The sequence below is a fragment of the Methylobacterium sp. Leaf87 genome (assembly GCF_001422775.1).
GTDB lineage: Bacteria > Pseudomonadota > Alphaproteobacteria > Rhizobiales > Beijerinckiaceae > Methylobacterium.
In genome coordinates this window covers 1-57,378 of the sequence record NZ_LMMI01000015.1, presented here as the reverse complement: position 1 = coordinate 57,378, position 57,378 = coordinate 1, and the positions used below count along the sequence as shown (strand labels likewise).

General features: G+C 69.8%; 46 protein-coding genes and 1 tRNA gene. 21 read left to right on the top strand and 26 right to left on the bottom strand.

The annotated features are described in order from the left end of the window. Positions 1 to 72 precede the first annotated feature (72 nt). Positions 73 to 1,260 carry a cystathionine beta-lyase gene (gene metC / locus ASF22_RS10630; protein WP_056168044.1) on the top strand — a complete coding sequence of 396 codons (1,188 nt, stop codon included), beginning with the start codon at positions 73 to 75 and terminating at the stop codon, positions 1,258 to 1,260. An 820-nt stretch (positions 1,261 to 2,080) separates the two neighbouring features. On the opposite strand, the gene ASF22_RS10625 is transcribed toward metC, so the two are convergent. Genes ASF22_RS10625 through ASF22_RS10610 form a run of 4 tightly spaced genes read right to left on the bottom strand, consistent with a single transcriptional unit; the run spans position 2,081 to position 5,490 of the window. Further along, entirely contained in the window at positions 2,081 to 2,686 is a 606-nt protein-coding gene (locus ASF22_RS10625; RefSeq protein ID WP_056168041.1) for a pyridoxamine 5'-phosphate oxidase family protein, read from the bottom strand. Further along, positions 2,683 to 3,003 (bottom strand): lipid-A-disaccharide synthase N-terminal domain-containing protein, encoded by a 321-nt coding sequence (locus tag ASF22_RS10620; RefSeq protein WP_056263933.1) that lies wholly within the window; start codon positions 3,001 to 3,003, stop codon positions 2,683 to 2,685. Before ASF22_RS10620 ends, ASF22_RS10625 begins: the two co-directional genes overlap by 4 nt. Positions 3,004 to 3,007: 4 nt before the next feature. After that, on the bottom strand, positions 3,008 to 3,733 hold the full coding sequence (locus ASF22_RS10615; RefSeq protein WP_056168039.1) for a glycosyltransferase: 726 nt from the start codon (positions 3,731 to 3,733) through the stop codon (positions 3,008 to 3,010). A 17-nt stretch (positions 3,734 to 3,750) separates the two neighbouring features. Next, positions 3,751 to 5,490, bottom strand: coding sequence for a glycosyltransferase family 39 protein (locus ASF22_RS10610; protein WP_244474255.1), 1,740 nt, complete (start codon positions 5,488 to 5,490; stop codon positions 3,751 to 3,753). 250 nt (positions 5,491 to 5,740) lie between these two features. Here ASF22_RS10610 and ASF22_RS10605 point away from each other — a divergent pair, with 250 nt between their 5' ends. From ASF22_RS10605 to ASF22_RS10580, 6 genes are all read left to right on the top strand, one after another. Then, complete coding sequence (locus ASF22_RS10605; RefSeq protein ID WP_056263931.1) at positions 5,741 to 6,445, top strand: DJ-1/PfpI family protein; 705 nt, start codon at positions 5,741 to 5,743, stop codon at positions 6,443 to 6,445. Between the two features lie 153 nt (positions 6,446 to 6,598). Then, positions 6,599 to 7,930 carry an O-antigen ligase gene (locus tag ASF22_RS10600; protein WP_056263929.1) on the top strand — a complete coding sequence of 444 codons (1,332 nt, stop codon included), beginning with the start codon at positions 6,599 to 6,601 and terminating at the stop codon, positions 7,928 to 7,930. After that, positions 7,927 to 9,096, top strand: coding sequence for an acyltransferase (locus ASF22_RS10595; protein WP_056263927.1), 1,170 nt, complete (start codon positions 7,927 to 7,929; stop codon positions 9,094 to 9,096). The genes ASF22_RS10600 and ASF22_RS10595 overlap by 4 nt, the downstream gene beginning before the upstream one ends. A gap of 9 nt (positions 9,097 to 9,105) precedes the next feature. Further along, the gene (locus ASF22_RS10590) at positions 9,106 to 11,019 is read left to right on the top strand and encodes an acyltransferase family protein (RefSeq protein ID WP_082478826.1); all 1,914 of its coding nucleotides are present in this window, start codon (positions 9,106 to 9,108) and stop codon (positions 11,017 to 11,019) included. Positions 11,020 to 11,140: 121 nt separating this feature from the next. Further along, the gene (locus ASF22_RS10585; protein ID WP_056168026.1) at positions 11,141 to 11,476 is read left to right on the top strand and encodes a hypothetical protein; all 336 of its coding nucleotides are present in this window, start codon (positions 11,141 to 11,143) and stop codon (positions 11,474 to 11,476) included. 111 nt (positions 11,477 to 11,587) lie between these two features. Further along, complete coding sequence (locus tag ASF22_RS10580) at positions 11,588 to 13,408, top strand: methanol/ethanol family PQQ-dependent dehydrogenase (RefSeq protein ID WP_056263925.1); 1,821 nt, start codon at positions 11,588 to 11,590, stop codon at positions 13,406 to 13,408. A gap of 133 nt (positions 13,409 to 13,541) precedes the next feature. On the opposite strand, the gene ASF22_RS10575 is transcribed toward ASF22_RS10580, so the two are convergent. Then, positions 13,542 to 13,973: a hypothetical protein gene (locus ASF22_RS10575; protein ID WP_056263923.1), complete on the bottom strand. Its 432-nt coding sequence runs from the start codon at positions 13,971 to 13,973 to the stop codon at positions 13,542 to 13,544. Positions 13,974 to 14,079: 106 nt separating this feature from the next. Then, a complete protein-coding gene (locus ASF22_RS10570; RefSeq protein ID WP_056263921.1) occupies positions 14,080 to 15,228 on the bottom strand; it encodes a replication protein RepA in 1,149 nt (382 codons plus the stop codon). Between the two features lie 525 nt (positions 15,229 to 15,753). Between ASF22_RS10570 and mazG the strand changes: the two genes are divergently transcribed. Beyond that, positions 15,754 to 16,605 (top strand): nucleoside triphosphate pyrophosphohydrolase, encoded by an 852-nt coding sequence (gene mazG, locus ASF22_RS10565; protein ID WP_056263919.1) that lies wholly within the window; start codon positions 15,754 to 15,756, stop codon positions 16,603 to 16,605. 127 nt (positions 16,606 to 16,732) lie between these two features. Here the strand turns inward: mazG and ASF22_RS10560 are convergent, their stop codons facing one another. The 4 genes from ASF22_RS10560 to pabB are packed head-to-tail and all read right to left on the bottom strand — an operon-like array spanning position 16,733 to position 19,953. After that, complete coding sequence (locus tag ASF22_RS10560) at positions 16,733 to 17,092, bottom strand: DoxX family protein (RefSeq protein WP_056168124.1); 360 nt, start codon at positions 17,090 to 17,092, stop codon at positions 16,733 to 16,735. Between the two features lie 41 nt (positions 17,093 to 17,133). Beyond that, positions 17,134 to 17,952, bottom strand: coding sequence for an aminotransferase class IV (locus ASF22_RS10555; protein ID WP_056263916.1), 819 nt, complete (start codon positions 17,950 to 17,952; stop codon positions 17,134 to 17,136). Continuing rightward, on the bottom strand, positions 17,939 to 18,562 hold the full coding sequence (locus ASF22_RS10550) for an aminodeoxychorismate/anthranilate synthase component II (RefSeq protein WP_056263915.1): 624 nt from the start codon (positions 18,560 to 18,562) through the stop codon (positions 17,939 to 17,941). Before ASF22_RS10550 ends, ASF22_RS10555 begins: the two co-directional genes overlap by 14 nt. Beyond that, positions 18,559 to 19,953 (bottom strand): aminodeoxychorismate synthase component I, encoded by a 1,395-nt coding sequence (gene pabB / locus ASF22_RS10545; RefSeq protein WP_056263913.1) that lies wholly within the window; start codon positions 19,951 to 19,953, stop codon positions 18,559 to 18,561. The genes ASF22_RS10550 and pabB overlap by 4 nt, the downstream gene beginning before the upstream one ends. A 242-nt stretch (positions 19,954 to 20,195) precedes the next feature. On the opposite strand from pabB, the gene rimO reads away from it, so the two are divergent. After that, positions 20,196 to 21,542, top strand: a complete 1,347-nt coding sequence (gene rimO, locus ASF22_RS10540; RefSeq protein ID WP_056263910.1) for a 30S ribosomal protein S12 methylthiotransferase RimO — start codon at positions 20,196 to 20,198, stop codon at positions 21,540 to 21,542. On the opposite strand, the gene pncA is transcribed toward rimO, so the two are convergent. The 3 genes from pncA to ASF22_RS10525 all read right to left on the bottom strand — a co-directional run bounded on the left by pncA (position 21,524) and on the right by ASF22_RS10525 (position 24,683). Beyond that, positions 21,524 to 22,159: a bifunctional nicotinamidase/pyrazinamidase gene (gene pncA / locus ASF22_RS10535; RefSeq protein ID WP_056263909.1), complete on the bottom strand. Its 636-nt coding sequence runs from the start codon at positions 22,157 to 22,159 to the stop codon at positions 21,524 to 21,526. The two genes, rimO and pncA, sit on opposite strands and share 19 nt — an antisense overlap. 43 nt (positions 22,160 to 22,202) lie before the next feature. Then, the gene (locus tag ASF22_RS10530; RefSeq protein ID WP_056263907.1) at positions 22,203 to 23,177 is read right to left on the bottom strand and encodes a quinone oxidoreductase; all 975 of its coding nucleotides are present in this window, start codon (positions 23,175 to 23,177) and stop codon (positions 22,203 to 22,205) included. A gap of 114 nt (positions 23,178 to 23,291) precedes the next feature. Next, positions 23,292 to 24,683 carry a GntP family permease gene (locus ASF22_RS10525; RefSeq protein ID WP_056263980.1) on the bottom strand — a complete coding sequence of 464 codons (1,392 nt, stop codon included), beginning with the start codon at positions 24,681 to 24,683 and terminating at the stop codon, positions 23,292 to 23,294. Between the two features lie 193 nt (positions 24,684 to 24,876). Between ASF22_RS10525 and ASF22_RS10520 the strand changes: the two genes are divergently transcribed. Then, entirely contained in the window at positions 24,877 to 26,100 is a 1,224-nt protein-coding gene (locus ASF22_RS10520; RefSeq protein WP_056263977.1) for an FAD-dependent monooxygenase, read from the top strand. 3 nt (positions 26,101 to 26,103) lie between these two features. On the opposite strand, the gene ASF22_RS10515 is transcribed toward ASF22_RS10520, so the two are convergent. Beyond that, positions 26,104 to 27,351, bottom strand: coding sequence for a patatin-like phospholipase family protein (locus tag ASF22_RS10515; RefSeq protein WP_082483626.1), 1,248 nt, complete (start codon positions 27,349 to 27,351; stop codon positions 26,104 to 26,106). Between the two features lie 200 nt (positions 27,352 to 27,551). Here ASF22_RS10515 and ASF22_RS10510 point away from each other — a divergent pair, with 200 nt between their 5' ends. Beyond that, positions 27,552 to 28,604, top strand: a complete 1,053-nt coding sequence (locus tag ASF22_RS10510) for a CoA ester lyase (RefSeq protein ID WP_056263906.1) — start codon at positions 27,552 to 27,554, stop codon at positions 28,602 to 28,604. 68 nt (positions 28,605 to 28,672) lie between these two features. Continuing rightward, entirely contained in the window at positions 28,673 to 29,026 is a 354-nt protein-coding gene (gene hspQ / locus ASF22_RS10505) for a heat shock protein HspQ (protein WP_056263904.1), read from the top strand. Positions 29,027 to 29,133: 107 nt separating this feature from the next. On the opposite strand, the gene ASF22_RS10500 is transcribed toward hspQ, so the two are convergent. Beyond that, positions 29,134 to 29,910, bottom strand: coding sequence for an invasion associated locus B family protein (locus ASF22_RS10500; protein WP_056167979.1), 777 nt, complete (start codon positions 29,908 to 29,910; stop codon positions 29,134 to 29,136). A gap of 461 nt (positions 29,911 to 30,371) precedes the next feature. Between ASF22_RS10500 and ASF22_RS10495 the strand changes: the two genes are divergently transcribed. Further along, the gene (locus ASF22_RS10495) at positions 30,372 to 31,580 is read left to right on the top strand and encodes an AMP-binding protein (protein ID WP_244474254.1); all 1,209 of its coding nucleotides are present in this window, start codon (positions 30,372 to 30,374) and stop codon (positions 31,578 to 31,580) included. Positions 31,581 to 31,869: 289 nt separating this feature from the next. After that, complete coding sequence (locus ASF22_RS10490) at positions 31,870 to 32,211, top strand: hypothetical protein (RefSeq protein ID WP_056167974.1); 342 nt, start codon at positions 31,870 to 31,872, stop codon at positions 32,209 to 32,211. 127 nt (positions 32,212 to 32,338) lie between these two features. On the opposite strand, the gene mfd is transcribed toward ASF22_RS10490, so the two are convergent. After that, positions 32,339 to 35,938 (bottom strand): transcription-repair coupling factor, encoded by a 3,600-nt coding sequence (gene mfd / locus ASF22_RS10485; protein WP_056167971.1) that lies wholly within the window; start codon positions 35,936 to 35,938, stop codon positions 32,339 to 32,341. 104 nt (positions 35,939 to 36,042) lie between these two features. Further along, entirely contained in the window at positions 36,043 to 36,336 is a 294-nt protein-coding gene (locus ASF22_RS10480) for a succinate dehydrogenase assembly factor 2 (protein ID WP_056263903.1), read from the bottom strand. A 227-nt stretch (positions 36,337 to 36,563) separates the two neighbouring features. On the opposite strand from ASF22_RS10480, the gene recG reads away from it, so the two are divergent. Next, positions 36,564 to 38,708, top strand: a complete 2,145-nt coding sequence (recG, locus tag ASF22_RS10475; RefSeq protein ID WP_056167968.1) for an ATP-dependent DNA helicase RecG — start codon at positions 36,564 to 36,566, stop codon at positions 38,706 to 38,708. Positions 38,709 to 38,754: 46 nt separating this feature from the next. On the opposite strand, the gene ASF22_RS10470 is transcribed toward recG, so the two are convergent. The 6 genes from ASF22_RS10470 to ASF22_RS23775 form a co-directional block, all read right to left on the bottom strand. Beyond that, the gene (locus tag ASF22_RS10470) at positions 38,755 to 39,513 is read right to left on the bottom strand and encodes a DUF502 domain-containing protein (RefSeq protein WP_056167963.1); all 759 of its coding nucleotides are present in this window, start codon (positions 39,511 to 39,513) and stop codon (positions 38,755 to 38,757) included. Between the two features lie 123 nt (positions 39,514 to 39,636). Next, on the bottom strand, positions 39,637 to 40,902 hold the full coding sequence (locus ASF22_RS10465; protein ID WP_056263901.1) for a PHB depolymerase family esterase: 1,266 nt from the start codon (positions 40,900 to 40,902) through the stop codon (positions 39,637 to 39,639). A 28-nt stretch (positions 40,903 to 40,930) separates the two neighbouring features. After that, positions 40,931 to 41,350 (bottom strand): hypothetical protein, encoded by a 420-nt coding sequence (locus ASF22_RS10460; RefSeq protein WP_056263900.1) that lies wholly within the window; start codon positions 41,348 to 41,350, stop codon positions 40,931 to 40,933. Between the two features lie 154 nt (positions 41,351 to 41,504). Further along, entirely contained in the window at positions 41,505 to 43,346 is a 1,842-nt protein-coding gene (gene glmS, locus ASF22_RS10455; RefSeq protein WP_056263898.1) for a glutamine--fructose-6-phosphate transaminase (isomerizing), read from the bottom strand. Positions 43,347 to 43,495: 149 nt separating this feature from the next. Continuing rightward, positions 43,496 to 44,872 (bottom strand): bifunctional UDP-N-acetylglucosamine diphosphorylase/glucosamine-1-phosphate N-acetyltransferase GlmU, encoded by a 1,377-nt coding sequence (gene glmU / locus ASF22_RS10450; RefSeq protein ID WP_056263897.1) that lies wholly within the window; start codon positions 44,870 to 44,872, stop codon positions 43,496 to 43,498. A 144-nt stretch (positions 44,873 to 45,016) separates the two neighbouring features. Then, complete coding sequence (locus ASF22_RS23775; protein WP_056167940.1) at positions 45,017 to 45,262, bottom strand: hypothetical protein; 246 nt, start codon at positions 45,260 to 45,262, stop codon at positions 45,017 to 45,019. Between the two features lie 303 nt (positions 45,263 to 45,565). On the opposite strand from ASF22_RS23775, the gene ASF22_RS10440 reads away from it, so the two are divergent. The 3 genes from ASF22_RS10440 (at position 45,566) to ASF22_RS10430 (ending at position 49,421) form a co-directional block, all read left to right on the top strand. Beyond that, positions 45,566 to 47,113, top strand: coding sequence for a glucan biosynthesis protein D (locus tag ASF22_RS10440; RefSeq protein ID WP_244474253.1), 1,548 nt, complete (start codon positions 45,566 to 45,568; stop codon positions 47,111 to 47,113). A 50-nt stretch (positions 47,114 to 47,163) separates the two neighbouring features. After that, positions 47,164 to 49,260 carry a glucans biosynthesis glucosyltransferase MdoH gene (gene mdoH / locus ASF22_RS10435; protein WP_156629962.1) on the top strand — a complete coding sequence of 699 codons (2,097 nt, stop codon included), beginning with the start codon at positions 47,164 to 47,166 and terminating at the stop codon, positions 49,258 to 49,260. 71 nt (positions 49,261 to 49,331) lie between these two features. Further along, positions 49,332 to 49,421, top strand: a tRNA-Ser gene (locus tag ASF22_RS10430). Positions 49,422 to 49,579: 158 nt separating this feature from the next. Here ASF22_RS10430 and ASF22_RS22960 read toward each other — a convergent pair. From ASF22_RS22960 to ASF22_RS10420, 3 genes are all read right to left on the bottom strand, one after another. Next, entirely contained in the window at positions 49,580 to 51,847 is a 2,268-nt protein-coding gene (locus ASF22_RS22960) for a hypothetical protein (RefSeq protein WP_082483624.1), read from the bottom strand. A gap of 251 nt (positions 51,848 to 52,098) precedes the next feature. Further along, positions 52,099 to 52,464: a hypothetical protein gene (locus ASF22_RS23770; RefSeq protein ID WP_156647664.1), complete on the bottom strand. Its 366-nt coding sequence runs from the start codon at positions 52,462 to 52,464 to the stop codon at positions 52,099 to 52,101. A 114-nt stretch (positions 52,465 to 52,578) separates the two neighbouring features. Further along, on the bottom strand, positions 52,579 to 54,693 hold the full coding sequence (locus tag ASF22_RS10420) for an AAA family ATPase (protein WP_280137415.1): 2,115 nt from the start codon (positions 54,691 to 54,693) through the stop codon (positions 52,579 to 52,581). 276 nt (positions 54,694 to 54,969) lie between these two features. Between ASF22_RS10420 and ASF22_RS23765 the strand changes: the two genes are divergently transcribed. The 3 genes from ASF22_RS23765 to ASF22_RS23760 all read left to right on the top strand — a co-directional run bounded on the left by ASF22_RS23765 (position 54,970) and on the right by ASF22_RS23760 (position 57,265). Beyond that, positions 54,970 to 55,173, top strand: a complete 204-nt coding sequence (locus tag ASF22_RS23765; RefSeq protein WP_156647663.1) for a DNA-binding protein — start codon at positions 54,970 to 54,972, stop codon at positions 55,171 to 55,173. A 521-nt stretch (positions 55,174 to 55,694) separates the two neighbouring features. Further along, positions 55,695 to 57,050 carry a hypothetical protein gene (locus ASF22_RS10415; RefSeq protein WP_156647662.1) on the top strand — a complete coding sequence of 452 codons (1,356 nt, stop codon included), beginning with the start codon at positions 55,695 to 55,697 and terminating at the stop codon, positions 57,048 to 57,050. A gap of 26 nt (positions 57,051 to 57,076) precedes the next feature. Then, positions 57,077 to 57,265 carry a hypothetical protein gene (locus ASF22_RS23760; RefSeq protein WP_156647661.1) on the top strand — a complete coding sequence of 63 codons (189 nt, stop codon included), beginning with the start codon at positions 57,077 to 57,079 and terminating at the stop codon, positions 57,263 to 57,265. The last annotated feature ends 113 nt before the right edge of the window (positions 57,266 to 57,378 follow it).

The following is a 57,378-nucleotide window of genomic DNA, read 5'->3' as shown; positions in this document are numbered from 1 at the left end:
GGCTGACTTGACGGCCCACCCCCCGCCGGGCTGTGGTCGCCCCATCCCCAGAAGAACCGCCCGAAGGCGCCGATGTCCATCACACCGCCCCGCGATCCCGCACGCTTCGGCCCGAGCACCCGCCTCGTCCATGCCGGGCGCGATCCCTCCGCTCAGCACGGCTTCGTCAACACGCCGATCTATCGCGGCTCGACGGTGCTGTTTCCCACCTACGACGACCTCAAGCACCGGCGCGGGCGCTTCGATTACGGCACCTCCGGCACGCCGACGACGGAATCCCTGACGCGCGCCTGGAGCGAACTCGCGGGGGCCGCCGGCACCGTGCTGACCCCCTCGGGGCTGGCGGCGCTCACCGTCGCCCTCATGGCCGTGGTCTCGGCCGGCGACCACCTGCTGGTCAGCGATTCCGCCTACCGCCCCACCCGCATCTTCTGCGATGGCGTCCTGAAGCGCTTCGGGGTGGAGGTGGAGTATTACGACCCGTTGGTCGGCGCCGGCATCGGCGCCCTGATGCGCGACACCACCAAGGCGGTCCTTGTGGAGGCGCCGGGCTCGCAGAGCTTCGAGATGCAGGACGTGCCGGCGATCAGTGAAGTGGTCCATGCGCGGGGCGCCGCCGTCATCATGGACAACACCTGGGCGACGCCGCTGCTGTTCCCGCCCCATGCGCGCGGCGTCGACATCGCGGTGGAGGCCGGCACCAAGTACCTCTCCGGCGGCTCGGACCTGCTGCTGGGCCTCACCTCGGCCAACCAAAAATACTGGCCGGCCCTGCACCGGACCTTCGAGCACTTCGCCATGTGCGCAGGCCCGGAGGACGTGTTCCTGGCCCTGCGCGGCTTACGCACCATGGCGCTGCGCCTGCGCGAGCACGGCGCGCAGGGGCTCGCCATGGCGCGCTGGCTGCAAGCCAGGCCGGAGGTGGCCCGGGTGCTCCATCCCGCACTCCCCGAGGATCCCGGCCACGCCATCTGGCGCCGCGACTTCTCCGGCGCCTCGGGCCTGTTCGGCGTGATCCTCCGCCCCGCCCCCGAGCGCGCCGTGGCGGCACTGCTCGACGGCCTCGAACTGTTCGGCATGGGCTTTTCCTGGGGCGGCTTCGAGAGCCTCGTCATCCCGTTCGACTGCCGCACCTACCGCACCGCCACCACCTGGGCCCCGGAGGGCCCGGGCCTGCGCTTCCACATCGGGCTCGAAGACGTCGCGGACCTGCAGGCGGACCTCGACGCGGGGTTCGCGCGGCTGCGCGCGGCGATGTGAACCGCAGAACGCCTGCGCGCGTCCCTCATGGGCCATCGGCCTCACCACGGCAGGATCGGTCCCACCTTGAACACCGAAATTTCTTGACAATATTCCTATTTCGTGGTTCAGTCCGGGCACTCGCCTCCCACGCGGGAGGCCCCCCGGCGAACCGGGTCGGGGGGCTCGGGCCACCGAAATTTCTTGACAATATTCCTATTTCGTGGTTCAGTCCGGGCACTCGCCTCCCACGCGGGAGGCCCCCCGGCGAACCGGGTCGGGGGGCTCGGGGGAGGAGACGGCGCCCCGCGTCGATGGCCCGGTCTCGCCATCGCCCCGGGCCGCATCGGCGACGCAAGGTGTTCTGGACGGGGAGGAGCCGTGTTGAGGCGAGGAACCGGGACCCTGGAGCACACCGAGACAACGGACGGTCCGCCCACTACGAGGCGGGCTCGGGGCTTGACCCTGATCAGTCGGCTGCCGCACCGGCGTTTCCGTAAGGGACGTCGCGTCGCGCGGAGGTGGGCCGCTACTAGCCGAGTCGCCGAGGCCGAGAAGACGCCGTGACGAAACGGATCGGTCCCGAAAGGGGCCGGGCCGGGGGACGCCGGGAGACCGGCTAAACTTACAAAAACAGGGTCTCGCGGCGTCCCGCGTCTCCCGTTTCCTCAGGGATCGGTCCCGAAAGGGGCCGGGCCGGGGGACGCCGGGAGACCGGCTAAACTTACAAAAACAGGGTCTCGCGGCGTCCCGCGTCTCCCGTTTCCTCAAGCCGTCCCCCGCGCCGAACCGGCGGCGGGGCGCTGGCGCGTGGGGAGCGCCCCCGGAACAAGGGGCGGCGTCACGGCGCCAGCCAGGCGCCCGTCCACCCCGCCGCCCCGCGTTCCCACCCCGCCCGGCGGTGCCCGCGCCGGTCGAGGAACAGGAAGTCGAGGCGGGTCGCCGTCACCACCACGGCGCAGAAATTCGGGCGCGCGAGGTCCAGGTCGGCGCCGTCCTCGGGCTGGGTGTAGGCGTCGCCCGCGGGCAGCGCCGTGCCGGGGGCCGGAGCGATCCCGTAGCAGGTCCGGCTCATGACCCGCGAGGCGGCCCAGGCGGCCTCGGCCACGGCGTCGTCCGTGTGGAGGCGGGCCGGCCCCGAGACCCGGATCTGGATTTTCGAGGCGGTGTCGTAGCCGTGCAGGGCGGCTCGGCCGGTGGCGGCGATCTCGCCGGCCTTGGCGGAGCGGCGGTCGCAGTGGAACCGGAGCGTTCCCGCAGCGGGATCGGCTTCGCGCAGGACCACGGTTCGCACCTGGGGGTGCCCGTCGGCGTCGACGGTGGCGAGGGCCGGCATGTGGAAGGCGTTGCGGCGCAAGGCCGGCCCCTCGTGCAGGAGGCGCCAGAGTTCGAAGAAGCTGGCGTCGAGGTCGTCGTAGAACGCCGGCAGGGGCGCGAAGGCCGTCATCGGGCGCGCTGCTCGCGCAGGATGAGGACGACGTTGCGCAGGTAGATGAAGGTCGACAGCGCCTGCCCGAAGATGATCACGGGTTCGCGCCGCACGAGGCCGTAGACCAGGGTCATCAGGCCGCCCGCGATGGAGAGGAACCAGAACGCCAGGGGGATCACGCTGCGCCCCGCCCGCTCGGAGGCGAGCCACTGCACCACGAAGCGGGCGCCGAACACCGCCTGGGCGAGGATGCCGAAGACGAGCCACCCGTCGAAGCGCACCACGAAGACGTCGTAGACGTAGCCGCGGATATCCGCGGCGAGCTGGATCAGCATGGGGTCAGGGTCCCGTGACGTCGGTGACCGAAGGCGTGACCCGCTTGCGGCGGATCAGCCACCACACCCCGGCGAGATCGAGGAGGCCGACCCAGAGCCGGTCGAACAGGCCGTATTTCGAGGCCCCGGTGAAGCGCGGGCGGTCGATCACGTCGCGGTGGACCACGGCGTAGCCCTCGCGGGCCACCAGCGCCGGCATGAAGCGGTGCAGCCCGTCGAAATACGGCAGGCGGGCATAGACCTCGCGGCGCACGAGCTTGTAGCCGCAGCCGGTGTCGCGGGTGGCATCCTTGAGGATGCGGACCCGCACCCCGTTGGCGATGCGCGACTGGAGGGTCTTCAACCGGCCGTCCTTGCGCCCGACGCGCTGCCCCTGGGCGAGGCCGACGCGCGGGCCGCCCTCCTCGAGGGCCGCCAGCAGGGTCGGCAGGTAGGCCGGATCGTTCTGGCCGTCGCCGTCGAGGAGGGCGCAGATCGCCCCGCGGGCGGCGGCGATGCCGGTCTGCACCCCGGCGGACTTGCCGGCCGTGCGGTCGTGGCGCAGCACCCGGAGCCAGGGCCGGTCGCGGCGGGCGAGGTCGAGGGCCGCGGCGGTGCCGTCGGTGGAGCCGTCGTCCACGTAGATCACCTCGAACGGCGCCAGGGACGCGCAGGCCGCGCCGATCTCGGCGACGAGGCTCGCGATGTTGCCGACCTCGTCCTTCACCGGCACGATCACGGAGAGACGCATGGGGGATTCCCGGGGGTTCAGGGCGTCGGTTCGGGGGCGTGGGCGTAGGCCGTGAGGTCGACCCTTCGTCCGCCGTTGATGTTGAAGCCCGAGACGGTGCCGACCGGGGCCGGCACGAACCCGACGCCCGCGGCGGCCTCGGCGAAGGCCGGGGCGAAGCGGCCCTCGACGTAGAGCAGGCGGCAGCCCTCGCCCCGGAGGAAGGCGGCGGCCTCGGCGGCCGTGTCCATCATCGCCAGATCCGTCCCGATGAGGAAGACGAAGCTCGGCTCGCGGTAGCCGAGGCTCGCCACCTTCGGCGCCGCGCAGGGCACGCGGTCGCGCAGGGCGGCGAGGCGGGGCGAGACCTTGAGGGCGGCCATCACCGGCTGGGTCAGACCGAACACCGCCGGCGAGAGCAGGGCCGAGGCGAGGATGCCGAGGCACAGGGCCCGCTCCGCCGCCCCCCGGGCGAAGGCGCGCCAGGCGAGGACCGCCACGGCGCAGGCGGCCAGCAGCAGCGGCAGCCCGGCCCAGGGCAGCGTCCGGTCGTAGGTCCAGGCGAAGGCCGAGAGCCCCAGGGTCAGGCCCACCGGGATCAGCACCACGAGGCCGGCCGTGAGCCGCGCCCCCCGGCGTTCGGGGTCGAGGGCGCCGCGCGTCAGGGCGAGCACGGTGAGGATCGCGAGGGCCGGGAACAGGGGCAGCACGTAGTGCGGCAGCTTCGTCGGCACGATCTCGAACAGGAGCCAGGTCGGCACGATCCAGGCGAGGAGGAAGGCGATTCCCGCTTCGCGCCGGTTCGCCCAGGCGAAGGGCGCGCCGAGCGCCGCGAAGGCCGCGCCGGGCCAGAAGGTGCCGAACACCGCGAACAGGTAGGCGCCCGGTGGCGCCCAATGCTTCTCGGAGCCGCCCTGGACCTTGCTCATCATGTCGTGGCCGACGGCCTCGCCGTAGAAGGCGCCGCCGCTCTTCCAAGTGATGGCGACGAACCAGGGCGCCACGATGGAGAGCGTGAGCGGCAGGCCGAGGCCGGGCCGCAGCGCCTGCAGCCACCGGCCGGAGCGGGCGTGGAGCGACAGCGCCAGGGCGGGCAGCCCGCAGAACAGGGGCACCATCGGGCCCTTCACCAGGATGCCCACGGCGAGGCCGAGCCAGAAGGTCAGGACGGTGGTGGTGCCGAGGGTCCGGCCGGCCGATCCGTCGGCCCGGCCGAGCCAGGCCCGCGCCAGGGACCCGAAGGTCGCCATGGCGCAGGCGCAGAGCAGCGCGTCGGTCTTGGCGAGGCGCGCTTCGGCGGAGAGCACCACGCAGGCGGCGAACAGGGCGGCGGCGAGCAGCGCGCTCCGCCGGGGCAGGAAGGCCAGGGCCGACCAGTAGGCGAGGAGCACCGCCCCGATGGCGCCGAGCAGCGAGGGCAGGCGATAGAGCGCGATGGTGGTGCGGGCGTTCGGGATGCCGAGGGCCTCGCCGGCCCCGACGAAGGCGGCCTGGGTCCAGTAGATCCCCACGGGCTTCTTGTGGCGCGCCTCGGCCTGGAAGCGGATGTCGACGAGGTCGCCGGTCTCCAGCATCTGCTTGGAGGCCTGAGCGAAGCGCGGCTCGTCCCGGTCCATGGGCTGGAGCGAGGCGAGCCCCGGCAGGAAGCAGACGAGGCCGAGCGCCACGAGGAGGGCACAGGCCCGGCCATGGCTCAGCGCCGCGGCGTCGAGGATCGCCTGCGGCCACGCGAACAGGTCGCGACGGCCCGGGCGAGACGCGAAGGCGCGGTCGGTCATGCGGGAGGACGGGCCGGAAAGGCGGGCATGCGGCTCCAGACTGGCACGCGCCCGGCGATTCCGGTCGATGCCGCGAAGGCCGGCGGTGTCGATGATGCGGCCCCGAATGTCAAATTCCGAACGGGCCCGGGCGGGGCCTGCGAGGAAGCGAGAAAAGCGGGCGCCCGGTCGTTTCGGTCCGGATATGATGGTGCGTGTCCGTGAGCCGGGGCGCCCCGCGAATCACGCACCCCAGAACCAGGGTCCTCACATGAGCCTCCACATCGGCCTCCTCGCCTTCCCGAACGTGCAGCAGCTCGATCTCACCGCCCCCTACGAGGTGTTCGCGATGATCCCGGGGGCGACGGTGCATCTCGTCGCCGCCGGCCTCGACCCGATCCGGAGCGCCACCGGCCTCGTGCTCGCCCCCACGGTGACCATGGCCGCGTGCCCGGCCCTCGACGTGCTGTGCGTCCCCGGCGGGGTCGGGGTGAACGCCTTGATGACCGATCCGGTCGTGCTGGCCTTCGTGCGCGAACGGGCGAAAACCGCCCGCTTCGTCACCTCCGTCTGCACCGGCGCCCTGGTGCTGGGCGCGGCCGGTCTCCTTCGGGGCCGGCGCGCCACCACCCACTGGGCCTCCCTCGACCTGCTCGCGGCCTTCGGCGCGACGCCCGTGGCCGAGCGCGTGGTGCGGGACGGCAACCTCGTCACCGGCGGCGGCGTCACGGCGGGGATCGACTTCGCCCTGGCGCTGGCCGCCGAACTCGTCGGTCAGGAGGAGGCGGAAGCGATCCAGCTCGGCCTCGAATACGCCCCCGCCCCGCCCTTCGACGCCGGCACGCCGGACACGGCGGCGGCGCCGGTGCTCGCCGCGGCCCGCGCGCGCCTCGCCGCCTCCCGGGCCGCGCGCGAGGCCCTGGTGCGGTCGATCACGGGCCGCGCGCCGGAGGTCTGGGGCGAGCCGGAATCCTGATCCGGACCGGGGTCCGGCCTTTGCGGGTTCTCAAGTATTCTGCCCGCAGGATACGGAGGACGGATCGCGCTATCCTGGGTGATCCTCGGGGCCGAGTTCCTGTCCCGATGGGGGGCTTTCTTGTCCCGACACAGTTCATGGGAGTTGCAGCCGATGACCACGGGAGTCGCCGACCCCGCGCGACAGGTTTCCGCCCGTGCGCTGGGTCCCGACGCCCTGCGCGTCACCGCCATGGTGGCGATCCTCCTCGTGATGCTGGTGGGCGCCAACCCGTTCCACGACGGCACCGCGCCCGAGAACGCGGCCTCGGGGGCGGGCGGCAACCTCGGCAACCAGATCCTGTTCCTGATCATGGGCGGCCTCGCCGGCACGATTCTCTTCGCCCGGGGCGCCGCCGCCCTACGGCCGCTGGCCAGCCTGCCGATCCTGCTGATGCTCGCCTGGCTCGCCGTATCGACGGTGCTGTCCATCGAGCCCCTGGTCTCGGCCCGCCGCCTGGTCTCCCTCGTGATCGTCACCGCGGCGGCGGTGTCGCTTCTCGTGGCGGCGCGCGACGCGCGCCAGTTCGCCACGGTGCTGGGCGCCACGGTGCTGGGAATCGTGGGCATCAGTTATCTCGGCCTCGTGCTCGTGCCCGAGCGCGCCATGCACACGGCCTTCGACCTCATCGAGCCCGAGCACGCCGGCAGCTGGCGCGGGGTCTACGCGCACAAGAATGCGGCGGGCGCCGCCATGGGGGCGTTCGTGTTCGTCGGCCTGTTCTGGGCGGGGACGGGGCAGCGCATCCTCGGCTTCCTGCTCGCGGGCGCCGCCGCCCTGTTCCTCGTGTTCACGAACGCCAAGACCTCCGTCGCCATCACGCCCGCGGTGCTCGCCCTCACCTGGTTCTGCACGTGGTCCGGGGCGACCGTCTGGCGCCGCCTCGTGCTGCTCGCGCCCCTCGCCCTCCTCCTGACGGTGACGGTGGGGTCGGTCCTGGTGCCGGAGATCGGCGCCCTGGTGGCGCGTCTGGCCGGCGACCCGACCTTCACCGGCCGCACGGAGATCTGGGAGTTCGCCGCCGACAACATCGCCAGGCGTCCCATCGCCGGCTACGGCTACGGCGCGTTCTGGGAGAGCGTGTTCTACGGCGGCGGCGCCGACGCGGCGACCTGGGTCAACCGGGCCACGGACGCGCACAACGGCTATCTCAACACCGCCCTCGAATCCGGCCTCGTCGGCCTCGCCCTCACCCTGTGGTGGCTCGTCTGGGCGCCCGTGAGCGACCTCCAGGCCCGGGCCGGGGGCCGCTCCATCGACCCCCTGACGATGCTGTTCCTGCGCCTGTGGCTGTTCATCATCCTCGTGGCGGTGTTCGAATCGGTGTTCTACCAGGCCACCAACGGGCTCTATTTCCTCCTCGTGGTGTCGGTGCTGGGCCTGCGCTACCTGGCGCGGACCCGGGTGGTCGCGGGTGGGGACCGGGCGGAAGGGGACCGGGCATGACGCCGCGCGCGGACCAGGCCGACCCCGCGGGCCCCCATCCGGTGGTGGAGCCCCTGCCGGCGCTGACCTCCCTGCGCTTCGTGGCGGCGGCCTACGTCCTCGCCTTCCACTTCGCCGGCTACGAGGCAGGCCGTGCGGCGATGCCCGATGCGGTCTTCCTCGGTTACTCGGGCGTGACGTTCTTCTTCCTGCTGTCGGGCTTCATCCTGGCCTACAACTACCAGCGGGTGGACCTGTCGCCGCGCGCCGCGCGCCTGCGCTTCCTGCGCGCGCGGGTGGCACGGGTCTATCCCGTCTACCTCCTGGCCCTCGCCATCGGCTTGCCGTGGTTCGTCGTCTGGACGGCGAAGGTCGTGCCCCCGCTCCAGACCCTGATGGCCTCCGGCGCGGTGCTGGCGCCGCTCGGCCTCCACGCCTGGGTGCCGGGCGCGGCCTGCTCCCTCGACTGTCCGAGCTGGTCGGTCTCGGCGGAGCTGTTCTTCTACGCCCTGTTCCCCCTCCTCCTGCCGCTCGCCCTCAGGCGGCCGGGCCCGACGGCGCTCGTCACCCTCGCGGCCTGGGCCGCGTCCGTCGCCCTCGCGATCCTGGCCTGGAACCGCTTCGCCCCCGGCCTCTCCCTCATCGCGCCGACCACGGACGCGGCGACCCTCCTGGCGCAGGCGATCAAGTACAATCCCCTGCTGCGCCTGCCGGAATTCGTGGCCGGCCTGCTCCTGTTCGTCCTGTGGCGGCGGGTCCGCCTGCCCCTCGGGGTGCTCCTCACCTGGGCGGGAGCGGCGGCCCTGGCTCTCGTCGCGGGGGTCGAGACGATCCCCGAGCCGCTCATGCACAACGGGCTCACCGCCGTGGTCTGGGCACCGGTGATCCTGGCCGGCGCCCAGGTCCGCTCCGGCCCGCTCACGGCCGGGTGGTTCGCCTTCCTCGGCCGCATCTCCTTCGCCCTCTACCTCCTGCACGTGCCCGCCTACGCCTTCGTGTCGAGCCTCGACCGGACCGTCCTCGCCGGCCGCCTCGCCGGCACGGCCTGGCTCACCGTCGCGCTCGCGACGCTCCTGTCGCTCGCCGCCGCGAGCGCCGTGCACCTGGCGATCGAGGAACCGGCGCGCCGGCGCCTCCTTCGGCCCCGCGCGCCCGCGCGCGAGGCGGCGCCCCTGCCCTCGGCTTGACGAACCGGCATGTCGCAGCTCCCTCCGCAGGCCCATTCGCTCACCCTCGCGGCCGGTCCGCCTTCGGCGCCCCTGCACATGGCCTATCGCCCGGACATCGACGGCCTGCGCGCGGTGGCCGTCCTTGTGGTGCTGTTCTTCCATGCCGGCGTGCCGGGCCTGTCCGGCGGGTTCGTCGGCGTCGACGTGTTCTTCGTGATCTCGGGCTACGTGATCACCCGGGGCATCCTCGCCGACGTGGCGGCGGGCCGGTTCTCCCTCGTCCGGTTCTACGAGCGCCGCATCCGCCGCATCCTGCCGATGCTGGTGGCGACGATTCTGGCCACCTACGCCCTCGCCCTGCTCTATCTGCCTCCCGGCGCCATGGACGATTACGCCCGCAGCGTCGTGGCGGCCGCGGCCTTCGCCGCCAACGTGTTCTTCTGGAAGACCACCGGTTACTTCGACCTCGAGGCGCAGACCCGGCCCTTGCTGCACACCTGGTCGCTCTCCGTCGAGGAGCAGTTCTACCTCGTGGTGCCCATCGCCTTGCCGCTGCTCCTCGCCCGCTCGCGGCGGGTCGCGGCGGCGGCTCTTCTCGCGGCCCTGCTGGCCTCCCTCGCCCTCGGCATCGTCCTGACGAACAGCGCGCCCGGCGCCAACTTCTACCTCCTGCCCACCCGCGCCTGGGAACTCCTCGTCGGTGCCCTCCTGGCCTTCGCGGCCGACTGGACGCCGCCGCGCGCCCTGCGCGAGGCCATGGCGACGGGCGGCCTCGGTCTCGTCGCCACCGCGGTCCTGGCCTACGACGAGGCGACACCGTTTCCCGGCCTGAACGCCCTGGCGCCGTGCCTCGGAGCAGCCCTCCTCATCGCCGCCGGGAATGGCCCGACCGCCATCGGCCGGGTCCTGTCGGCGCCGCCCTGCGCCGGCCTCGGGCGGATGTCCTACGCCCTCTACATGGTGCATTGGCCCGTGGTGGTGTTCGCTCGCTATGCCCTGCTGCGCGAGCCGGCCGGGTGGGAGATCTGTGCCGTCGTCGCGGCCTGCCTCGTCTTCGCCTACGCCGCCTGGCGCTGGATCGAGACGCCGTTCCGGTATGGGCGATCCACCGGAACACGGGACGGTCATCGTCCGCTCTTCGCCGCCACGGCCGCTGCCCTGACGGTCCTCGCGGCCCTCGGCCTCGCCGGCACCCTCGCGGAGGGCTTTCCCGCGCGCTTTCCCGACATTCGGCCGGGCGCCCTCGCGGCCCTCGAGCGGGCGGGCTGGAAGGGCGGGCGCTGCTTTCTCGAGAACCAGCGCGTCGCGGACTGGGCGGGAGCCGAGTGTCTGCTGGCCCGGGACGCGCCCGCCACCGCCCTGCTGTGGGGCGATTCCTACGCGGCCCATTACGTGCCCGGCCTCGTGCGCAACGCCCCCACCCTGAGCCACGCCATCCTCCAATACACCTTCGCCGGCTGCCCGCCGCTCCTCGCCTACGCCTCGCGGGCCAAACCCGGCTGCCGCGACTTCAACGCCCACGTCTTCGAGATCATCCGCGCCTACGGCATCGACAGCGTGGTGCTGGCCGCCCGCTGGGACCTCCTGCCCGCCCGGACGCTGGCCAACCTGCCCGACACCATCGCGCGTCTCACGGCGGCGGGGGTCGCCGTCTCGGTGATCGGCCCCTCGCCGCTGTTCGCGTTCGACGTGGGCGTGCTGGGCGCGCGCGGCGCCGGCACCCGGGTCGACGGCTCGGCGGCGTGGTTCGCCCACCGGGGCGATCCGGCGATCCGACGTCTGTCGGCGAAGGCCCGCTTCGCCGACCCCCTGCCGACCTTCTGCGACGGCCCCCTGTGCCGCTACCGCGCGGACGGCACCGACCTGTTCCTCGACACCGGCCACCTGTCGCAGGCGGGCAGCGAGCGGGCGGTGCGGGCATATTTTCCCCTCCTGCGCTGAGCCGGGGATCACAATCGCGCCCAGATCATGTCAGCGAGCGTTCAGCCGGGCGGGGGCATTTTGGTTGGCGATCCGGTCCTCGCGGCCGGATCGCCCTCACAACAGCAGAAGGGTCTGTTCCATGTCTGTGAACGCGCTCGTCGCGGCTCTCGCCGTCGCCTGCGGTGTCGGCCTCGCCTCGGCCGCCCATGCCGCTCCGCTGCCCCCGGCTCCCGCCGGCACCCTCGCGGCCCCGTTTGCCGGTTCCCCCACGGATGCCACGGTGCAGACCGTCGCCTTCGGTTGCGGCCCCGGTTGGGCGCCCAATCGCTGGGGACGGTGCCGGCCGATCTACCGGGGCTACGGCTACGGACCGCGTCCGTTCTACGGCCCGCGGCGCTTCTACGGGCCGGGCTACGCCTACGGACCACCGCGCCCGTTCTACGGCCCCCGCCCCGTCTACGGGCCGTTCTACTGATTCGGCTCCCGATCGAGGACGCGGGCGGGCTCTCCGCCCGCGTCCCTTCGCGCATGAGCCGTGAGGGTTGAAATCGCCTAGACCTCCCCGAACCACACCCGAGGGGATCCCATGCGTCGCGCGCTACCGCCCTGTCCCGGTCTTGGTCTTGGTCTTCTTGGTCTTGCCGCCCTGGCCGGAGCCACCACCCTCCCCGCGGGAGCCCAGGAGCCGGCCCAGGACGCGACGGGCGGGCCGGTGCTCCAGACCGTGGACGCGGCCAACACCCGCTATTCGCCCCTCGACGGGATCACGGCCGAGAACGTCGCCCGCCTCCAGGTCGCCTGGACCTTCTCGACGGGCGTGTTGCGTGGGCACGAAGGCGCCCCGCTGGTGGTCGGTGCGGTGATGTACGTCCACACGCCGTTCCCCAACATCGTCTATGCCCTGGACCTCGACCACGACGGCCGCATCCTCTGGAAGTACGAGCCCAAGCAGGATGCGTCCGTCGTCGCGATGCTGTGCTGCGACACGGTCAATCGGGGTCTGGCCTACGCGGATGGGGCGATTCTGCTGCACCAGGCCGACACCACGCTGGTGTCCCTCGACGCCGCGACCGGCCGGGTGAATTGGGCGGTCCGCAACGGCGATCCGGCCCGGGGCGAGACCAACACCGCCACGGTCCTGCCGGTGAAGGACAAGATCCTCGTCGGCCTTTCGGGCGGCGAGTTCGGCGTGCGCTGCCACCTCACCGCCTACGACGCGAAGACGGGCCGGCGCCTCTGGCGGGCTTACTCCATGGGCACGGACGCCGACATGCGCGTCGATCCCGAAACCACCACCGTGCTGGGCCGGCCCATCGGCCGGGATTCCTCCCTGGCCTCGTGGGAGGGCGACCAGTGGAAGACCGGCGGCGGCTGCACCTGGGGCTGGTACGCCTACGATGCCGCCCTGAACCTCATGTATTACGGCACCGGCAATCCCTCGACCTGGAACCCCGGCCAGCGCCCCGGCGACAACCGCTGGGCGCAGTCCATCGTCGCCCGCGATCCGGATACGGGCCGGGCGCGCTGGCTCTACCAGATGACGCCCCACGACCAGTGGGACTACGACGGCGTCAACGAGATGATCCTGACCGACCAGGCGATGGACGGCCGCATGCGGACGCTGCTCACCCATTTCGACCGCAACGGCTTCGCCTACACCCTGGACCGCGCCACGGGCGAACTCCTGGTGGCGGAGAAGTTCGATCCGGCGGTGAACTGGGCCACGCACATCGACCTCGACCGGGCCTCGAAAACCTACGGCCGGCCCGTCCTCGATCCGCGCTACGCCCCCGAGCGGACCGGCGAAGACGAGACCACCCCGGGCATCTGCCCCGGCGCCATCGGCGCCAAGAACCAGCAGCCGGCGGCCTACTCGCCCCGGACGCGCCTGTTCTACGTGCCGACCAACCACATCTGCATGACCTACGAGCCGTTCCGGGTGACCTACACGCCCGGCCTGCCCTATGTCGGCGCCACCCTGAGCCTGCAGCCGCCGCCGGGCGACGGCCACACCGGCAGCCTCACGGCCTGGGACGGGGTGCGCGGACGGATCGCTTGGTCGATCCCCGAGCCGTTCTCCGTGTGGTCGGGCGTCCTCGCCACCGCCGGGGACGTGGTGTTCTACGGAACCCTCGAAGGCCATCTCAAGGCCGTCGATGCCCGGACCGGCCGGGAATGCTACCGGTTCAAGACCCCGTCGGGCATCGTCGGCAACGTGACCACCTACACCCACAGGGGCCGGCAATACGTGGCGGTGCTCTCAGGAATCGGCGGCTGGGCCGGCATCGGGCTGGCCGCCGGTCTCACGGACCCCAACGACGGCGCCGGGGCGGTGGGCGGCTACGCGGCGCTCGCGAACTACACGGCGCTGGGGGGCCAGCTCACGGTGTTCGCCCTGCCGGACTGATGTCCGGGTTCGAAGGGTCGAGCCCTTCGCGGGTCCAGGCAAGAATTTACAAAGACCGGCCCTGGGTTCTGCGTCGGGCTCTGCCCGACACCCGCCGAAGGGGTGACCCCTTCGGGATCCCGGACCGGAAGGCTCACGCCCGATCGGCCTCCTCCTCCGAGGGTGCGTAGACCGCGTCACCGAGGCGCCGCAGGGGGCCACCGGGGCCGGAGCGCTTCCACAGGCGGGTGTTGAGGGCGGCCACCGGATCGTGGCCGGGCAGGTCGAAGCCGCGCGCCGTCAGGCCGGGCAGGATCTCGCCGGCATGCAGCGGGCGCCCGGCCTCGTGCAGGATGTCGAGGGCGGCGGCCACCAGGGCGCGCCCGTGGCGGCGGGCGGCGGCGATGTCCTCGCCCGGGCGTGCCTCGGGTTCGGCCGTCGGCGCCGGAGATGGGCGGGAGGCCGCACCGAGGCGGCGGCCGAGTTCGAGGTAGAGGGCATGGTCGGCGATCTGCCGGTCGAGGGCGTCGCGCTGTCGACGCAGGACAGCCAGAGCGGCTTCGATCTCGGCCTCGTTCGGAAACATCGCCACTCCATGGAATATTCTAATTAATCCCTGCCCGTAGGATTATCAGAATATTCCATGGAGACAAGAGAATGCGTATTATTCCCTGCCTTCCATCACCGACGCGTCAGGCCGCGACGGCCTTCCGGGCCGGCTTGCCGGCCCGCGGCGGAATCAGCAGGGCGCCGGCATCGGCCGGCTGGAGCAGCATGCCGTTGTCGTCCAGCCGGATCGGCAGCTTCGGGAACACCTCCTGCAGATGGGCGAGATCCGCCTTGAAGGCCTGCCGGAAGCTGCGGATGCTGGCATTGTCGGCGCCGAACTGCCTGTGCAGGTTTTCCCAGGTGAGCCGGAGGGGACGCTGGAGCGCGCGCAGGCGGTAGCCGACCCAGAACAGCAGATCGAGCTTGCGCGCGGAGCCCGAGAACGCCCGAGCCGCGCGGATGTCCACCGGCAGGGCGTGCTGGATCAGATTGTCGTAGAAATCCTGGTGGAACTGGACGCTTTTCTGCCAGACCACCCCGTCGGCGCCCTGCGGCAGCCACAGGTCGAGCTGGCGGAACGGCGGGACGTTGAGGGTGCTGGCGCTGCCGGCCCCGTCCCACAGGCCGATCTGCAGGGTGCAGGCGGCGAGCCGCGCCAGCTGCTCCTTGAACTGCCGGATGGTGCCGCGCTCGCCGCCGGTGACGGCGAATCCCATCTCCTTCATGAAGCCCGACAGGCTGTCGGCCACCGCGATGGTGGGGCTTCGCTGGCGCACGGCCTCGGTGCAGAGGTGCAGGAGCACGAGGCGAGCCTTGGGGCCGTAGGGCAGGCCCTGGAACTCCATCTCGCCGGTGGCGGGGTTCTTCAGGCGTCCGGCCAGGAGACTGAGGGAATTCTTGCCGTATTCACGGAAGAATTCGCGGGCGTCGCCGGGGTCCCGGTAGGGCAGGCCGCAGAGCGCCAGCACCGAGTGGATGTGCTGGAGGTTCTCGGGCCCCGTGGGCTCGTTCTCGATGACCTCGCGCACGGCGTCGCGCCGGCGCTGGTCGCGCGCCATGGCCTGCCGCCGCCCGGCGACGGCCCCGCGGGCGGCGGCCTCGGCGTCCCGCGCCCGCTGCCGGTGCAAGATGGTCTCCGCGATGGTGGCGAACAGGAAGCCGCCGCGCGCCGCCTCGACCTCGGCCAGGAGATCGGCGTCGCGGATGCCCGCCAATGTGTCCTCGATCCCCAAAAGCCGCGATCCCGAACCCGTGCCGTCCGCGCCGATGCGGCGCCATGAGGACAGGACCATGCCCGATCCGGGGCACGGGAGTCTCACGGGCGGACGGCGTCATCCCGGCTATCCACCGGTCGGGACTCGTGAATTCGATCCTGCGGGTCGCGCGTCCGGACCGGGCGAGGGCGGTACGCAGAGTTCGATACGGGGTCGGTTTTCGAACTATCCCCGGAGTTCACCGGCCGGATCCGGTTTCCACGCCGAACCCAATACGCGGATGCGCCGAATCCCATACGCCCACCCCTGTTTCCCACGCAGAGTTCGATACGGACCGGCGCAGAGTTCGATACGAAACCACGCAGAGTTCGATACGCGAACAGGGCTCAACCCCTTCCGCGCACGCAGGTTTTCGACTCCCCATATAACCTGCATAACTGACTCTCTGAGAATCTCTTACTGATACCTTTCCTAAGGGGATCGGGCGCCGTTCGGTTTAACGAACACGCCGGGCAAAGGGGGTTTTTGGGGGACTTTTGAAGAGATGCGCACCGCCTGTCCCGGATCTGTCCCCAGCCTCACCCCTCCCCGGCCGGATCGGCTATGGGTTCCTTCGCCCTCGCCGCAAACGTCCCGGAGTCTCCCTTGACCATCGACGCGCTCTTGACCCTGATGGCGGCCCTGCGCGACCCGGAGACGGGTTGCCCCTGGGACCTCGCCCAGACGCACGCCTCCATCGCACCCTACGCCGTGGAGGAGGCCCACGAGGTCGTGGACGCCATCGAACGGGGCGACGCGGCGGATCTGCGCGACGAGCTCGGCGATCTGCTGCTCCAAGTCGTGTTCCACGCCCGGATCGCCGAGGAGACCGGGCGCTTCACCTTCGCGGACGTGGTGGACGCCATCGTCGCCAAGATGGTCCGGCGCCACCCGCACGTGTTCGCCCCCAACGGCGGCCCGGTACCGGCGGACTCATCCTTGCGCGATCCGGCGGCGGTGGAGCGGCAATGGGCGGCGATCAAGGCGGCCGAGCGGGCGGGGCGGCCGACGCGCGACCTGGGTCCCCTCGACGGCATCGCCCGCGCCCTGCCCGCCCTCAGCCGCGCGGAAAAACTCTCGGCCCGGGCGGCGACCTACGGCTTCGACTGGTCGGACCCGGCCGACGTCGTCGCCAAGGTCCGCGAGGAGACCGACGAGGTCGCCGATGCCATGGCCAACGGCACCCGGGCGGACGTGGCCGAGGAGGTCGGCGATCTGCTGTTCTCGGTGGCCAACCTCGCCCGCCATCTCGGGATCGATCCGGAATATTCCTTGAGATCAGGGAATACGAAGTTCGAGCGGCGCTTCACCGCCATGGCGGCCCGCCTCACGGCCGATGGGAATACGCTGGGCGACGCGTCCCTAGGCACCATGGAGGCCGCCTGGACGGCGGTGAAGCGAGCCGAGAAGAGGTGAGAGTCAGGGTGCGAAGGGCTAGCCCTTCGCTGGTCCAGGGCGGAGCCCTGGAGGTCTTCGTCGGGCTCTCCCCGACACCCGCCGAAGGGGTGACCCCTTCGGAATCCCGGACACGGACGCCCTGCCCTCACTTGGTCCGGCGGGGCCAGTCGATCACGTGGGTGGCGTAGAGGGCCCACCAGACGAAGACCGGCTGAAACGCGAGGCGCGGCCCGTGATACCACCACGAATCCGGCAGGCCGGCGACGGGGATGCCCTCCACCGCGTGCTTGATGTTGGCCGGGAACACGCAGACGGCGTAGAGGGCGAGCCCGATGCCGGCCCAGCGCCGGGTCGGCGGCCAGATCAGGCCGGCGACGCCGGCGAGTTCGCAGAGGCCCGTGAGGATCACCACGCGGCGCGGGGCCGGCACCCAGTCCGGCATGATCGGCAGGAACGCGTCGGGGGCGGCGAGATGCACGATCCCGATGAAGCCGTAGGCCGCCATCAGGGCGAGGCGCAGCCACCAGCGGTGATCGCGCGGCCCGGTCACGCCTGCATGGCCGCGCGCAGGGCCTCGCTCAAGGCCGTGACGGCCGGATGCTCGGCAAACGCCGTCGCGCCGACGGCCCGCACGGGGGCCAGCCCGCGCAGGGAATTGGTGAGGAACACCGCCTCGGCGCCGAGGAAGTCCGGGAGTTCGAGGGGCCGCTCCTCGACCACGAGCCCGAGGCCCGGGGCCAATCCTAAAAGTTCGGCGCGGACGATGCCGGCGAGCACGCCCTCCGACAGGGGCGGGGTGACGAGGCGGGTGCCGAACACCGCGAACACGTTGCCGGTGCCGGCGCAGGCAACGCGCCCGTGAGTGTTGCAGAACAGGGCCTCGTCGAACCCGGCCGCCCGCGCCTCCCCCGCCGCCAGCACGGCGTCGAGGTAGCCGAGCGTCTTCCAGCGCGCGGCCGGCGAGGTGTCGTTGCGGCGGATGTCCGTGGGATGCAGGGTCAGGGACGCGAAGGGCAGGGCGGGCGGGAGCGGCGCCGCGCTCGCCCACAGGACCGGGCGCGGCTCGGCCGGGGGCGCGAGGCCGCGCGGTCCCGCGCCCCGGGTCACGGTAGTGCGGATCGCCGCCAGCTCCCCTGCCCCGCCGGCCACGGCCCGCATGGCTTGCGTGATGCGCGCCGGGTCGACGAAGAACCCGAGGGCCCGCGTGGCGGCGGCCAGACGCGCGACATGCGCGGCCTCGAACACGATGCGGCCGTCGCGGGCGAGCGCCGTGTCGAACACCCCGTCGCCCAGGGTCAGGCCCCGGTCGGCGAGGTCGAACTGGGCCGTCGGCCCCGCAATGAGGGCGCCGTCAAACCACGGCATGGGACCGCACCCGCTCATGCCCCTCCCCCGCGCGCCAGGCGCGGGCCAACTCCAAAAAGTTGCCGAACAGGGCGTGGCCGTGCTCGGTCAGCACGGATTCCGGGTGGAACTGGATGCCCCAGGTCGGATGCTGCGTGTGGGACAGGGCCATCACCTCGCCCTCGGCCGAGACGGCGTCCACGGTGAGCGACCTTTCCATGCCGGGCTCCGGCGTGACGATGAGGGAATGGTAGCGTCCCACCTGCATCGGGCTCGGCAGGGCGGCGAACAGGCCTTGCCCCCTGTGGGTGATGGGGGTCGCCTGGCCATGGAGCGGCCGGCCTGCCCGTTCGACGCGACCACCGAAGGCCGCCCCGATGGCCTGGTGGCCCAGGCAGACGCCGAGCAGGGGGATCGCGCCGGACAGCTCGCGGATGGCGGGGAGCGAGATGCCGGCCTCGGCGGGCGTGCACGGCCCCGGCGAGATCACGATCGCCTCGGGGGCGAGCGCCCGGATGCCGGCGACATCGACGGCGTCGTTGCGCACCACCCGCACGGTCTGTCCGAGTTCCTCGAAGTACCGCACCACGTTGAAGACGAAGGAATCGTAATTGTCGATGACGAGGATCACGGCGCGCTCTCCCCGTCCGGCTCGAACGCCTGGAACACCCGCGCGGCCTTGGTCAGGGTCTCCTCGTATTCGAGGCCCGGGTCGGACAGCAGGGTGACGCCGCCGCCCGCCTGAAGCACGGCCGTGTGGCCGTCCATCACCACCGTGCGGATGGCGATGGAGGTGTCGAGGCTACCGTCGAAGCCCAGGGCCCCGATGGCGCCGCAATAGAGTTCGCGGGCGTCGCCCTCGATCTCGGTGATGATGTCCATGGCGCGCAGCTTCGGTGCTCCGGTGATGGAGCCGCCGGGGAAGGTCGCCTGGATCAGGTCGATGGCGTCCATCCCGTCCTTCAGGGTTCCGGTGACCACGGACACGAGATGGTGGACGGAGGCGTAGGATTCGAGCCCGCACAGGACCGGCACCCGCACGCTGTGCGGTTCGCAGATGCGCGAGAGGTCGTTGCGCAGGAGGTCGACGATCATGATGTTCTCGGCGCGCTCCTTGGGGTCGGCCTGGAGCGCGGCCCCCAGGCGCGCATCCTCCGCCAGGTCGGCGACGCGGCGCACCGTGCCCTTGATCGGGCGGGTCTCGATGTCCCGCCCCGAGAGCTTGAGGAAGCGCTCGGGGCTGCTCGAGGCGACGCGCAGGGTCTCGAAGGCGAGATAGGCGCCGAAGGTCGCCGGGTTGGTGGCGCGCAGGCGGCGGTAGAGACCGAGCGCATCGAAGCCCGCCGGCAGGCTGGCCTCGAAGCGCTGGGCGATGTTGGCCTGATAGATGTCTCCGGCGCGGATGTAGTCCCGCACCCGCTCCACTGCGGCCTCGTAGGCGTCCTTCGTGAAGTTGGAGTGCCAGACCAGGGGACCCTGCGCCGCCGGCTCGGGCGTCGGACGGGCGCCGGAGAGGCAATGCGCGAACAGGGCGAGGCGCGCCTGTGCCCGGGCCTGCCGGGCGGCGGGGTCTCGCTCGGGAAAGCCCGTGGCCATGAGCCGGCAGGTGCCGCTCTCGTGGTCGATGGTGAGCACCGTGTCGTAGAGGTTGAAGGCGATGTCGTCGCACAGGCCCGCGCGCCGGGCCGGGGCCGCCACCCGCTCCAGGCGTGCGCCGAGATCGTAGGCGAAGTAGCCGATGGCCCCGCCGGTGAAGCCCGGCTCGCCCGGCTCCGGGTCGATCCGGTAGGGCGCGAGGCAGGCGCGCAGGGCGTCGAGGCCGGTGCCGGGCACGGGCGCGCCGTCCAGGGTGGCCTGACCGTCGCGATACCGGAACCGGGCGAACGGGTCCGCCGCCAGGGTCGAGGTCCGGCCGAGGGTCGGGTGATGCATGGCGCTGTCGAGGAAGGCGAGCCCCGGCAGGTGCGCCAGGGCTTCTGCCGCCGCGACGGGATCGACGAACGGGATGTCTGCGGTCCACATGATGATGGGGGCTTAGAGAGTCACGCGGCAATGGGATACCCGCCCTGCCCTGCGGCAAGGATTCCGGGTTTTTCTGAGTTGGCACGCGCTTGGCCGCCGGGGAAGCGGTCGCGATGCATGGCGCGCCCGAAACGGTGAGGCTCGCAAGCCGGCCCGGATGCGGCTATAGAGTTGTCAACTCACCCGATTTCCTCGAATCACCGGCCGTTCGACACTCGTTCGACCGCGCCCGACGAGTGCCCATGACCGCTTCACCCCTGCTGCCGCCGGCGTCTTCGAAGGCCGCGCCCAAGATTTCGTTCGTGTCGCTGGGCTGCCCCAAGGCGCTGGTGGATTCCGAGCGCATCCTCACCCACCTGCGGGCGGAGGGCTACGAACTCGCCCGGCGCCACGACGGGGCGGATGTCGTCATCGTCAACACCTGCGGCTTCCTCGATTCGGCGAAGGCCGAATCGCTCTCGGCCATCGGCGAGGCCATGGCGGAGAACGGCCGGGTCATCGTCACCGGCTGCATGGGCGCGCAGCCCGATGAGATCCGCGAGAAGTACCCGAACCTCTTGGCCGTCACCGGGCCGCAGGCCTACGAATCCGTGGTGGCGGCGGTGCACGAGGCGGTGCCTCCGGCCCACGATCCGTTCCTCGATCTGGTGCCGCCGCAGGGGGTGAAGCTCACCCCGCGCCACTACGCTTACCTCAAGATTTCAGAGGGCTGCAACAATCGCTGCACCTTCTGCATCATCCCGTCCCTACGCGGCGACCTCGTCAGCCGACCTGCGGGCGACGTGCTGCGCGAGGCGGAAAAACTGGTGAAAGCCGGCGTCAAGGAACTGCTGGTGGTCTCGCAGGACACCTCCGCGTACGGCGTCGACATCCGCTACGCCACGAGCCCATGGCAGGGCCGCGAGGTCCGGGCGAAGTTCTACGATCTCGCCGCCGAGCTCGGTGAACTCGGGGCCTGGGTACGGATGCACTACGTCTACCCCTACCCGCACGTGGACGACGTCATCCCCCTGATGGCCGAGGGCAAGATCCTGCCCTATCTCGACATGCCGCTGCAGCACGCCTCGCCCTCCGTGCTCAAGCGCATGCGCCGGCCGGGCAACCAGGAGAAGCAACTGGAGCGCATCCGGCGCTGGCGCGAGATCTGCCCGGATCTCGCCATCCGCTCGACCTTCATCGTCGGATTTCCCGGCGAGACCGAGACCGAGTTCGAGGAGCTGCTCGCCTGGATCAAGGAGGCGAAACTCGAGCGCGTCGGCTGCTTCGCCTACGAGCCGGTGAAGGGCGCGCCCGCCAACGAACTCGGTGACGCGGTTCCGCCGGAAGTCCAGGCCGAGCGCAAGCGCCGGTTCATGGAGGCGCAGCAGATCGTCTCCGCGCGCCTGCAGAAGGCGCGGGTCGGCAAGCGCCTGCCTGTCATCATCGATGCGGTGGAGGGCGGCATCGCCAAGGGGCGCTCGAAATACGACGCGCCGGAGATCGACGGCAACGTCCACGTCACCTCCCGCCGCCCGCTCCGCATCGGCGACATCGTCACCGTGAAGATCGAGCGGGCGGACGCCTACGATCTCTACGGCAGCGCGGTGTAGGCCGCGCTCTCGACGAAACCGACCCCGGCCGCCGCCATGGCGGCCATGGCGCGGGCGACCGAACCCTCGATGTCGATGCCCCTCACGGCATCGGTGACGACCACGGCCTCGAACCCCGCTGCGCGGGCATCGAGGGCAGTCCAGCCGACGCAGTAATCCGTGGCGAGGCCGCACACGACCACGCGGGTGAACCCGCGCTCGCGCAGGTAGCCGGCGAGCCCGGTGGGCGTGGTCCGGTCGGCTTCCAGGAACGCCGAGTAGCTGTCGACATGGCGGTGGTGCCCCTTGCGGATCACCAGTTCGGCGCGCTCGGCTCGGAGCCCGGGGGCGAGGACGGCACCGGCCGTTCCCCGCACGCAATGGTCCGGCCACAGCACCTGGCGGCCGTAGGGGAGCACCACGCTCTCGAACGCCGCCCGGCCCGGATGGCTGGTGGCGAAGGAGACGTGGCCCGGCGGGTGCCAGTCCTGGGTCACCACCACGTGGGCGAACCGGTCGATGAGGCGGTTGATCGGGGCGATCACCGCGTCGCCGTCCGGCACGGCGAGCGCCCCGCGGGCCAAGAAATCGATCTGCACGTCGACGACCAGGAGGATATCCGATGATCCGGGGATCACGGCGTCCTCCGATCCCGGGAGAACAGGATCCGAGTGGACAGGATCACGGGATCATCACCGTGGCGCCCGTGGTCTTGCGGCTGGCGAGATCGCGGTGGACCTGGGGGGCGTCCGAGAGCTTCGCCTTCGCGTGGACGGGAATCTTCACCGCGCCGCTCGCCACCACGGAGAACAGGTTCTTGGCCATGGCGTCCAGGGTCTCGCGCTTGCCCGCATGGGCGAAGAGCGACGGCCGCGTGGCGTAGAGCGAGCCTTTCTGGCCGAGGAGCGCGAGGCTGAAATCGTCCACGGGACCCGAGGCCGAGCCGAAACTCACGAAGAGACCCAGCGGGCTGATGCAGTCGAGGGACGCCGGGAAGGTGTCGCGGCCGACGCCATCGTAGACCACCGGCACGCCCTTGCCGCCGGTGATCTCCTTCACCCGGGCGGAAAAGTCCTCGTCGCGGTAGAGGATGACGTGGTCGCAGCCGTTGGCCCGCGCGAGTTCGGCCTTCTCGGTCGAGCCGACGGTGCCGATGACGGTGGCGCCGAGGTGCTTGGCCCACTGGCAGGCGATGAGGCCGACGCCGCCGGCGGCGGCATGGAACAGGATCGTGTCGCCGGCCTTCACCCGATACGTCCGGTGCAGGAGATACTCGGCGGTGAGGCCCTTCAGCATCATCGCGGCGGCGGTGGTGTCCTCCACCCCGTCGGCGAGATGCACGGCGGCGCTGGCCTGGATCACCACCTCCTCCGCATAGGTGCCGGCGGCCGAGCCGTAGGCCACGCGCTCGCCGGCCCGGAACTCGGTCACGCCCTCGCCCACCGACACCACGGTGCCGGCGCCCTCATTGCCGGGGGTGAAGGGCAGTTGCGGCACCTTGTAGGCGCCCGAGCGGAAGTAGATGTCGATGAAGTTGACGCCGATGGCGCTCTGGCGGACGCGGATCTGCCCTGGGCCCGGCTCGGCCACCGTGACGTCCTCGTAGCGCATCACCTCGGGGTCGCCGTATTCGTGGACTCGGATCGCCTTCGGCATGGGGCTTAGCTCCTCGTGGTAGTCAGTTCAGAGCCGACATAGACGGTGTGCTGCGAAGGGCAATGGCGCATCGCCCCTGCCCGGCGGGTGAGCCGTTCGCGGAGCCCCTGCGCCTCATACGATCCCGGTGAGGTAGTAGATTCCGATCACCACGAACACGGCCGTCGTCTTGAGAACCGTGATGGCGAAGATGTCGGCGTAGGCTTGCCGATGGGTCAGTCCGGTGACGGAGAGAAGCGTGATCACGGCGCCGTTGTGAGGCAGCGTGTCCATGCCCCCGCTCGCCATGCTGGCCACCCGGTGCAGCACCTCCATGGGGATGCCGGCCCCTTGCGCTGCCGCGATGAAGGTGCCCGACATGGCGGCGAGCGCGATGCTCAAGCCGCCCGAGGCCGAACCGGTGATGCCGGCGAGCGCCGTCACGGTGACGGCCTCGTTCACCAGGGGGTTCGGGATCGCCGAGAGCGCCTCCCGGATGGCGAGGAAGCCCGGGAGTGCTGCGATGACCGCGCCGAAGCCGTACTCGGAGGCGGTGTTCATGGCGGCCAGTAGCGCACCCGCTACCGCCGCCCGGCTGCCCTCGGCGAAGCCCTGGGCGACGGGCTTCCAGGCGAAGGCCAGCACCGTGAGGATGCCGGCGAGCAGCGCCAGCTCAACGGCCCAAATGGCGGTGACCGAGGCGATCGTCGTCACGATGGGCTTGTCGAGGCCGGCGAGCGCCGTCTCGACCTTGGACCCGTAGAGGCGCGGGATCGCTGCCGTGAAGGCGAGGTTCGCGAGCCCCACCACCACGAGCGGCAGGAGGGCGATGGCCGGGTGCGCCCGCGCGGCGACATCCATCACCGCCGGTTCGTTGGTGTGGCCGCTGCCGTAGCCCTCGCCCCTCCGCTTGGCCGCCGCGATGCGCGCATCCAGGTAGGCGACGCCGATGACGAGGATGAAGGCCGCGCCGATGAGCCCGAGCCAGGGGGCCGCCCAGGTGGTGGTGTTGAAGAAGGTGGTCGGGATGATGTTCTGGATCTGCGGCGTGCCCGGCAGGGCGTCCATGGTGTAGGAGAACGCGCCGAGCGCGATGGTGCCGGGGATCAGGCGCTTCGGGATGTCGGAGAGGCGAAACGCTTCGGCCGCGAACGGGTAGACCGCGAACACCACGACGAAGAGCGAGACGCCCCCATAGGTGAGCAGGTTGCACACCAGAACGATGGAGAGGACGGCCCGCCTGGCGCCGACGACCTCGATCACCGCCGTGACGATGGAGCGCGAGAAGCCCGACATCTCGATGACCTTGCCGAACACGGCGCCCAGCAGGAACACGGGCAAGTACAGCTTCACGAAGCCGACCATCTTCTCCATGAACAGGCCGGAGAACACCGGCAGCACGGCGGAGGGATCGGTGAGCAGCACGGCCGCGAGCGCCGCGATGGGGGCGAACAGGATGACGCTGAAGCCGCGATAGGCCACCAGCATGAGGAAGCCGAGCGCGAAGAGCGCGATGGCGAGGTTCACGGGCATCTCCGGCGCGGGCGGACGGGTGTTCTCGCCCGGGATGCTAACCGGCGCTGTTTTCCCGCACCATCGCGTCCCTTGACCGATCCGGGCTCCTCCCTCTGTAAGGGGTGACGGATCGGCCGGTCTGTCCCACGTCGACACCTGCCTTCGATCCCCGCATCGGATGGGCCGTGCCCAGGAGAACAGCCCCGTGGCTCCATCGCCTGATACCGTTTCGCGCGTGGGGGCCCCCTTCGCGGTGGCCGTCGTCGGCGCCGGGGCCGCCGGCCTCGGGGCCGCCCTGGCGCTCGCCCGCGACGGCATCCCCACCGCCCTCGTCGGCCGGCACGCGCCCGTGGCCGACGGGCGGACCGTGGCCCTCCTCGACGGGTCGGTGCGCTTCCTCAGGGCGCTCGGTGCCTGGGAGGGCATCGCTCCTCACGCGAGCCCGCTGGCCGAGCTTCACATCGTCGACGACACCGGCAGCTTGTTCCGGCCGCCCCCGGCCCGCTTCGTCGCGACCGAGATCGGCCTCGATGCCTTCGGCTGGAACGTCGAGAGCGCCCGGCTCGTCGAGAGCCTGCGGGCGCAGGCCCGGGGCATGGCCAACCTCACCCTGTTCGAGAGCGACGCGGCCGAGTTCCACGTGGGCGCGGAGGCCGCCGATCTCACCCTCGCGGACGGCACGCGCCTGTCCGCCCGCCTCGCGGTCGGGGCCGACGGTGCCCGCTCGAAGCTGCGGGCTGCCGCCGGTCTCGTCCCCCGGGAATGGTCCTACCCGCAGGCCGCCATCACCACGATCCTCGCCCACACCCGTCCTCACCGGGACATCTCGACGGAGTTCCACACGCGGCAGGGGCCGTTCACCCTGGTTCCGCTGCCCGGTGGCCACCGCTCCAGCCTCGTTTGGGTGATGGACGACAGGCGGGCGCAGGCCATGGCGGCCCTCGACGAGGCCGGGCTCGCACGCGCCGTGGAGACCCAGGCGCAGGCGATGCTGGGGGCAATGCGGATCGACGGGCCGCGCGGCCTCGTCCCCATGCGCGGCCTCGCCCTGACGAGTCCGGTTTCCGCCCGCCTCGCCCTTGTCGGCGAGGCGGCCCATGTCTTCCCGCCCATCGGCGCGCAGGGCCTCAACCTCGGTCTGCGCGATGCGGCGGCCCTGCGGGACGCCGTCGTGGAGGCGGTGGGCGACGGACGCGACCCGGGCTCGCGGGCGGCACTGGCGGGGTTCGCCCGGGGTCGCAGTCGCGACGCGCGCCTGCGGACCCTGGCGGTGGACACCCTCAACCGAAGCCTGCTCACCGGCTTCCTGCCCATGGACGCCCTGCGCGGCCTCGGGCTCCTCGCCATGACGACGATCGCACCCTTGCGCCGAATCGTCATGCGCGAGGGCGTGGTGCCGCGTCTCGGTGCCCCGAGCTTGATGCGGTGACGTTCAGCGCTGGGCCAAATCCTTGACGGCGTGGCCCGAGGACGTGTGCTGCGGCTCCGTCGCCCCAGGTCGCGAGACCGTCGGGCGATCGGCGTCGACGCCCTCCCCGGTGAACGCCGTGCCGGCCCGTCCCAGGGCCTCGCCGTGGGCGAACAGCGCCCTCATGTAGGTCTGGTCGAAGGGCACCGTGCTCGTCCGGGTGAAGCGCCCGTCGATTTCGGCGACACGAAGGTCGAGGCCCGTGCGCTGGGCGAACCCCCGGCTGAGCGCGAGGGCGGCGCGGGTCTGCGCCTTGATCGCCGCCGACATGGACCGGCCGAGCACGCTCAGGGTGGTGCGCGAGGCCATCTGGAAGTGCGGCGCAAGCGTGTTGTTGATCACGAGGTAGACCCGGTGGGTCGGCAGGGCGACCGGGTCGGCGGAGAGCAGCGTCGCTTCGGGGGCGAGGTAGTACGGCGCCGTGGTCCCGCCGTCGTCGTGCATTTCCTGGATCGGCCTGGACCCTGCCATGGCCTGCACCATCACCGGCGGAAACACCCCCGGCACCGCCGAGGACGCGAGGATGATGTCCCGGAATAGGGCGAGGGCCTTCGGGCCGCCCGTCGCGGCGATGGCGCCCATGTCCCACAGCACCGGCCGCTCGGAATCCACCGCCGTGGTGGCGATGAGGAGACGCCGTCCCTTTGCGTGCTCGGCCGCGATGGCCTGAAGCAGCTTCGGAGTCACCGATTGGTCGATGCGCCGCTTGAGCGGCCAGGTGTCGGTCAGGGCCTCGTTGGTGCCGCCGAATTCGAAGACGTCGGCGGCCGAGATGTCCGTGTAGGCCTTGTGCAAGGCTTCATCGCCGCCCGACCCGACGAAGGCGAAGGGGGCGATCATCGCACCCGTGCTGACGCCCGTGATCACGCCGAAGCTCGGCCGGGTGCCGGCCTCGCTCCACCCCTTGAGGAGACCGGCCGCGAAGGCGCCGTTCTCGCCGCCGCCCGAGAGCACCAGCCAGGGGTCGGCGACGGCCCGCGCGTCGTCGAGGAGCCGGGCGAAGGCGGCCGGATCGTCACCGGGGATGCGCAGGCCCGCGGGAAGTCCGTCGGGTCGCGCCGATGCGGCGTCCGCGGCGGTGAAGACGGTGCGTTCTGGGGGCCTGCCTCGCTCGGCGGCGGAACCCGGCTGTGGGAGGCCGAGACCGATGACGGCCGCGCACACGAGCGCCGTGGACCGGAGGCCGATACGGCTGATCGATGATCCGGACATGGGTCCGTCCTTCGTTCGTCGTCGAGGTGCCCGCCTCGTCCTCAGAACGTGAGTCGGCGGGTCTCGTTCCGGATGGTCCTCTCATCCCGGCCGCATGGCAAATGGTTTGGTGTGTCCGCGCACCTTTACGACGGGGGCAGGCTTGAACTAACCGCTGGGGCGGGACCCCGACACACAAGAACACGGAGCCTGAGACGCCGATGAAATTGCCCCGCCGCTTCTTCCAGCCGCTCGCCACCGGCGCGCCCGCACCGTTCCGTGAGCTTCCGGTGAAGCTCGAGCGCATGATCCACTTCGTGCCGCCGCACAACGACAAGGTCCGCGCCCGCGTGCCCGAGCTTGCCGCCACCGTCGACGTGGTGCTGGGCAACCTCGAGGACGCCGTGCCCGTCGATCAGAAGGAGGCCGCGCGCAAGGGCTTCGTCGCCATGGCGCGGGCCACCGACTTCGCCGCGTCCGGCACCGGCCTGTGGACCCGCATCAATGCCCTGAACTCGCCTTGGATTCTCGACGACCTGTTCGAGATCGTCTCCCAGGTCGGCGACAAGCTCGACGTGGTGATGGTGCCCAAGGTCGAAGGGCCGTGGGACATCCACTACGTCGACCAGCTGCTCGCCCAACTCGAGGCGAAGCACGGCGTGAAGAAGCCCATCCTCGTCCACGCCATCCTGGAGACGGCCGAGGGTGTGGCCAACGTCGATGCCATCGCCTCCGCCTCGCCGCGCATGCACGGCATGAGCCTCGGCCCCGCCGATCTCGCGGCGTCCCGCGGCATGAAGACCACCCGCGTCGGCGGCGGCCACCCGGATTACCGCGTCATTGCCGATCCGACTTCGGACGGCGCCGTCCGCGCCTCCGCCCAGCAGGATCTCTGGCACTACACGATTGCGAAAATGGTCGATGCCTGCATGGCCAACGGCCTCAAGGCCTTCTACGGCCCGTTCGGCGACTTCTCCGACGGGGACGCCTGCGAGGCTCAGTTCCGCAACGCCTTCCTCATGGGCTGCGCCGGGGCCTGGACACTGCACCCGAACCAGGTCGCCATCGCCAAGCGCGTGTTCGCGCCCGATCCGGCGGAGGTCGCCTTCGCGGTGCGCATCGTCGAGGCGATGCCCGACGGCACCGGCGCGGTGATGCTGGACGGCAAGATGCAGGACGACGCCACCTGGAAGCAGGCGAAGGTCATCGTCGATCTCGCCCGCCTCGTGGCCGACAAGGATCCGGAACTCGCCAAGACCTACGGTCTGACCTGAAGGCGTCGGTTGTCGTCGGCGGCATCGTCGCCGATGACAACCGCGGCGGGCCGGCTTATCTGACGGGGATGAGCGATACGATTTCCACCGCGCCCGAAATGAGAACCGCCAAATTCGGCTTAGGCGCCGTGGTCCGGCACCGGATCTATCCGTTCCGCGGCATCGTGTTCGATGTCGATCCGGTGTTCGACAACACCGAGGAATGGTGGCTGGCGATTCCCGAGGAGGTTCGGCCGCGCAAGGACCAGCCGTTCTATCACCTGCTCGCCGAGAACGCCGAGAGCGAGTACGTCGCCTACGTCTCCGAGCAGAACCTCGTGCCGGATACCTCCGGCGAGGCCCTGCGCCACACCGGCATCGCCGAGGTGTTCGAGCGCGATGCGGAGGGCACCTACCGGATGCGGACGTCCCAGGCGAACTGACCGCAAGTTCGAAAGCGCCCGAAACGAGAAAGGCCGGGCGATCCTTCGCCCGGCCTTTCTCGTTTCGAATCCCAGTGGATCGCGGCGTGGCCGCGATCCGATCTCTCTTAGGGCTTGGGCGCGGCGGCCGGAGCCGGGGCAGCCGCACCACCGGTGGCGTTCTGCTGCTCGAGTTTCTTGCGCATGTCGTCGCTGCGCTTCTCCAGCTCGGACTGGAGCTTCTTCTGCTGCTCTTCCAGCACCTTCGGGTCGATGGCGGGGCCGTCGAAGGCCTTGCCGAAGCCGGCGAGCGGCACCGCGAAGGTGACCTCGCGCTGGGTCTGGTTCTGGACGCTGACGTTGAGGGTGGTGCCCTTCTTCATCGCGTTGACGACGTCGTTGCCGACGCCGCCGGCCTCGGCGAAGCAGCCATTGGGGAAGCAGACGGCGAACTTGCCCGGCGTGCCCTGCTGACCGTCGACGGTGAAGCGGATGCCCGGCTGCAGCAGCAGGCCCAGCGGCAGCAGGTAGCGCACCACGCGTACGTTCTGCTGGGCGTTCTTCATGTCGTAGACGGCGACGGCGAGGACCGGCTGGCCCTGATCGGAGACGAAGTCGCGGGTGGTGTAGCAAACGTCCGTTGCGCTCGCCTGGTCCTTGCCGCAGACCTTGGTCCACTCGGTCTGGGACGGCTCGGACTTCACGTTGACAGTTTGGGGACCGGTCTGCTGCTGCGCCATGCCGCCGCCCGCGGGAGCGGCCGGTGCCGTCGGGGCAGGGGCCGTCGGCGCAGGCGCGCCCGGCTTCGGCTTCGGAGCCTGCGCGAGGGCCGGTCCGGCAAGACCCGCCAGGGCAAGGAACGCGGCGATGCGCAGCGGGCGCGCGGGACGGTTGGCGAAGGACATCAGGTCTGGCCCCTTGGAATCTGGAAATCGACGGACTTGTATGGGAGGCGCGGCCGGGACGCGAGGTCCCGGTGGGCGTTTGGACGCGAAGCGACACGGTGACGACGGACTAGGACCCGCGCACCGGCTTGGCGGCCCAGCGCCGGCAGATCGGGTGTGTCCCGATCCCGCCTGAACGATTGCGCGCCTGCTTTCCTCAGGGAATGCGGCGAAGACATGACACCTGCCCCGTTCGGGCCGTTCGGGCAGAGCGGTTTAAGGCGCGCTTAACCCTAAGGGTTCATGAACGTGGGGCATCGGGAGTTCAAGCGCACGTGTCGGCGCAGCCAGCCATCTCATCCCCTTCACCGGGCTTCGCGACCGGCGCTGCCGCGCCGCGCGCTCCGGCCTCGCCCCGTCCCGCCCTGCTGAGCCTCCCGAGGTCCGCGGGCGATGCGACCGCCGCGCCGCGCGACCCCCTCTTGCGCGGCCAGCACCTGTGCAGCCTGCTGGCCGCCACGGCCCATGCCCACCCGCAACGGATCGCCTTCGTCGATTCGCCGGATAAGCACCGCCGGAGTGGACGCCAATCCATCGTCTGGACCTACGCCGCCGCTGCCGAGATCGTGGCTCGCCTCGCCAACGGCCTCCGCGGCTGGCGGCTTCCGGCGGACAGCCGGATCGGGATCGCCCTGCCGGACGCTATCGAGGGAGCCCTCGCCATCCTCGCGGTGGAAGCGGCCGGGCACGTTCCGGCCCTCCTGCCCGCAGCTCTGGACGAGGACGGCCTCGTCCTCGCCGTTCAGTCCGCCGGCATCAGCGCGGTCCTGACCCAGGCCCGCTTCGGCGCGACCCATCCGGCCGAGCGCCTGCGCCGGGTGGCCGCCCGGTATTTCGGCCTGCGCTACCTCGCCGCCTTCGGGCCGGACGTGCCCGACGGCGTCATCAACCTCGATGCCATGGTGCTCGACCAGTCCGGTGGCCCGTTCGCCCCGGGACCCGGCGGCTTGGTCAGCTTCGCCGGGGGCGATCCCGCCTGCCCGATCCACCGCAGCGCCGATGCCCTGGCGGCCGCCATCGGAGTGCATGGGATCACCGCCCGGATGGCGCCGGGCGAGCGTCTCCTCACACTCCTGCCCGGCAGCGACCTGCGCGGGCTCGTCACGGGTCTCGGTGCCGCCCTCGTGGCCGGCGCGACCTTCGAGGCGATGCCGATGTTCGAGGCGGCGGGATTCGCCGAGGCCCTGGCGCGCCCGGTGGCGACCCACCTCGTGGTGCCGGCGGCCTTGGAGGCCAACTTCGCCGCGAGCCACCTGCCTGCGACCCTTGCCAGTCTCGTACTCGTGCACCGCACGCCGAGCCGCTTCCCCCAGCGCTGCCTGTCCTCCCGTCCGGACGCGATTCCGGTGACCGATGTGGTCGCCTTCGAGGAGATCGCCCTGCTCACCGGCGCACGCCGTGACAACGATGTCACCCTCACGTTGGCGGCTCCCGAACGGGCCGATCCCCGGTCCATCCTGATGAGCCTGCGCCGCGACCCCGATGGCGCCCTCGCCTTTCGGGGACTCGCCTGTCACGCGGGGCCGCTGCAACGCGGCATTCCCCAACCGGATTTCGCGGATGGGTGGCTGCCCTCGCCGTTTCGCGTGCCCGTCGCCGGCGGCCGCGCCATGGGCGTCGAGGATCACTGAGACATCGCACGCGATCGCGTCACCAAACCGAGCGCATTACGTCATAAAATCGAGATCAAGCCGGATCCCAGTCAATCGAATCAGCTGAATTTCAAAAATACCTTTTTGAGCAGTAGCTTGCCATGAGATTCGCAAGCCACGCGTGAAGGGCGCTTCTGGTTCGTTGCCGTCGGGCTCCCGTCCCATGATGTGAAAACCATGTTTTCATGTCGGCGAACCAATCGTCGCCGTGTGTGTTGTCACACGGGTCCCTTCCCAAGGGACGATGGATGGACTACCGCTGACGCTCATGGGTGCGCTGCAACAGGTTCTCGTTGTCGATGATGGCCGTCGGGCCATCGACCGATCGCTGGCTGCGGAGCTCGCGGAGCTCGGCTATGCCAGCGTCACCGCCTCCCTGGAGGCGGCACAGGACGTGCTCGCGGTTATCGCGCGCCCGGCTGCCATCCTGCTGCAGGTGTCTTCGCGCGATCCGGCCTATGCGTTGCTGTCCGAGCGCTTGCGCGAGCAGATGCGCCATGCCGGCATCCCGGTCATCGTCGTGGATGAGCTCATGGCCGGCCAAGCCGGAACCCGCATCGATCTGCAGAGCGAGATCGGCCCCTACGTGCTCAACGAGCCCGATCTCTAGAGGCCACCACAAAGCGGTCCGGGCGATTCGGTTCTGAGAAAGAATGTGAGCGTTCGCCCGTAAGCCCCTTATAGAATTCACGGAATCAGGTTCGACGGGCGCGCTGCAAAGCGCGTCCGTTTCACGTTCAGGCCGCCTTCGCCTTCTTGACGCGTGCGATCTTCGACAATTCACGCAGGATCGTGGTGGTGATCTTGAGGCGCTCGGGGATCGAGTCGAGGTCGCGGATGAACACGATGCTCATGTCCGGACGCACCTTGGCGAAGGACGCTTGGCCGGCGACGTAGGCGACGAGGCCCTGCGGGTTGGCGAACGACCGGTCGCGGAAATGCACCACGGCGCCCTTTGGGCCGGCCTCGACCTTCTCGACGTTGCAGTCGCGACACAGGATCTTGATGGTGACGATCTTGAGGAGCTGCTCCACCTCCGGCGGCAGCGGCCCGAACCGATCGATGAGTTCGGCGCCGAAGCTTTCCATCTCGGCATCGTTCTCGAGGGTCGAGAGCCGGCGGTAAAGGCCGAGCCGCACGGTGAGATCCTCGACGTAGTCCTCCGGGATGGTGACCGGGGCGCCCAGCGCGATGGTGGGCGACCAGGCCTCCTCCACCGGCTCCTCGATGCCGGCCTTGAGCGCGGTGACGGCATCCTCCAGCATCTGCTGGTAAAGCTCGTAGCCGACCTCCTTGATGTGTCCCGACTGGGCGTCACCCAGCAGATTGCCGGCGCCGCGGATGTCGAGGTCGTGGGAGGCGAGCTGGAAGCCGGCGCCCAAGGTGTCGAGGGTCTGGAGCACCTTCAGGCGCTTGTCGGCCTGCACCGTCAGGGTGCGGTTGGCCGGCGTCGTGAACAGCGCGTAGGCCCGGGCCTTGGCGCGCCCGACGCGGCCGCGCAGCTGGTACAGTTGGGCGAGGCCGAACATGTCGGCCCGGTGCACGATCAGCGTGTTGGCCGTCGGAATGTCGAGGCCGGATTCGACGATGGTCGTCGAGAGCAGAACATCGTACTTGCCCTCGTAGAACGCCGTCATCACGTCCTCGAGCTGGCCCGCCGCCATCTGGCCATGGGCGACTGCCACGGTCGTCTCGGGCATCTCGGTGTCGAGGAATTTCTTGACCTCGGCCAGATCCTCGATGCGTGGCACCACGTAGAACGACTGGCCGCCGCGATAGCGCTCGCGCAGCAGCGCCTCCCGGATCAGCAGGGGATCGAACGGCGTCACGGAGGTGCGCACGGCGAGGCGGTCCACCGGCGGCGTCGCGATAATGGAGAGTTCGCGGACCCCCGTCATGGCGAGCTGCAGGGTGCGGGGGATCGGCGTCGCCGAGAGGGTGAGCACGTGCACGTCGGCCTGGAGTGCCTTGAGGCGCTCCTTGTGGGCCACGCCGAAATGCTGCTCCTCGTCGACGATGATGAGGCCGAGATCCTTGAACGCCACGTTCTTGGCCAGCAGCGCGTGGGTGCCGATGACGATGTCGACGGTGCCGGCGGTGAGACCGTCGCGCACCCGCTTCATCTCGGTGTTGGAGACGAAGCGCGACATCTGGGCGACCTCGACGGGCAGGCCTTTGAAGCGCTCGGCGAAGGTCCGGTAGTGCTGGCGCGCCAGGAGCGTGGTGGGCACCACCACCGCCACCTGCTTGCCGCCCATGGCGCCGGCGAAGGCCGCACGCAGGGCCACCTCGGTCTTGCCGAAGCCGACGTCGCCGCACACCAGCCGGTCCATGGGCCGGCCGGCGTTGAGGTCGGTGAGCACCGCGTCGATGGCGTTGGCCTGGTCCTCGGTCTCGTTGAAGGCGAAGCGCGCCGCGAACTCGTCGGTGAGGCCTTCCGGCGCGTGCAGGCGCGGGGCCTGGCGCACGAAGCGCTCGGCCGCGACCCGGATGAGCTGGCCCGCCATCTCGAGGATGCGCTTCTTCATCTTGGCCTTGCGGGCCTGCCAGGCGCCGCCGCCGAGACGGTCGAGGGCGACCTCCGCATCCTCCGAGCCGTAGCGGGTCAGAAGCTCGATGTTCTCCACGGGCAGGAGCAGCAAGCCGCCCGCATACTGGATCTCGAGGCAATCGTGCGGTGCCCCCGCGGCCGTCACCGTCTTCAGGCCGACGAACCGGCCGATGCCGTGGTCGGCATGGACCACGAGGTCGCCGGCCTGGAGCGCCTGGACTTCGAGGATGATGTCCTGCGGGCGCTTGGCCTTGCGCTTCTGGCGCACCAGCCGGTCGCCGAGGATGTCGCCTTCCGAGATCACCGCGAGCTTGTCGACGGTAAAGCCGCTCTCCAGGCCCCACACCGCCACCGCCACGTCGGTGCCGCGCTTGAGTGCGTTCACCGCCGTCAGGGTGTTGATGGCGATGGGCTTCTTGAGCCCATGGTCGGAGAGCACGCTGCACAGGCGGTCGCGCGAGCCATCGGACCAGGATCCAAGGATCACGTGATGACCGGATCCCTGCAGGTCCTTGACGTGCGCCACCGCTGCATCGAACACGCTGGCCGATTCGTCGGCGCGCTCGGCCGCGAAGGTGCGGCCTTGCCGACCCTCGCAATCGATGGTCAGGCGCTCCGGGGTTTCCGGCATCGTGAAGGGCGAGAGCCGGGCGATCGCTGCCGCCGCCACCCGGTCGCGCCACTCGTTGGGCGTCAGGTACAGAGCCGAGGGCTTGAGGGGCTTGTAGGGCGCGACCCCCGGGGACGGGGCCTTCACCGCCTCGGCGCGGGCATCGTAATAGTCGCGGATCAGGGTGAGGCGCTCGGTGGCGGCCTCGTCGACCTGCGCGTCGAACACCAGGGGCACGCCGGCGACGTAGTCGAACAGGGTGTCGAGATGGTCGTAGAACAGCGGCATCCAGTGCTCGAGGCCGGCGTAGCGCCGGCCCTCGCTGATGGTCTCGTAGAGACGGTCGTCACGGGTCGCGGCACCGAAGCTTCCGATGTAGCCCTGGCGGAAGCGCCGGATCGTCTCCGTGGTGAGCTGGACCTCGCTCATGGGGACGAGGTCGAGGGAGCGCAGCTGCCCGATGGTGCGCTGGGTCTCGGGGTCGAAGGCGCGGATCGATTCGAGGGTGTCGCCGAAGAAGTCGAGGCGGATCGGGTTGGGCAGGCCGGGCGGCGACAGGTCGAGGATGCCGCCGCGCACGGCGTACTCGCCGGTGTCCCGCACCGTCCCCGTGCGCAAGAAGCCGTTGGCCTCGACCCAGGCGGTGACCTGATCCATGGGCACCACGTTGCCGATGGCGGCCGAGAAGGTCTCGACGGCGATCTTCTCTCTGGGCGGCACCTTCTGAATCAAAGCATTGACCGTGGTGCACAGGATGCGCGGCTGCTCCTCCGACGAGCGCGAGCGGGAGAGCCGCGACAGGGCGGTCATGCGCTGAGCCGCGATGGCGGCGTTGGGCGAGACGCGGTCGTAGGGCTGGCAGTCCCAGGCCGGGACGCTCATGGCCTCGATCTCGGGGGCGACGAACTTCAGGGCGTTGACGAAGGCCGCCGCGCGGCCGGAATCGCGCGCGACGTGGACGAGGACCGCCGGCCCCTCGACATCGCGGCTCAGCGCCCGGGCGAGATCGGCCACCACGACGGCATCGAACCCTTCCGGCACGTTGGCGAGCGTCGGGCTGTCGCCACGCTTGAGCGCCTCCAGCGCGCGGGCGAGGGGCCCGGATTTCGGCAGGGCGAAGCGCGCCACGGGGGGCTTCGGGGCGGGCGCGGGGGCTTTGGGTTGGGGTTTTGCCATCGGGTCGGGTGTCTGAACTCATTCGGTGGGCGAGGCGCAACGCGGCATCCCTCCCCGTAGGGGGGATCGAGGGCGTCGGACGGTCCCGTGCGGTCGCGCGGTGTCTAGTGAATCGGCGCGTCGTGCTTATGGAACGCCTTGAGGCGGCGGTACACGGGGGTATCGTAGTTCTGCGGCGTCTCGTCCTCGCCCGTGAGCCAGCGGAACAGGTCGCGGTCCGGCACCTCGATGAGCGCCTCGAACAGGGTCAGTTCCTCCTTCGTCAGGGTGCCGATCTCGGCATCGGCGAAGCGGCCCATGATGAGGTCCATCTCGCGGATGCCGCGATGCCAGGCGCGGAAGAGGGTGCGGCGGCGGCGTGGATCGAGGTCCGCGCTGGTGCGGGTGGTTCCGGACATGGGCTCGCCTGTGATGCTGTGATCCGGGGATGACGGGAACTCGGTATCAAGGGATCCCGGGATCGGAGGATCTTCGGACCCGGGCCGATGCGGCATCCGCGCCGGGACCAAGCCTTTCAGGACGTATATAGAGGCACCGCGTCGCGTCACCATCCCACCCGGCGCATGCGCCAACCTCTTAAGGCCACCGCCTTAGCGTCCGCGAAAACCGCCCTCGCCCGAGCCGCATGACCGACGACCCCCGCCCTGCCCCGCTCCGCCCGACCATCCTCGACCCGCTCTTCGCACCGGCGCGCGGCTTGCCGGGCATCGGACCGAAGATGGCGCCGATGATCGAGCGGCTGCTGGGCACCCCCGAGCAGCCGGCCCGCATCGTCGATCTCCTGTTCCACCTGCCCCAGGGCGGCGTGGTGCGAAAGCTCCTCGGCTCCATCGCGGAGGCGCCGCCCGGCGAGCCGGTGACCCTCGGCGTCACCGTGACCGAGTACCGCCCGCCCCAAGCCGGCGCCGGCAAGCGCCCGTTCCGGGTTCTGGTGGAAGATGCGACGGGCGACATCACCCTGGTGTTCTTCGGCATGCCGGCCCCCCGGGTGGAGAAGATGCTGCCGCTGGGCGCCCACCGCTACATCACCGGCCGCATCGACCTCTACGACGGCCACCGTCAGATGGTGCACCCGGCCCGCATCATCGACGAGGCGGGGCTCGCCGCCCTCCCCGCCGTCGAGCCGGTCTACGGCGCCACGGAGGGGCTAACCTCGCGGGCGATCTCGAAGCTGGCGCACGCGGCGCTGGAGCGCCTGCCGGTGCTGCCCGAATGGCAGGACCCGGCCTGGCTGGCCCGCGAGAATTTGCCGACCTTCGCCGACGCATTGCGCGCCGAGCATCGCCCCGAGAACGCCCCGCCGCCCGTTCCGGACGGCGCGACGAGCGCACCCCGGACGCCTGCCCGGAGGCGTCTTGCCTACGACGAACTCCTGGCCTCGCAACTGGCGCTCGCGCTGCTCCGCGCCCGCAACCGCCGGGCACCGGGCCGGGCCAACGCGGGCGACGGGCACTTGAAGGACCGAATCGAGGCCGCCCTGCCCTTCGGGCTCACGGGTGCCCAGAAGCGCGCCGTCGCGGAGATCCGCGCCGATCTCGCCTCCGATCGGCGCATGCTGCGCCTGCTCCAGGGCGATGTCGGCTCGGGCAAGACCGCCGTGGCGCTGCTGGCCATGGCCTCCGCCATCGAGGTCGGCCGGCAGGCGGCGCTCATGGCCCCCACGGAAATCCTCGCCCGCCAGCATTTCGAGCGGCTCGGGCCCATGGCCGGGAGCCTGCGCCTGCGCCTCCTCACCGGGCGCGACCGGGCCGCCGAGCGCCGCGCGACGCTCGCAGACCTTGCGGCCGGCACCATCGACATCGTGGTCGGCACCCATGCCCTGTTCCAGGACAGCGTGGTCTTTCGCGATCTCGGCGTGGCCGTGGTGGACGAGCAGCACCGCTTCGGCGTCCACCAGCGCCTGGCGCTCGGGGCCAAGGGCCAGGCCGTGGACATCCTGGTGATGACCGCCACACCCATTCCCCGCACCCTGGCGCTGACCTGCTTTGGCGACATGGACGTCTCGGTGCTCGACGAGAAACCCGCCGGCCGCCAGGCCATCGTCACCCGCCTCGTCTCCACCGACCGCCTCGACGAGGTGGTGGCGGGGTTGGGCCGCGCGTTGGCGGCCGGCGACCGGGTCTACTGGATCTGTCCCCTGGTGGCCGAATCCGAGTTCATCGATCTCGCGGCGGCGGAGGAGCGGTTCGCGGATCTGCGCCACAGCTTCGGCGACGCCGTCGGGTTGATCCACGGCAAGATGCCGGGGCCGGACAAGGACGCCGCCATGGAACGATTCTCCGCCGGCGTCACGAAGATCCTCGTCTCCACCACCGTGGTCGAGGTCGGCGTCGACGTGCCGGAGGCGACCATCATGGTCATCGAGCATGCCGAGCGTTTCGGGCTGGCCCAGCTCCACCAGCTGCGCGGCCGGGTCGGGCGGGGCGCCAGGGCGTCCACCTGCCTGCTGCTCTATCGCGGGCCGCTGGGGCAGGTCTCGCGGGCACGCCTGGAGATGATGCGCGAGACCGAGGACGGGTTTCGCATCGCCGAGGAGGACCTGCGCCTGCGCGGCGAGGGCGAGGTACTGGGCACGCGCCAATCCGGCCTGGCCGCCTTCCGCCTCGCGAGCCTGGAGACCGACGCCGAACTGCTGCAGGTCGCCCGCGACGACGCCCAACTCGTGGTCCAGCGCGATCCCGGCCTGAAGAGTACCCGCGGACAGGCCCTCAGGGTGCTGCTCTACCTGTTCGAGCGCGACGCCGCGATCCGGCTTCTTGGCGCCGGATGACCCCTCATACCGGTCGATCGCTTCGCGACGCGAATCTGGGCTTCGCTCAGGCGTCCACCGGGGCGGCGGGCTTCACCGCCGCTTCCTGCGCATGGCGCAAGGTGGCGGCCATGGCCTGGATCCGTGCGTGCGGATCGTCGGGCTGGATCACGCCCGCCGACATGACGAGTTTGGCCGCATCGTCCACGCTCATGGCGATCTCAACGATGTCGTGGCGCGGCAGGTAGAAGAAGAACCCCGTGGTCGGATTGGGCGCGCAGGGCAGGAACACGCCGACATGGTCGCCGCCGGGCGCCAGGGCGTTCTGCACGTCGGGCGCGGCCGGCGCCGACAGGAACACCACCGACCAAGTGCCCTTCACCGGAAATTCCACGAGGCCGACAGTGCGGAACGAGGTGCCGTTGGCCGAAAACAGCGTCTCGAAGATCTGGCGCAGGCCCTTGTACAGCCCCGAGATCACCGGGGTCCGGGCGAGCAGCACCTCGCCGAACTCGACGACGCTGCGGCCGACGAGGTTGGCCGTGAGGAAGCCCAGCAGGGTCACCGCCAGGAAGGCGATGACGAGGCCGAGGCCTGGGATCGAGAACGGCAGGTAATGGTCGGGCAGGTAGCTCGCCGGCACCAGGGGCTTCACCCAGCCGTCGATGAGGCTGATGAACCACCACGTGATGTAGATGGTGATCGCCAGGGGGCCCGAGACGATGATGCCGGTGAGGAAGTAGGTCCGCAGGCGACCGCGTGCGCTCACCCGGGGGCGGGCGCCTGCGGGCTCTGGTTCGGGGACCGGTGGGATGAGTGTCGCCACGGATGCACTTTCGGCGCGGGGAACGGCGCCCGAGGATCGTCGGCCGGCCCCGGCCCGCTTGCGTAGAGGTAGCCGCAGACGGGGCCGGGCTCAAGGTCGCGCCTGCGCGCCCGGCCCGCCGGTTCAGTGTCGGGTCGGGCGTTCCGCGAGCGTGTGCGCCAGGAAGAAGCGCACCATCTCGGCGCTGGCATCGGGGCCGCGCGGATCGGTGTAGGACCCGTCCGGGCTGCCGCCGGACCATGCGTGGCCGGTGCCGTGCAGGAGCCAATGCTCCAGCACGGCGCGACCGGCCTCGTCGGTCCGGACCGTGCGGGTATAGCGGGTGCCCCCCGGCGCGGTGCCGTTGGTGACCGTGGTACCGAGAGCCTTGGCGGGCGTCGCCTGGGCGATGACCCGTTCGCCGTTGACGGGATGGACCGTACGGTCGCCGTCGCCGTGGAACACGATGGTCGGCACGGCCGGGCCGTTCCCGCGCGCCTGGACCGCCCCGCCGCCGTTCATGGCCGCGAAGGCGGACGGCATGTCGCGGGCCGCCCCGCAGGCGAGGCCCGAATGGACGCCGACCGCCGCGAACAGGTCGGGATAGGTCGCGGCCATGATGGCCGCCACCGCCCCGCCCGCCGAGAGGCCGGCGACGTAGACGCGGGTTGCGTCGCCGCCGAACTCGGCCACCACCGCCCGGGCGATACCGGCGATGAGGGCCGGTTCGCCGCCCTCGCGCTGCTGGTCGCCGGCGTTGAACCAGTTCCAGCATTTCTGCGCGTTGGCCGAGGGGGGCTGCGCCGGATAGGCCACGAGGAAGCCCTGCGTCTCGGCCAGCGCGTTCATGCGGGTACCGGCGGCGAAGTCGTCGGGCGACTGGGTGCAGCCGTGCAGCATCACGATCACGGGGAGCGTCTCGCCCGTCCGGCCACTCGGCACGTAGACCTTGTAGTCGCGGGCGCCCCCCGCACCGGTGAAGCGGCGCGTCTCGAAGCGGGCGCCCTCGGGCACCGGAATCGGCTTTGTGGCGGGGCCTCGGCCAAGTCCCTGACCGAGTCCCTGACCGAAACCTTCGAGGTTCGGCATCGCCGCCAGACCGCCGGCCTTGGTGAAGCGCTCGGATAGGGCGCGCAGGGCCTGTGCTGGGTCGGGCCGTGCCGCCTGCGTGGGGGCGTCGGCGGTGGTGTCCCTGTCTGCCCCCGGCGCCGTCCAGGCCCCGGTGCCGTCCGTCGGGGCCACCATGTCGAGGATCGGGCGCGGGCGCTTCGTGTCCTTCGGTGCGTCCGCCTCGGGCGCAGGCTTGCCCTGGAGCAGGGCCATCGCCTCGGCGAGCCGCCCGGCCTGGGTCAGGCGGGTGACGGCGGCCATGTCGATGGCGGAGTAGTGGGTTGCGTCGAATGGGGCCATGGATCGGAATCCTTGTCGGTGAGGGAGTTCAGGCGATGCGGTCGGCGAGGGCCGCCTTGACCGCCGGGCTCGCCTGGAAGGCACCCAGCACCTGCACGGAGGCGATGGCGGCGCGGGCGAGTTCGGGGGTGACGTCGGGGGCGATGCTGGCGAGGCCGAGCACCTGGATGTGGAGCGGCGCGCCGGCGTCGCGCGCCGCCTCAAGGGCGACGCGGCTGTAATGGGAGAGCCCGAGTTCGAGGCCCTTGCGGGCCACGGACTGGCGCACGGCCTCGCCCTGGCGTTCGAGCTGGTTGCGCACGGCGGTGCGGATGAAGTCGGCCCGGTTGGCGAAGAAGCCGTCGCGGACCATCAAGTCGATGTGCCCGAGATCGACGAAGCCGAGATTGACCGTGACCTTCTCGCTGTCGGGCAGCTTCGGCCGCAGGGCGTGAACGTTGTTTTCCATCTCCAGAACCCCTTCAGACCATCCGGTTGGATGGTTTTGAGATGGGGATGGGATGGGGAAGCGCAAGGGCGGACATGAAAACGCCCTCGGCGCGACCCTGTGCCGGTCGCGCCGAGGGCGCCTGTCGAAGGTGGGGCCGTGCGCGGCCGGGCGGCTATTCCACCGTTACGGATTTCGCGAGGTTGCGCGGCTGGTCCACGTCTTTCCCCATGAACACCGCCGTGTGGTAGGCGATGAGCTGGATCGGCACGGCGTAGACGATGGGCGCCACCACCGGATCGCAGTCGGGCATGGTCACCGTCGCCATGGTCTCGAGGCCAGCCGCCGCGGCGCCCTTGGCGTCGCCGATGAGGATGATGCGGCCGCCGCGCGCCGCCACCTCCTGCATGTTCGACACGGTCTTCTCGAAGATCGCGTCGTGGGGGGCGATGACGATGACCGGCACGCTCTCGTCGATGAGGGCGATGGGGCCGTGCTTGAGTTCGCCCGCCGCATACCCTTCGGCGTGGATGTAGCTGATTTCCTTCAGCTTCAGGGCGCCCTCCAGCGCCATCGGGTAGCTGGTGCCGCGCCCCAGATAGAGCACGTCACGGGCCTTCGAGACCTCGCGGGCCAAAACCTCGATCTCGCCCTCGCGCTTGGCCGCCTCGGCCATGAGGCCCGGCACGGTGATGAGGGCGTCGACCAAGCCGCGCTCGCGCTCCGCGCTCAGGGTGCCGCGCGCCCGGCCCGCCGCGATGGCGAGGCACAGGAGCACGGTGAGCTGGCACGAGAACGCCTTGGTGGAGGCGACGCCGATCTCCGGGCCGGCCAGGGTCGGCACCACGGCGGAGGCCTCGCGGGCGATGGTCGAGGTCGGCACGTTGACCACCGCCAGGGTGTGCTGGCCTTGGCTCTTGGCGTAGCGCAGGGAGGCCAGTGTGTCGGCGGTCTCGCCCGATTGCGAGATCACCAGGGTGAGGCCGTCGCGGTCGAGGGGCGGCTCGCGGTAGCGCGCCTCGGAGGCGACGTCGATCTCCACGGGCAGGCGCGCCAGTGTCTCGAACCAGTATTTGGCCACGAGCCCGGCGTAGTAGGCCGTGCCGCAGGCGGTGATGGACAGCCGCGAGAGCGTGGCGAAATCGAACGGCAGGTCCCCCGGCAGGGCGACGCGGCCATTGGCCAGATCGACGTAGTGGGCGAGGGTCCGGCCCACGACCTCCGGCTGCTCGTGGATCTCCTTCGCCATGAAGTGGCGGTGGTTGCCCTTCTCGACCCGGTAGGCCTGGGCGACGATGCGCTGGCGCGGGCGTTCGACCATGGCCCCGCCGATGTCGCGGATCTCGGCGCCCGCGCGGGACAGGACCGCCCAGTCGCCCTCCTCCAGGTAGGTGATCTCCTCGGTGAACGGCGCCAGCGCCAGGGCGTCGGAGCCGAGATAGGTCTCGCCGATCCCTGCTTCCCTTTGGCCGAACCCGATGGCGAGCGGCGCGCCGTGGCGGGCGCCGATGAGCAGGTCGTCGTGGCCGGCGAACAGGATGCCGAGGGCGAAAGCGCCGTGCAGGCGCGGCAGGCAGGCGGCCACGGCCTCGATGGGGCTTAAGCCCCCCTCCATGGCGTGGCTGATAAGCTGGGCCACGACCTCGGTGTCGGTCTCGCTCTCGAAGCGGACCCCGAGGCCCTGCAGCTCGGCCTTGAGTTCGCGGAAATTCTCGATGATGCCGTTGTGGACCACGGCGAGGCGCGCCGTGGCGTGCGGGTGTGCGTTGGCCTCGTTGGGGCGCCCATGGGTCGCCCAGCGGGTGTGGCCGATGCCGATGGCGCCGGCGAGGGGCTCGTCGCGCAGGCGCGCCTCGAGGTTGGCGAGCTTGCCCTCCGCGCGCCTGCGTTCCAGGCGCCCCTGCGTCAGGGTGGCGATGCCGGCCGAATCGTAGCCGCGATACTCGAGCCGGCGCAGGGCCTCCACGAGCTGCCCGGCCACGGCGTCCCGTCCGACGATGCCAACGATTCCGCACATGGGTCGTGTCTCTCACAAACGGGCCGCCAAACCGCGGCCGAGCCGGGCTTGTATCGGATTGGAACAGGCGCGCCACCCGGTCGACGCCAAGGGTCGCCGGCAAACCCTCAACGCAAGCTTGAGGCAATCGGCCCAACCGCCCGCATGGTTTACGATTTTGCGCGCTTGGCCTTCTCGGCGGCCAGAGCCGCACGCTTGCCCGGCGCCCATCCGGCGAGGTTGCGCTGGCGCGCCCGCGAGACGGCCAGCGCGTCCTTGGGGACATCGGCCGCGATCACCGAGCCCGCCCCGACGATGGCACCGGCCCCCACGGTGACGGGGGCGACGAGGGCGGTGTTCGAGCCGATGAAGGCGCCCGCCCCGATGGTGGTGCGATGCTTGTTCACTCCGTCGTAGTTGCAGGTGATGGTGCCGGCCCCGACATTGGCGCCCGCCCCGATCTCGGCGTCGCCGAGGTAGCTCAAGTGGTTGGCCTTGGCGCCGGCGCCGAGGCGCGCGTTCTTGATCTCGACGAAGTTGCCGACCCGTGCGCCCGCCTCCAGCACCGCGCCGGGGCGCAGGCGGGCATAGGGACCGATCTGGACGCCCGGCGCCAGGGTGGCGCCTTCGAGATGCGAGAAGGCGTGGACGACAGAGCCGTCACCGACGGTGACGCCAGGGCCGAACACCACATGAGGTTCCACTAGAACGTCCCGGCCCAAAACCGTGTCGATACTGAAGAAAACCGTCTCAGGGGCGATCAGGGTCGCCCCGCCGAGCTGCGCTGCGCGCCGCAGGCGACTCTGGATCTCGGCCTCGGCGACGGCGAGTTGGATCCGGTCGTTGACGCCCTGCGCCTCGGCTTCGTCCACGGCCACCACGGCTACGGTGAGCCCGTCCGCGACGGCGAGGGCGACGGCGTCGGGCAGATAGTACTCGCCGGCCGCGTTGGCGTTGCCGATGCGGGCGAGGAGGTCGAGGGCGTGCCGGCCCGAGAGCGCCATCAGCCCGGCATTGCACAGGGTCACGGCCCGCTCTGGGGGTGTGGCGTCCTTCTCCTCCCGGATGGCCACCACCCGTCCGCCGTCCGTCAGCACGCGGCCGTAGCCCGTGGGGTTCGGACTGTCGAAGGCCAGCACCGCCACGGCGGCGCCGTCGGCCAGGGGTGCGCGCAGGCGGGCGAGGGTGGCGCCGGTGACGAGGGGGGTGTCGCCGAAGGCGACGATCACGTCGTCGTCGCCGGCCGTCAGGGCGTCACGGGCAGCCAGCACCGCGTGGGCGGTGCCGAGGCGCTCGGCCTGGGGAAACACGGCGGCGCCCGGGGCCATCCGCTCGATCTCCCGGGCAACGGCCGCCTGCCCCGGCTCCACCACCACGGCGATGCGGCCCGCGCCGGCCTCGCGGGCGGCGGTGAGCACGTGGCCGAGCATGGTCCGCCCGGCCACGGCGTGGAGGACCTTGGGCCGATCCGAGCGCATCCGCGTGCCCTTGCCGGCGGCCAGCACGATGGCGGTGAGGCTGCGCCCGGTCGTCGTCGCTGCATCCATCGGTCGGTCCCAGTCCTTACGCGCGCTGCCGGTGCGCTACTGCGCCACCGCCGGGTCTGGCAAGGCCCCGGCTGACTCCCGCCGGGTTCGCAAACACCTTCCCTGGAACAAGCGCCTTCCCTGGAACAAGCACCGCCCTCGGAATCAGCGACCGGAGAGGATCAGCGTGATCAGCACGGCGGCGACGCAGACGAACATGACGCAGCCCAGCGCCAGGCTCGCCAGGGTCGTCGTGGAGATGTAGGTGCCGGCGACGTGGCCCAGCACCCGGGCGATGCCGCCCCCTCCGCCCCGCGGGGAATGCTCCTGACCGGGATGGCCGCAGGCGGGGCAAGCCAAGGCCTGCGTGGACACACGGTGCGTGCAGGCGGGGCATGGAATCAGTGCCATGAAGAGCCTCCGTTGCGGCGTCGACGATGACCATCGACGGTCTCGATGTGCCATAAGCGCGCCGGCTCGGCCAGACGGCCAGGCTTGTGTGGGGCGAACCGGCTCCGACGCGTCGAACGGGACCGGGGACTTGGGCGTTGTGTGACACTTAATCTCCAGTTCAGGCCGACGCATGGTAGACCCTGCGCCTGAGCCGCGCTCTCCATCAATCCGGCGCCCGAGCGCGCCCAAACGACAGGTCCCATGACGCTGCCGCTCCCAGGTTCCCACGCTGCCGTTGCTCACCCGTCCGACGCTCCCGCGATGGCAGGTTCCCAGGACCATACCCGCCGCGATCTTCTCCGTGGGGCCGGCGTGGTGGCGTTGTCCGGAGGGCTCGCCGCCCTGCCCGCGCATGCCTTTGCCGACGAGGCTCCGCCCCTTCCGGCGGCCGGCACGCCATTCCAGGCCGGATTGGTCACCGACCTCGCCCGGGCACTGGCCGCGCGCGCCTACGTCGCCCCGCGCACGGACGATTTGCCCGAGGCCCTGACGGGCCTCAACCGCGAGCAATATGCCGGGATTCGGACCGTGCCGGGGAGCGCGGTCTGGGCCGACGCCGACCTCGGCTTCACCATCGAACCGCTCCATCGCGGCTCGGTGTTCAGGGGACGGGTCGCCCTGGCGCTCATCGAGGACGGGGTCGTGCGCCCCGTGGCCTACGACCGCGCCCGCTTCGAGACGGACACCACCCAGATCCCGACGTTCAAGGACGACCCGGGGTATTCCGGTTTCAAGCTCCGGGCCCGGTTCGCGGGCGGCGAGCTCACGGATTTCGCTTACCTCCAGGGCGCTTCGTTCTTCCGCCTCGTCGCGGCCGGCCAGGGCTTCGGCGTCACCGCGCGCGCCCTCACCCTGCGACCGGCCGATGCACGGGGTGAGGAATTTCCCGAGTGGCGTGCCGTCTGGATCGAACGGCCCGGTCCCGGCGGCCCCCTCGTCCTGCATGCCCTGGTCGATTCGCCGTCCGCCACGGCGGCCTTTCGCATGAGCCTGCGCCCGGGAGCGGCTTCGCTCTGCGACGTCGAGGGGACGGTGTTCGCGCGGACCGCCATCGATCACCTCGGACTCGGGGGCATGACCACGAGCTACCTGTTCGGTCCCCACGACCGTCGCGGCGCCGACGATGCGCGCGCCGCCGTCCATTCCTCGGGCGGCTTGCAGATCCGCACGGGCTCCGGCGAGGCGATCTGGCGCCCGGCGCGCAACCCCGAGACCCTGCAGGTCTCGTCCTTCGTCGACGACAGCCCGAAGGGCTTCGGGCTGATGCAGCGGGCGCGGGATTACCGCAGCTTCCAGGACGACATCCAGCATTGGGAATGGCGCCCGTCCCTGTGGCTCGAGCCCCTCTCCGCCTGGGGACCGGGGTCCGTGACCTTGCTCGAAATCCCGAGCGATTCCGAATTCAACGAGAACATCCTGGCCTATTGGCGGCCGAAAGCCGGCCTCGCGGCGGGGGCCGAGCGGGCGTTCAGCTACCGCCAGCACTGGTGCTGGCAGCCACCCGAGCCGGTGCCTGTGGCCGTGGTTTCCGGCACCCGCGCCGGGCGCGGGACGAACGACAACCGGCGCCTCTTCCTCGTCGACTTCACCGGGGAGGGTCTGGCCGAAGCCGGCGACCTGCGGACCCAGCTCTCGGTCGGCCCCGGCGCCATCACGGCGAGCACCCTCTACCGCTACCCCGACCGCAAGACCGTGCGCGTCGCCTTCGAGCTCGACCCGCGTGGCGAGAAGGCGTGCGAACTGCGCCTCGCCCTGCAACGGGGCGACACCCCCCTCACCGAAACCTGGCTCTACCGTTGGACACCGTGAACGCACCCGCGCCTCAAGTCGCCCCGGCACCCGCCCCGTTCCGTCCGGCGATGCCGCCCGAGGCGCCCCTGGCCATGCCGGTGCAGCGCCTCGACACCTGGGACGAGGGCGCCGGCCACGTGCCTTCGGTCCGCCATGGAAAGCCGTGGCTGGCCCGCCTCTTCGTGTTCGGCGCGGCAGCACTCCTCACCGCCTACGGCGCCATGCAGATGTACGAGGTGGTGGCGGTCTCGGGCGGCACCACGGCCCTGCAATACGTGCTGCTCGCCCTGTTCACCCTGAACTTCTCCTGGATCGCGCTCGCTTTCACCGGCGCGATCCTGGGCTTCTTGGTGCTCCTGCGCCGCCCCAAGGCCCCTGCCCTGCCGACGGCGCTCACCACCCGCACGGCGGTGGTGATGCCGGTCTACAACGAGGCCACGGCCCGGACCTTCGCCGCCATCGAGGCCATGCGCGTCGAGATCGATGCCACCGGCCTGGGCCACGCCTTCGACTATTTCGTGCTGTCGGATTCGACGTTGAGCGACGCCTGGATCGCCGAGGAGCGCGCGTTCCTGGATCTTCGCGCCCGCTGGGGCGACGCCGCCCGTCTGTATTACCGCCACCGGCCGAAGAACCATCACCGCAAGGCCGGCAACATCGGCGACTTCGTCTCGCGCTGGGGTGCCACCTACGACCACATGCTGGTGCTCGATGCCGACAGCCTGATGACGGGCACGTGCGTGGTGCATCTGGCCGCCGCCATGGAGGCCGACCCGGATTCCGGCATCATCCAGTCGCTGCCGCTCATCATCAACCGCAACACCCTGTTCGCGCGCGTCCAGCAATTCGCCGCGCGGATCTACGGGCCGGTCATCGCCACCGGCTTGTCGGTGTGGTCGGGCCGCGACGGCAATTACTGGGGCCACAACGCCATCATCCGCACGAAGGCCTTCGCCGCCGCCTGCGGCCTGCCGGACCTGCCCGGCAAGCCGCCCTTCGGCGGCCATGTGCTCAGCCACGACTTCGTGGAAGCCGCCCTGATCCGGCGCGCCGGCTGGAGCGTGACCATGCTGCCCGACCTTCCCGGCTCCTACGAGGAGAGCCCGCCCTCCCTCATCGATGTGGCCGTACGCGACCGGCGCTGGGCGCAGGGCAACCTTCAGCACAGCCGCATCATCGGGGCCGCCGGTCTGAAAACCGCGTCGCGCCAGCACTTCGCCACGGGTATCGCGGGTTACGTCGCCTCGCCGCTCTGGCTCGCCCAGCTCGTGGTCGGTATCGCCCTCGTGCTGCAGACCGCCTACGTGCGGCCGGAATACTTCACGAGCGAGTTCGGGCTCTACCCGGTCTGGCCGCGCTTCGATCCCGTTCGCGCGCTCCGGCTGTTCGGGATCACCATGGGCATCCTGCTCGCCCCGAAGTTTCTGGGGCTCATCCTGGCGCTGATCGACGGCCCCGTGCGACGGGCCTGCGGGGGCGCCGTCCGCCTCGTTCTGTCGAGCCTGATCGAGATCCTGCTCTCGGCCCTCATCGCGCCCATCGCCATGCTGATCCAGTCGGGCTCGGTGTTCCAGATCCTCGTCGGGCGCGACACCGGCTGGAACCCGCAGCGGCGCGACGACGGCTCGATCCCGTGGAGCGACATCGTCCGTCGCCACCGCTGGCACATGGCGCTCGGCCTCGTCACCGGGATCGCCGCCTTCGCCATCGCGACCTCCCTGTTCCTCTGGATGTCGCCGACGATCCTCGGCCTCGTGCTCGCGATCCCGATCTCGTGGGCGAGCGGTCAGCTCGCTTGGGGGCTGGCCCTCAAGCGGCTCGGCCTGCTCATGACCCCGGAGGAGCGCGACCCGCCCGCCATCGCCACACAGGCGGGCCGCCTCGCCGCCCGCAATGCCGCGCAGGGCCTCGACGATGCGGACGCCCTGCGGGCCCTCCACGCCGAGCCCGCTTTCGCAGAGGCCCACGCCGCCATGCTGCCCCAGGCCGCACCCCGGCCGCGCGGCGTCATCGACACGGACCGGGCGCTGGCCCAGGCCAAGGTGGTGGAAGCCCACACCCTCGACGAGGCCGCCGCCTGGCTCTCGCCGAAGGAGCGCATGGCCCTCCTGCACGACCGCGCGCTTCTCGACCGCCTGAGCCGCCTCGAGGCCAGCGCCGCCTGAGTTTTCGATTTCCGACCGCGGCGTTCTCCGTTAGAACCCTCCCACCCCGCCGGCTCCGCGCCGGCGCGGACGGAAGGGTGGCCGAGTGGTTTAAGGCAGCGGTCTTGAAAACCGCCGTGGGGGCAACTCCACCGTGGGTTCGAATCCCACCCCTTCCGCCAGTACTCCATCTAACCTGCTGTTTTTATTGCGAAAATTAATCGTGCGTTTTGGGGCCCTACTATGGGCCCCAACAGGTTCAACGAATGTCAGCGTACGTTGGCGAGCCGCAGCGAACCGAGTGCGGCAATTTGAGCACGGGTCGAGGGTTCAATATCGTTCAAAGGGTAGGCGTCGGATAGAGTCTTCTCGTCTCGCCCAGCTCGACGGACAATCCGACATCTTCACTCACGATATTCGTTGACCAACGCCTCGCGATTTCGGACCAGAGATCCTCCGGTGCAATGCCGAGCTTCTTTGCGGCCTCTCGAAGATTTTTTATGACCCTCATCAAATCCTCGTTAGTGCTACCGGCGAGGGCCGGCACTGCGAGTGCTCCTAGGGAAGGACTCTCCAAGCCGCGCAAGCGGACGTCGAGTAGTAGGCAACGGAGCCGATTTGCCCGTTTAGTGGCTGAGGGCAGCGAAGCTGCTGGCGCCATCCCAGTCGTGATCGCGTCCCAATCCGCGATTGCCCCAGGGCCCCAGGCATGGTGCATTGCTTCTAAGATCCCAAGCGGACCTCCACCGGTCGTTCCTGCGGCAGCGGCGTAACCACGCTGCAGGTTCCCGACCAGTCCTTCGGCCGCAGCAATAATAAGCTCGTTCGCACCTGCATCGAGGGGTCGGTTGGAGCGCGCCGCGAGCTGATGCAGAAATGCGAGGCTGTCGGCTTCGCTTAGGCGTTCGAGCGTGAGGTCGGTGCATCGCGAGGTGATCGTATAGCGCATCCGCTTGCGATCCGCTGTGATGAATACGAACGCGACGTTGCGCCCTGGCTCTTCGAGCCTCTTTAAAACAGAGTCGAGCAGGGATCCGACAGTAGCCTCCGCCTCCGTGATGATGAGAACGGGGTGGCGGATAAACGGCAACGATCGTTCGGCCCCATCGATAAAAGCTCTAAGCTGAGTTTCGTCTAGATTCTCGGTCGCGTCGCATTCTAGATAATTTACCTGGTCGGGTGTTGGGCTGAATCTATGACATCCCTCACACAGCCCACACGGCGCATCCGCCGCGCCCTCGCATTGGATCGCGCGCGCGAACAGGCGAGCGATCGCTTGGCGTCCTGAGCCTGGCGGTCCTTCGAGAAGGATCGCCGGTGCTTTCGGCTCCGCCGCGAGGGACTGCAATTGCGCGACCGCCCCCCGAGAACCTGGCACCTGCGCAAAGCTGGAGTACGATAGGTCAGCCTTATCACTCGATAGGGAGGCGCGTTCGCCCTGATGCAGAGGTAACCCGTCGACTACCTCTGGTGGTTCATCGCTGAGTTCTTCCTGTTCAGGGGTGGCCTCGCTCGCAGCCCAGGTCCGGGTGACGATAGCGCGAACTTGGCTAATGAAGCGGTCAGCGAGAGGCGGGTCCTGCGCCTGCAGCGCGGCCTCAAGCGCCGCGTGCAAGTGATTGCGTGCAGCTCGCAGAGCGGCACGATCGTTCGTCCCACCGTTCACTAGACGGGCTGCTAGACGCCCCCAGTCCAGGACAGCTTCATCCACTGGAGCCTGACCGCGGACGAGCGTTCGGAACCGGCGGCCCAATAAGTCGACGAACAGGCAGGGGTTGAGGTGAGCCTCGTCCTCGTGGATCAAGAGGAACACGCACCAAGTGAGGAGGACCCTGAAGGAAGCACCCATTGCTTCCGTGCGCTGCCGTGTTCGTTGTATCGGGTTCACTCCACGGCTTCGACGCAGCAAAGTCGCCGCGCTCCGGTGCAGTGCCGCGAGGATCTCGTCCGGCCGATAGCCCTGGCGATACCAGCGATCGTCAATCAGGCGGACGAGTTGCGCCAAACTCCCGTCGTCGCACGTTGCGAGGAAGCGCTCGAGCCGAGGCGCGATCGCGCGTGCAGGAGCGATTGCATCGCGCTCATCTGCCAGATCGGTGTCGAAGCAATTGCGGGCAAAGTCGATGCCGCCTGCCAGGGCGCCCGCCTGAAACGCCTGGACGAGCTGCGGCAGCGTCCAATTGTCTTCAAGACAGCGCGCGCTCAGCGAGGCAACCAGCCTGCTGCGACCCTGCAGGCGCGCGAATTCATACCAGGGTGCCCACCGCATCAGGCCATTTATGAGAGCCTCAACAGTCGCGGAGGTGACAGGCGGTTCCTCGATTACCAGCGCCTGGGCAGCAAGCTCGGCCCAACCCGGCTGAGCAAGGAGCGGACTCGTGTGGGGCAGGCACAGAAACGCCGTGTGGTTGCCTAGGCCGGCCAGAATTGGGAGGTATGAATCCGACTCACGCGTCCCGGATGGCCTGCCTCTGCGCGTCGCCTCCTCGCGATAGGCGAACACAGTGGGGTAGAAGCGAGCCGCCAGAAGCCCGTCGCCGACGGCTTCGAGCGTCGGCGCGTCCTCGAATCCCCAATCGATCGCCCGTGCGCAGGCAATGACCCGCATGCGCACCTCGCGACGGAAGCGGCCGGAGCGGTAGATGTGCAGGAGGGGCCGACCGGCCTCAAGAGGAGGCGGCTCACACAGGAAAGCGAGTTCGTCGATTGGGGGCTCAGCCCGGTTCTGCGCCTGCCGCACGATAGCCTACAACGCCCTTGCTGCCGGCGACGATGGCCGTCTGCGTCCACTGTGCTTGACGCCTACCCCATGACCGATCGTGCCGTCGGGGCGCTTACGACCTCTGGGCCCAGTCAGCATCAGATCGCCTTCAGCTCATGAGAATAGACAGGATCAACAACGCCTCCTGTCCAGGCCATGCTGTGATTGGCACCGCGCCACGCCTGGTTGCGACCTTCGGCACGCGCCTCGAAGATAATGGCCCATCCCGCCTCACGGGCATTTCCAGCGCGCTCTGCTGGTTCAACCGAGTGCACGAGGCCGCCGAACTCTGAACTGTGCTTCTTCGCGCTGTGCAAATAAATCCACCCACCGACCAGCGCGGCGGCTTCGGCCTGCGAAATTGCCCAGCAGCACGACCGCCATGAGCTATCGTCGAGCTTCGAGAGGCCGTTGAGGTTCACCCCGTCATCGCGACGGCAGATCAGATGAATCGCTCCTGGCATGCGTCCCCCTCTGCTTGGCACCGACCGTACGCCAGCCGGAGGGCGGACGCGCGCGAACCGGGAAGCGCGCAGCAGGCTGAGCTGTGCGTTAAACAAAACCCGAAACATGAGCACTCAGCGCCTGCGGGGCGGCCAGATCTCCCAGTCTCGCCCTGGCCTGGCACGCGCGTCGAGCGGGAAAACCTGGGCAAGCGCTTCAAGCGCGGCCACTCGGTCCCGCCGTGTCGCCAGATCACTTTCCGGAAATATCGTATCGATCTGCTGGCGCCGCGTGGCTCGGTCGGCCGAGAAGCGTTGGCGGTGGCGGTGTTCATCGAGTTCCCATCCCTCATCGATCCGCCCGTAGGCGCCATCATCGTACGCGGACAGGTATGGCATCCCTGTCGCCGCGACCCGCGCCTCGAATGTCGTCTGTGATAGGGCTTCGGAAGCGCTGTAGGCGCGGTCCGGCCGGCCGGCGGGGCTGCGCCGCTTCGACGCTGGAATACCGAGCAGCGTGACGAGCGGTTGCGGTGATGCCTCACCCTGTGCCCTGTCTTGAACGCCAGGATCGAGGCTGGCGCAGAGATCACGCACGCATTTCCAATGGAAGCCGATCCGACCTGCAGGCGTCCGGACCATCGAGGGGGCGAGCCGGTCGAACGTCAGTGCATCGTCCGCAATAGTGAGCCCTCGGCTCTTTATGAACCACGCGCACGTCCACGCCTCGAAGGCAGACAGCTGCCCGGGCGGAACGTGTGCGACGAAGCGGCTGCACGTGCCAAGGGCCGGATCGATCTCGCGAAGGAGCAGGCGAAAGACCGGGGTCCCGGATCGGCGAAGCCAATTGGCGGCGTTGCGGCAGAACTCCGTCATCAGAGTTGCTTCATTGCCCGATGGCTGTATAAGCTGGTGGCATACCAGCAGGTGGCAGGTGAAGCAGAGGCCGTGCTCCTGGATCAGGAACGATGCGGCTCGGATGATCTTCTCGGCCGTATCTCGCGCGAGATGGGTGGCCCTGGCAGGAGCGGAGCGTACGGGACGTCGAGGGTTTGCGCCGCTCACTCGGGCAACTGGCTTCGCCTTCGCCCGGGCGGGTCGATCTGAGCGGGGCGCTAGATCGGCATGCGCCCTGACGTCGGGCACGCCCGGGGCGTTGAAGCGGTCGAGGAACAGGACCAGGCGCAGCTGCAGCGCGGCGTCGTCCTGATCGGCTGGGACCATCGGCCAGAAGCCGCAGATGGCCTGCCAGAATACGTTGCTGTCGACGCCGGCGTCACGCAGACGTCGTTGCAAGACTTCGTGGATCGGGGCGCGTTCGGCGGCAGTGATCGCATCGATCAGCGGGTCGAGCGTGACGCTCAGGCTGAGCACCTGCTTGTAGTATAGCGACAGAAGGAACAGCTGTAGGTAGCGCAGCTTGATCGCGGTACCCTCAGGCCAGTCGGAGAAGGCCTGGAGCTGCGGGCCCAAGTCGCCGACAGCGAGAGCCCTGCCGAGGCGCAGCAGATGTTCGACCAATCCGACGCCGAACGCCGCGAGTACGTGATCACGGGTGATCGGTTGGACGGAGGCGACCTGTTCAAGTCCCCGCAGGAGATCGCGGGGGTGGCCCCGTTTGAGCGCGCCCAGCACCGCCAGGGCGTCGCTCTCGGCCTGAATGCCCTCTTGCTCAGCGATCTCGCGCAGGTACTGGACGGATGCTGGAGCGGTGAGGGAGCGGATCTCGATCGATTGCAGCCTGGAGCGCAACGTCTCCGGCAGGCTCTCGGCCTCCGTCGTCGCCAGGAAGACGATCGTGTTCTCCGGCGCGTCCTCAATCGGCTTGAGCAGGGCGGACTTAGCGGCGCGTGTCATCGCCTGCGCTTCATCAATGAAGAGGATCCGCCATCGATTTTCCGATCGGCACGGGCGCCTGAGCCAATCCGCAAGGTCGTCCACGACGTGTTTATGTGTGTTGAAGCGCGCCCCGTCGAACTCTCGAAAGTCCCGATGGAGTCCGTCGGTCATTTCTTGACAGGACCGGCATTCGCCGCAGGGAGAACCTTCGGTCTCGTCGGGGGCCTCACAGTTCAGGGCTGTCGCATAGATGCGCGCTAAGGTCGTCTTGCCGGACCCAAAGGCACCTTGAAAAAGCGTGCTCTCGCCGTGCTGACCGTTCAGGATGCGGTGACGGAGATAAGCCACAGCCCGATCCTGGCCCCTTACCTCCTTGAAGCAGTGGGGGCGGTAGCGGCCCACTAGATCCATCGCCATGCGGTCCCTCAGGTGCTCAAGAAAGCACCCAACATGCAGCAGAGGGGGGTCTAAGTCGCAAGAGTTTTTGAGGAGCGGTGCACAACTGTGTTGAGGGCAGCTCGTCCAGCACAGCTGTGGTTCGATGCTGCATGAGGCACGTAATGCGGAGCCGGTGCTGCCGCCAGCAGGAAGTGCACGAAGTCGTCTGAGTGGTGCGTGGTGCTCCTCCTATATGGCACTGCAACCGCGATGGGTTGCCTCATCCGTCATCAACTCAGGTGATCCTCGATGTCCGCGACACTCGTCACACCCAGCAAGGGCGCTTTCTCGCTGAAGGATTTCATGGCTTGGTCCAGCATCGGCCGGACGAAAGCTCTGGAAGAGATCGCGGCGGGACGTTTACCCGCAGTCAAAGTGGGGCGCCGCCTTCTCATTCCAGTTAATGGTGCCGTCGCATGGCTCGCCGCCCAGCCGCGAGTTGGATCGAACTGAATGGTCACGCAGGTCAACCCGCAGCTGTAAATTACAGTAAGGTTATTGCGCGTGAGGAGGCGCAATCAGTCAAGCCCCTGGCGACGCCCCGGTGCGATGCCCGTTCGGCGCCACCATAGGATGAAGACGATCATTTACTAGCCGCTTTCCGAACGCTTAAGTCGCAACGACAAGGATGCTAACTTGCAGAGCATCAGCGTCTCCTGATCCGAATCTCTGCGCAGAACCTATCATCATGAGCCAAGTCTCGTGGGTTGCGGGGATGATAAGCGATGGCAACAGATGTTTCGCTGGGTATTCCGCCCCAAAAAGCTCAGGACAAGCGACGGGTTGGCTGTCGATTGAGCTGGTTGCGGACTAAATACAAAAAGGAGGGAGATACTATCATCCCCCTCTGGAGCGGATGACGCCGAGGTCCGAGGCAGCGAGACGGCCGAATCAGCCGGGTAGGCTGAACTTCCTCAATTCGAATGGAATGGAAGCCGAGCCCGTATCTGTGCGGGCGTTCGGAGCTTCCTTAGATGTCGAGCATTCCCCTACCCCAGTCCATCCGCCCCTTGGGTGAAACGACGGCTCCCCTGATCGCCGATCGCGCCGATTTGCCGACCTCGGTTGGGATAGCGCTTTCCGCATTATCTCCTACGACGCTGCCAAGCCGCCCCGTGCCGCTGGTACCTGAAGACGTGCTGCGACGGCAGGACGTCTTCGTCTCCACCGACACTCGCTTTACCGCCGCGTGCCGCCTGCTGGCCTCGCTCTGGCGGGAGGAGCACGGTCTGCCGGCCGGGCAGCACCGCCTGGAGCCGCGGCGGGCCGGGGGCCGGACCGCCTCGTCCACGATATCCGACACCGTCCGGCCGAATTCCGTCCGTCTGGCCTCTCGGCTCTCCACGGCCGCGGCGCGGGCGGGAGCTACCTTCCTGAGCCCGGCGATCGCCGCCCACGTCCGAGAAATCCTGCTGTTTCGCGAGCCTGGCGCGCTGTTCGAAGAGACCCGGCTGTGGGGCAACCTCCTGTCCAGCCAGGCTTTGACCCTTAACCTCTTCGTCCCCCTGGCACTCGACCTAGGCCGCGCCGCGACCGTGCTCCAACGCCTGCTGCCGGGCTTCGTGGGCACCGTCACCGGGATCCGCTTCGAGCACAGCCCGGGCCGGCGTGGGCCGGACTACTTTGACGACGGCACGGCTTTCGATGTTTTTATCGATATCGTGACGCCGGAGGGCGAGCCCGCCTTCGTGGCCATCGAGGTCAAGTACACGGAGAGCGCGGGCGGTCCCACTCCGGCTCCGCGACTGCGCTATGATGAGACCACCCGGGATAGTGGCCTATATCGCGATCCTAACGCCGCGGTCTTAGCTCGGTCGGGATTCGAGCAGCTGCGGCGTGAGCACGTTCTGAGCCAGCTCCTGCTGCGGCACGGTCTGTACGGCCGGGGCTATTTTATCCTGCTCGGGCCCGCTCACAACAATCACGTCCAAACCATGAGCCACCGCTACGCCGCCGAACTCGGAGACCCTGCCGAAGCGCACTGCCGAGTCGGCTTCAGCACCCTGACCTTGGAGGCGGTGGTCGCCGCGATTGGTGAGACGGGAGCGGCCGACTTCGCCACCTCATTCACAGCCCGTTATCTCGACACTGCCCGCGTCGCTCGCTTCGTGCTCGCACAGGACATGCCGGCGCTGCCGGCTCCTCGACGCCTTAAGGGCAAAGCTACCTCGGCTGCCGTTCCAGACCGGTCGAACTCCGAACAGGTTTCGGATGCGGCTTCGTTCGATTGGCCTCGCACCAAGCCTGCAGTAAGATCGAGAACGCCGCGGATCCGAGCTAACAGGCTGAAGCGGGGCTCTGACGAGAGCCAGATTCAGCCCCGCGCATAAGCGCGCTGCCGCCGCTGTCCCGCCGGGTGCTCGCCGATCTCGGCGACACCTATCCAGCCCTGCGCCCCACGACGGTTGCAACTGCTTCGTCGGCGCAGCGCGCCCTTGCCGACCTAATCGGCCTGTTGAATGCGCAGGCCCTGACCTTTGCAGTGCGCGACCGGGTCGAGGGATCCTTGATTTGGCATCACCGTTTCATGCAATCCGACAAGTGACCTGACCGGTATTTTGGACCGAGCCAATTGGAAGGCTACTGCATGGTGGCGGCCATGGGTAGCCGGAAGGCCAGATCCGGGAGGGTGACAGGCGCCGGGAGGGTGACAGGCGC

Coding starts and splice junctions, on each gene's coding strand:
- metC (WP_056168044.1), top strand. CDS start 73: ATGTCCATCACACCGCCCCGCGATCCCGCACGCTTCGGCCCGAGCACC.
- ASF22_RS10625 (WP_056168041.1), bottom strand. CDS start 2,686: ATGACGGCCTTCGCGCCCCTGCCGGCGTTCTACGACGACCTCGACGCC.
- ASF22_RS10620 (WP_056263933.1), bottom strand. CDS start 3,003: ATGCTGATCCAGCTCGCCGCGGATATCCGCGGCTACGTCTACGACGTC.
- ASF22_RS10615 (WP_056168039.1), bottom strand. CDS start 3,733: ATGCGTCTCTCCGTGATCGTGCCGGTGAAGGACGAGGTCGGCAACATC.
- ASF22_RS10610 (WP_244474255.1), bottom strand. CDS start 5,490: ATGACCGACCGCGCCTTCGCGTCTCGCCCGGGCCGTCGCGACCTGTTC.
- ASF22_RS10605 (WP_056263931.1), top strand. CDS start 5,741: ATGAGCCTCCACATCGGCCTCCTCGCCTTCCCGAACGTGCAGCAGCTC.
- ASF22_RS10600 (WP_056263929.1), top strand. CDS start 6,599: ATGACCACGGGAGTCGCCGACCCCGCGCGACAGGTTTCCGCCCGTGCG.
- ASF22_RS10595 (WP_056263927.1), top strand. CDS start 7,927: ATGACGCCGCGCGCGGACCAGGCCGACCCCGCGGGCCCCCATCCGGTG.
- ASF22_RS10590 (WP_082478826.1), top strand. CDS start 9,106: ATGTCGCAGCTCCCTCCGCAGGCCCATTCGCTCACCCTCGCGGCCGGT.
- ASF22_RS10585 (WP_056168026.1), top strand. CDS start 11,141: ATGTCTGTGAACGCGCTCGTCGCGGCTCTCGCCGTCGCCTGCGGTGTC.
- ASF22_RS10580 (WP_056263925.1), top strand. CDS start 11,588: ATGCGTCGCGCGCTACCGCCCTGTCCCGGTCTTGGTCTTGGTCTTCTT.
- ASF22_RS10575 (WP_056263923.1), bottom strand. CDS start 13,973: ATGTTTCCGAACGAGGCCGAGATCGAAGCCGCTCTGGCTGTCCTGCGT.
- ASF22_RS10570 (WP_056263921.1), bottom strand. CDS start 15,228: ATGGTCCTGTCCTCATGGCGCCGCATCGGCGCGGACGGCACGGGTTCG.
- mazG (WP_056263919.1), top strand. CDS start 15,754: ATGGGTTCCTTCGCCCTCGCCGCAAACGTCCCGGAGTCTCCCTTGACC.
- ASF22_RS10560 (WP_056168124.1), bottom strand. CDS start 17,092: ATGGCGGCCTACGGCTTCATCGGGATCGTGCATCTCGCCGCCCCCGAC.
- ASF22_RS10555 (WP_056263916.1), bottom strand. CDS start 17,952: ATGCCGTGGTTTGACGGCGCCCTCATTGCGGGGCCGACGGCCCAGTTC.
- pabB (WP_056263913.1), bottom strand. CDS start 19,953: ATGTGGACCGCAGACATCCCGTTCGTCGATCCCGTCGCGGCGGCAGAA.
- rimO (WP_056263910.1), top strand. CDS start 20,196: ATGACCGCTTCACCCCTGCTGCCGCCGGCGTCTTCGAAGGCCGCGCCC.
- ASF22_RS10530 (WP_056263907.1), bottom strand. CDS start 23,177: ATGCCGAAGGCGATCCGAGTCCACGAATACGGCGACCCCGAGGTGATG.
- ASF22_RS10515 (WP_082483626.1), bottom strand. CDS start 27,351: ATGTCCGGATCATCGATCAGCCGTATCGGCCTCCGGTCCACGGCGCTC.
- ASF22_RS10510 (WP_056263906.1), top strand. CDS start 27,552: ATGAAATTGCCCCGCCGCTTCTTCCAGCCGCTCGCCACCGGCGCGCCC.
- hspQ (WP_056263904.1), top strand. CDS start 28,673: ATGAGCGATACGATTTCCACCGCGCCCGAAATGAGAACCGCCAAATTC.
- ASF22_RS10500 (WP_056167979.1), bottom strand. CDS start 29,910: ATGTCCTTCGCCAACCGTCCCGCGCGCCCGCTGCGCATCGCCGCGTTC.
- ASF22_RS10490 (WP_056167974.1), top strand. CDS start 31,870: ATGGGTGCGCTGCAACAGGTTCTCGTTGTCGATGATGGCCGTCGGGCC.
- mfd (WP_056167971.1), bottom strand. CDS start 35,938: ATGGCAAAACCCCAACCCAAAGCCCCCGCGCCCGCCCCGAAGCCCCCC.
- ASF22_RS10480 (WP_056263903.1), bottom strand. CDS start 36,336: ATGTCCGGAACCACCCGCACCAGCGCGGACCTCGATCCACGCCGCCGC.
- recG (WP_056167968.1), top strand. CDS start 36,564: ATGACCGACGACCCCCGCCCTGCCCCGCTCCGCCCGACCATCCTCGAC.
- ASF22_RS10465 (WP_056263901.1), bottom strand. CDS start 40,902: ATGGCCCCATTCGACGCAACCCACTACTCCGCCATCGACATGGCCGCC.
- ASF22_RS10460 (WP_056263900.1), bottom strand. CDS start 41,350: ATGGAAAACAACGTTCACGCCCTGCGGCCGAAGCTGCCCGACAGCGAG.
- glmS (WP_056263898.1), bottom strand. CDS start 43,346: ATGTGCGGAATCGTTGGCATCGTCGGACGGGACGCCGTGGCCGGGCAG.
- glmU (WP_056263897.1), bottom strand. CDS start 44,872: ATGGATGCAGCGACGACGACCGGGCGCAGCCTCACCGCCATCGTGCTG.
- ASF22_RS23775 (WP_056167940.1), bottom strand. CDS start 45,262: ATGGCACTGATTCCATGCCCCGCCTGCACGCACCGTGTGTCCACGCAG.
- ASF22_RS10440 (WP_244474253.1), top strand. CDS start 45,566: ATGGCAGGTTCCCAGGACCATACCCGCCGCGATCTTCTCCGTGGGGCC.
- mdoH (WP_156629962.1), top strand. CDS start 47,164: ATGCCGCCCGAGGCGCCCCTGGCCATGCCGGTGCAGCGCCTCGACACC.
- ASF22_RS22960 (WP_082483624.1), bottom strand. CDS start 51,847: ATGCGGGTCATTGCCTGCGCACGGGCGATCGATTGGGGATTCGAGGAC.
- ASF22_RS23770 (WP_156647664.1), bottom strand. CDS start 52,464: ATGCCAGGAGCGATTCATCTGATCTGCCGTCGCGATGACGGGGTGAAC.
- ASF22_RS10420 (WP_280137415.1), bottom strand. CDS start 54,693: ATGGATCTAGTGGGCCGCTACCGCCCCCACTGCTTCAAGGAGGTAAGG.
- ASF22_RS23765 (WP_156647663.1), top strand. CDS start 54,970: ATGTCCGCGACACTCGTCACACCCAGCAAGGGCGCTTTCTCGCTGAAG.
- ASF22_RS10415 (WP_156647662.1), top strand. CDS start 55,695: ATGTCGAGCATTCCCCTACCCCAGTCCATCCGCCCCTTGGGTGAAACG.